At 73.1% G+C, this 53368-nt stretch carries 58 protein-coding genes and 1 pseudogene (2 of these 59 only partly in view); 24 read left to right on the top strand and 35 right to left on the bottom strand.

Annotated features, from left to right (window positions below; genetic code table 11):
- From bchY to hisI, 10 genes are all read right to left on the bottom strand, one after another.
- Window positions 1-242, bottom strand: partial view of a chlorophyllide a reductase subunit Y gene (gene bchY / locus H596_RS0104610; protein ID WP_027283901.1) — the beginning only. Its footprint begins 1267 nt before the window's first position; the window shows 242 of its 1509 coding nt (coding positions 1-242); it begins with the start codon at window positions 240-242; its stop codon lies off the left edge, out of view.
- An 8-nt stretch (window positions 243-250) separates the two neighbouring features.
- Window positions 251-1228, bottom strand: coding sequence for a chlorophyllide a reductase iron protein subunit X (locus H596_RS0104615; RefSeq protein WP_027283902.1), 978 nt, complete (start codon window positions 1226-1228; stop codon window positions 251-253).
- Window positions 1225-2154, bottom strand: a complete 930-nt coding sequence (gene bchC / locus H596_RS0104620) for a chlorophyll synthesis pathway protein BchC (RefSeq protein WP_027283903.1) — start codon at window positions 2152-2154, stop codon at window positions 1225-1227. Before bchC ends, H596_RS0104615 begins: the two co-directional genes overlap by 4 nt.
- 106 nt (window positions 2155-2260) lie before the next feature.
- Window positions 2261-3121, bottom strand: coding sequence for a polyprenyl synthetase family protein (locus H596_RS0104625; RefSeq protein ID WP_027283904.1), 861 nt, complete (start codon window positions 3119-3121; stop codon window positions 2261-2263).
- Window positions 3122-3242: 121 nt separating this feature from the next.
- Entirely contained in the window at window positions 3243-3593 is a 351-nt protein-coding gene (locus H596_RS0104630) for a hypothetical protein (RefSeq protein WP_156910033.1), read from the bottom strand.
- Between the two features lie 106 nt (window positions 3594-3699).
- A complete protein-coding gene (gene lpxB / locus H596_RS0104635; protein WP_027283906.1) occupies window positions 3700-4824 on the bottom strand; it encodes a lipid-A-disaccharide synthase in 1125 nt (374 codons plus the stop codon).
- The gene (locus H596_RS0104640) at window positions 4821-5705 is read right to left on the bottom strand and encodes a nitrilase-related carbon-nitrogen hydrolase (protein WP_027283907.1); all 885 of its coding nucleotides are present in this window, start codon (window positions 5703-5705) and stop codon (window positions 4821-4823) included. The genes lpxB and H596_RS0104640 overlap by 4 nt, the downstream gene beginning before the upstream one ends.
- Window positions 5702-6292, bottom strand: a complete 591-nt coding sequence (locus tag H596_RS0104645; RefSeq protein WP_027283908.1) for a GNAT family N-acetyltransferase — start codon at window positions 6290-6292, stop codon at window positions 5702-5704. Before H596_RS0104645 ends, H596_RS0104640 begins: the two co-directional genes overlap by 4 nt.
- Window positions 6289-7278 (bottom strand): CobW family GTP-binding protein, encoded by a 990-nt coding sequence (locus H596_RS0104650; RefSeq protein ID WP_027283909.1) that lies wholly within the window; start codon window positions 7276-7278, stop codon window positions 6289-6291. Before H596_RS0104650 ends, H596_RS0104645 begins: the two co-directional genes overlap by 4 nt.
- Window positions 7275-7703, bottom strand: a complete 429-nt coding sequence (gene hisI / locus H596_RS0104655) for a phosphoribosyl-AMP cyclohydrolase (RefSeq protein ID WP_027283910.1) — start codon at window positions 7701-7703, stop codon at window positions 7275-7277. Before hisI ends, H596_RS0104650 begins: the two co-directional genes overlap by 4 nt.
- Before the next feature lie 45 nt (window positions 7704-7748).
- On the opposite strand from hisI, the gene H596_RS0104660 reads away from it, so the two are divergent.
- Window positions 7749-8204: a Fur family transcriptional regulator gene (locus H596_RS0104660; protein WP_051212393.1), complete on the top strand. Its 456-nt coding sequence runs from the start codon at window positions 7749-7751 to the stop codon at window positions 8202-8204.
- 4 nt (window positions 8205-8208) lie between these two features.
- Here the strand turns inward: H596_RS0104660 and H596_RS0104665 are convergent, their stop codons facing one another.
- Genes H596_RS0104665 through H596_RS0104690 form a run of 6 tightly spaced genes read right to left on the bottom strand, consistent with a single transcriptional unit; the run spans window position 8209 to window position 13549 of the window.
- Window positions 8209-9855: an NTP transferase domain-containing protein gene (locus tag H596_RS0104665; RefSeq protein ID WP_027283912.1), complete on the bottom strand. Its 1647-nt coding sequence runs from the start codon at window positions 9853-9855 to the stop codon at window positions 8209-8211.
- The gene (locus H596_RS0104670; protein WP_027283913.1) at window positions 9852-10541 is read right to left on the bottom strand and encodes an XdhC family protein; all 690 of its coding nucleotides are present in this window, start codon (window positions 10539-10541) and stop codon (window positions 9852-9854) included. The genes H596_RS0104665 and H596_RS0104670 overlap by 4 nt, the downstream gene beginning before the upstream one ends.
- On the bottom strand, window positions 10538-10852 hold the full coding sequence (locus tag H596_RS0104675) for an XdhC family protein (RefSeq protein ID WP_027283914.1): 315 nt from the start codon (window positions 10850-10852) through the stop codon (window positions 10538-10540). The genes H596_RS0104670 and H596_RS0104675 overlap by 4 nt, the downstream gene beginning before the upstream one ends.
- Window positions 10849-12045, bottom strand: coding sequence for a vWA domain-containing protein (locus H596_RS0104680; RefSeq protein ID WP_245583953.1), 1197 nt, complete (start codon window positions 12043-12045; stop codon window positions 10849-10851). The genes H596_RS0104675 and H596_RS0104680 overlap by 4 nt, the downstream gene beginning before the upstream one ends.
- The gene (locus H596_RS0104685; protein ID WP_027283916.1) at window positions 12042-12950 is read right to left on the bottom strand and encodes an AAA family ATPase; all 909 of its coding nucleotides are present in this window, start codon (window positions 12948-12950) and stop codon (window positions 12042-12044) included. Before H596_RS0104685 ends, H596_RS0104680 begins: the two co-directional genes overlap by 4 nt.
- Window positions 12947-13549, bottom strand: coding sequence for a CoxG family protein (locus H596_RS0104690; protein WP_027283917.1), 603 nt, complete (start codon window positions 13547-13549; stop codon window positions 12947-12949). Before H596_RS0104690 ends, H596_RS0104685 begins: the two co-directional genes overlap by 4 nt.
- A 128-nt stretch (window positions 13550-13677) precedes the next feature.
- Here H596_RS0104690 and H596_RS0104695 point away from each other — a divergent pair, with 128 nt between their 5' ends.
- Genes H596_RS0104695 through H596_RS0104710 form a run of 4 tightly spaced genes read left to right on the top strand, consistent with a single transcriptional unit; the run spans window position 13678 to window position 17627 of the window.
- Complete coding sequence (locus H596_RS0104695) at window positions 13678-15075, top strand: sodium:proton antiporter (protein ID WP_245583954.1); 1398 nt, start codon at window positions 13678-13680, stop codon at window positions 15073-15075.
- Window positions 15076-15091: 16 nt separating this feature from the next.
- A complete protein-coding gene (gene prpB, locus H596_RS0104700) occupies window positions 15092-16015 on the top strand; it encodes a methylisocitrate lyase (RefSeq protein ID WP_027283919.1) in 924 nt (307 codons plus the stop codon).
- Window positions 16012-17145 carry an acetoin utilization protein AcuC gene (locus H596_RS20085; protein WP_037300038.1) on the top strand — a complete coding sequence of 378 codons (1134 nt, stop codon included), beginning with the start codon at window positions 16012-16014 and terminating at the stop codon, window positions 17143-17145. The genes prpB and H596_RS20085 overlap by 4 nt, the downstream gene beginning before the upstream one ends.
- Window positions 17146-17153: 8 nt before the next feature.
- Window positions 17154-17627 (top strand): DUF192 domain-containing protein, encoded by a 474-nt coding sequence (locus tag H596_RS0104710; protein ID WP_027283920.1) that lies wholly within the window; start codon window positions 17154-17156, stop codon window positions 17625-17627.
- Between the two features lie 165 nt (window positions 17628-17792).
- Here the strand turns inward: H596_RS0104710 and H596_RS0104715 are convergent, their stop codons facing one another.
- Together H596_RS0104715 and H596_RS0104720 are read right to left on the bottom strand one after the other, a co-directional pair.
- Window positions 17793-18191, bottom strand: a complete 399-nt coding sequence (locus tag H596_RS0104715; RefSeq protein ID WP_027283921.1) for a Zn-ribbon domain-containing OB-fold protein — start codon at window positions 18189-18191, stop codon at window positions 17793-17795.
- Between the two features lie 5 nt (window positions 18192-18196).
- The gene (locus H596_RS0104720; RefSeq protein WP_027283922.1) at window positions 18197-19363 is read right to left on the bottom strand and encodes a thiolase domain-containing protein; all 1167 of its coding nucleotides are present in this window, start codon (window positions 19361-19363) and stop codon (window positions 18197-18199) included.
- A 168-nt stretch (window positions 19364-19531) separates the two neighbouring features.
- Between H596_RS0104720 and H596_RS22745 the strand changes: the two are divergent.
- The 4 genes and pseudogenes from H596_RS22745 to H596_RS0104740 all read left to right on the top strand — a co-directional run.
- Window positions 19532-21271 (top strand): annotated as a pseudogene (locus H596_RS22745) (hydantoinase B/oxoprolinase family protein); the annotation flags it as partial.
- 105 nt (window positions 21272-21376) lie between these two features.
- Complete coding sequence (locus H596_RS24930) at window positions 21377-21865, top strand: hydantoinase/oxoprolinase family protein (RefSeq protein ID WP_342663335.1); 489 nt, start codon at window positions 21377-21379, stop codon at window positions 21863-21865.
- 2 nt (window positions 21866-21867) lie between these two features.
- Window positions 21868-22455 (top strand): cysteine hydrolase family protein, encoded by a 588-nt coding sequence (locus H596_RS0104735; RefSeq protein ID WP_027283924.1) that lies wholly within the window; start codon window positions 21868-21870, stop codon window positions 22453-22455.
- Complete coding sequence (locus H596_RS0104740) at window positions 22452-23852, top strand: FAD-dependent oxidoreductase (RefSeq protein ID WP_027283925.1); 1401 nt, start codon at window positions 22452-22454, stop codon at window positions 23850-23852. Before H596_RS0104735 ends, H596_RS0104740 begins: the two co-directional genes overlap by 4 nt.
- Here H596_RS0104740 and H596_RS0104745 read toward each other — a convergent pair.
- Window positions 23839-24810, bottom strand: a complete 972-nt coding sequence (locus tag H596_RS0104745; protein WP_027283926.1) for a tripartite tricarboxylate transporter substrate binding protein — start codon at window positions 24808-24810, stop codon at window positions 23839-23841. The genes H596_RS0104740 and H596_RS0104745 overlap by 14 nt on opposite strands.
- A gap of 198 nt (window positions 24811-25008) precedes the next feature.
- Here H596_RS0104745 and H596_RS0104750 point away from each other — a divergent pair, with 198 nt between their 5' ends.
- A complete protein-coding gene (locus tag H596_RS0104750) occupies window positions 25009-25878 on the top strand; it encodes a hypothetical protein (protein ID WP_156910035.1) in 870 nt (289 codons plus the stop codon).
- Window positions 25879-25887: 9 nt separating this feature from the next.
- Here H596_RS0104750 and H596_RS0104755 read toward each other — a convergent pair whose 3' ends face one another.
- A complete protein-coding gene (locus H596_RS0104755; RefSeq protein WP_027283928.1) occupies window positions 25888-27516 on the bottom strand; it encodes a thiamine pyrophosphate-requiring protein in 1629 nt (542 codons plus the stop codon).
- A 94-nt stretch (window positions 27517-27610) separates the two neighbouring features.
- Between H596_RS0104755 and H596_RS0104760 the strand changes: the two genes are divergently transcribed.
- Both H596_RS0104760 and H596_RS0104765 read left to right on the top strand, forming a co-directional pair.
- Window positions 27611-27805 carry a hypothetical protein gene (locus H596_RS0104760; protein ID WP_027283929.1) on the top strand — a complete coding sequence of 65 codons (195 nt, stop codon included), beginning with the start codon at window positions 27611-27613 and terminating at the stop codon, window positions 27803-27805.
- Window positions 27802-29175 carry an amidase gene (locus tag H596_RS0104765; RefSeq protein ID WP_027283930.1) on the top strand — a complete coding sequence of 458 codons (1374 nt, stop codon included), beginning with the start codon at window positions 27802-27804 and terminating at the stop codon, window positions 29173-29175. The genes H596_RS0104760 and H596_RS0104765 overlap by 4 nt, the downstream gene beginning before the upstream one ends.
- A gap of 1 nt (window position 29176) precedes the next feature.
- Here the strand turns inward: H596_RS0104765 and H596_RS0104770 are convergent, their stop codons facing one another.
- On the bottom strand, window positions 29177-30220 hold the full coding sequence (locus tag H596_RS0104770; protein WP_027283931.1) for a C-terminal binding protein: 1044 nt from the start codon (window positions 30218-30220) through the stop codon (window positions 29177-29179).
- A 117-nt stretch (window positions 30221-30337) separates the two neighbouring features.
- On the opposite strand from H596_RS0104770, the gene H596_RS0104775 reads away from it, so the two are divergent.
- Window positions 30338-31099, top strand: coding sequence for an SDR family oxidoreductase (locus H596_RS0104775; RefSeq protein ID WP_027283932.1), 762 nt, complete (start codon window positions 30338-30340; stop codon window positions 31097-31099).
- Here the strand turns inward: H596_RS0104775 and H596_RS0104780 are convergent.
- The 3 genes from H596_RS0104780 to H596_RS0104790 are packed head-to-tail and all read right to left on the bottom strand — an operon-like array spanning window position 31094 to window position 34264.
- The gene (locus tag H596_RS0104780) at window positions 31094-31867 is read right to left on the bottom strand and encodes an SDR family NAD(P)-dependent oxidoreductase (protein WP_027283933.1); all 774 of its coding nucleotides are present in this window, start codon (window positions 31865-31867) and stop codon (window positions 31094-31096) included. The genes H596_RS0104775 and H596_RS0104780 overlap by 6 nt on opposite strands.
- Window positions 31864-33531: a M3 family oligoendopeptidase gene (locus H596_RS0104785; RefSeq protein WP_211225249.1), complete on the bottom strand. Its 1668-nt coding sequence runs from the start codon at window positions 33529-33531 to the stop codon at window positions 31864-31866. Before H596_RS0104785 ends, H596_RS0104780 begins: the two co-directional genes overlap by 4 nt.
- A gap of 31 nt (window positions 33532-33562) precedes the next feature.
- Window positions 33563-34264 carry a dienelactone hydrolase family protein gene (locus H596_RS0104790; protein ID WP_027283935.1) on the bottom strand — a complete coding sequence of 234 codons (702 nt, stop codon included), beginning with the start codon at window positions 34262-34264 and terminating at the stop codon, window positions 33563-33565.
- A gap of 64 nt (window positions 34265-34328) precedes the next feature.
- Here H596_RS0104790 and H596_RS23740 point away from each other — a divergent pair, with 64 nt between their 5' ends.
- The gene (locus tag H596_RS23740; RefSeq protein ID WP_027283936.1) at window positions 34329-35009 is read left to right on the top strand and encodes a DUF3047 domain-containing protein; all 681 of its coding nucleotides are present in this window, start codon (window positions 34329-34331) and stop codon (window positions 35007-35009) included.
- 9 nt (window positions 35010-35018) lie between these two features.
- On the top strand, window positions 35019-35516 hold the full coding sequence (locus tag H596_RS23745; protein ID WP_051212395.1) for a flavin reductase: 498 nt from the start codon (window positions 35019-35021) through the stop codon (window positions 35514-35516).
- Window positions 35517-35520: 4 nt separating this feature from the next.
- Here H596_RS23745 and H596_RS0104805 read toward each other — a convergent pair whose 3' ends face one another.
- Window positions 35521-37083, bottom strand: coding sequence for a sulfatase-like hydrolase/transferase (locus tag H596_RS0104805; RefSeq protein ID WP_027283937.1), 1563 nt, complete (start codon window positions 37081-37083; stop codon window positions 35521-35523).
- Window positions 37084-37138: 55 nt separating this feature from the next.
- On the opposite strand from H596_RS0104805, the gene H596_RS20105 reads away from it, so the two are divergent.
- Together H596_RS20105 and H596_RS24835 are read left to right on the top strand one after the other, a co-directional pair.
- Window positions 37139-37687, top strand: coding sequence for a carboxymuconolactone decarboxylase family protein (locus tag H596_RS20105; RefSeq protein ID WP_037300041.1), 549 nt, complete (start codon window positions 37139-37141; stop codon window positions 37685-37687).
- Between the two features lie 280 nt (window positions 37688-37967).
- Window positions 37968-38099 (top strand): hypothetical protein, encoded by a 132-nt coding sequence (locus tag H596_RS24835; protein ID WP_281168365.1) that lies wholly within the window; start codon window positions 37968-37970, stop codon window positions 38097-38099.
- Here H596_RS24835 and mmsB read toward each other — a convergent pair whose 3' ends face one another.
- From mmsB to H596_RS0104840, 4 genes are all read right to left on the bottom strand, one after another.
- Window positions 38100-38963 (bottom strand): 3-hydroxyisobutyrate dehydrogenase, encoded by an 864-nt coding sequence (mmsB, locus tag H596_RS0104825; RefSeq protein ID WP_027283938.1) that lies wholly within the window; start codon window positions 38961-38963, stop codon window positions 38100-38102.
- 72 nt (window positions 38964-39035) lie between these two features.
- Window positions 39036-39719, bottom strand: a complete 684-nt coding sequence (locus tag H596_RS0104830; RefSeq protein ID WP_027283939.1) for a DUF599 domain-containing protein — start codon at window positions 39717-39719, stop codon at window positions 39036-39038.
- Between the two features lie 65 nt (window positions 39720-39784).
- A complete protein-coding gene (locus H596_RS0104835; protein WP_027283940.1) occupies window positions 39785-40384 on the bottom strand; it encodes a 2-hydroxychromene-2-carboxylate isomerase in 600 nt (199 codons plus the stop codon).
- A gap of 123 nt (window positions 40385-40507) precedes the next feature.
- Window positions 40508-41725 carry an NADP-dependent isocitrate dehydrogenase gene (locus H596_RS0104840; RefSeq protein ID WP_027283941.1) on the bottom strand — a complete coding sequence of 406 codons (1218 nt, stop codon included), beginning with the start codon at window positions 41723-41725 and terminating at the stop codon, window positions 40508-40510.
- A 107-nt stretch (window positions 41726-41832) separates the two neighbouring features.
- On the opposite strand from H596_RS0104840, the gene H596_RS0104845 reads away from it, so the two are divergent.
- Entirely contained in the window at window positions 41833-42570 is a 738-nt protein-coding gene (locus H596_RS0104845) for an SDR family NAD(P)-dependent oxidoreductase (protein WP_027283942.1), read from the top strand.
- A 32-nt stretch (window positions 42571-42602) separates the two neighbouring features.
- Here H596_RS0104845 and H596_RS0104850 read toward each other — a convergent pair whose 3' ends face one another.
- The 6 genes from H596_RS0104850 to H596_RS0104875 all read right to left on the bottom strand — a co-directional run bounded on the left by H596_RS0104850 (window position 42603) and on the right by H596_RS0104875 (window position 48197).
- The gene (locus H596_RS0104850; RefSeq protein WP_084602577.1) at window positions 42603-43694 is read right to left on the bottom strand and encodes an amino acid ABC transporter permease; all 1092 of its coding nucleotides are present in this window, start codon (window positions 43692-43694) and stop codon (window positions 42603-42605) included.
- Between the two features lies 1 nt (window position 43695).
- Complete coding sequence (locus H596_RS0104855; protein ID WP_027283944.1) at window positions 43696-44889, bottom strand: amino acid ABC transporter permease; 1194 nt, start codon at window positions 44887-44889, stop codon at window positions 43696-43698.
- A gap of 136 nt (window positions 44890-45025) precedes the next feature.
- Window positions 45026-46057: an amino acid ABC transporter substrate-binding protein gene (locus tag H596_RS0104860; RefSeq protein ID WP_027283945.1), complete on the bottom strand. Its 1032-nt coding sequence runs from the start codon at window positions 46055-46057 to the stop codon at window positions 45026-45028.
- A 128-nt stretch (window positions 46058-46185) separates the two neighbouring features.
- Window positions 46186-46944 (bottom strand): lytic transglycosylase domain-containing protein, encoded by a 759-nt coding sequence (locus H596_RS20110; RefSeq protein WP_051212397.1) that lies wholly within the window; start codon window positions 46942-46944, stop codon window positions 46186-46188.
- Between the two features lie 219 nt (window positions 46945-47163).
- Window positions 47164-47571: a cupin domain-containing protein gene (locus H596_RS20115; protein ID WP_037300044.1), complete on the bottom strand. Its 408-nt coding sequence runs from the start codon at window positions 47569-47571 to the stop codon at window positions 47164-47166.
- The gene (locus H596_RS0104875; protein WP_027283946.1) at window positions 47571-48197 is read right to left on the bottom strand and encodes a glutathione S-transferase family protein; all 627 of its coding nucleotides are present in this window, start codon (window positions 48195-48197) and stop codon (window positions 47571-47573) included. Before H596_RS0104875 ends, H596_RS20115 begins: the two co-directional genes overlap by 1 nt.
- Before the next feature lie 101 nt (window positions 48198-48298).
- Here H596_RS0104875 and H596_RS0104880 point away from each other — a divergent pair, with 101 nt between their 5' ends.
- The 6 genes from H596_RS0104880 to rpoN all read left to right on the top strand — a co-directional run.
- The gene (locus tag H596_RS0104880; RefSeq protein WP_027283947.1) at window positions 48299-48772 is read left to right on the top strand and encodes a disulfide bond formation protein B; all 474 of its coding nucleotides are present in this window, start codon (window positions 48299-48301) and stop codon (window positions 48770-48772) included.
- Window positions 48769-49302: a demethoxyubiquinone hydroxylase family protein gene (locus tag H596_RS0104885; RefSeq protein WP_027283948.1), complete on the top strand. Its 534-nt coding sequence runs from the start codon at window positions 48769-48771 to the stop codon at window positions 49300-49302. Before H596_RS0104880 ends, H596_RS0104885 begins: the two co-directional genes overlap by 4 nt.
- A gap of 298 nt (window positions 49303-49600) precedes the next feature.
- Window positions 49601-50293 (top strand): LPS export ABC transporter periplasmic protein LptC, encoded by a 693-nt coding sequence (gene lptC, locus H596_RS20120; protein WP_051212399.1) that lies wholly within the window; start codon window positions 49601-49603, stop codon window positions 50291-50293.
- Complete coding sequence (locus H596_RS20125) at window positions 50290-51216, top strand: LptA/OstA family protein (RefSeq protein ID WP_037300046.1); 927 nt, start codon at window positions 50290-50292, stop codon at window positions 51214-51216. The genes lptC and H596_RS20125 overlap by 4 nt, the downstream gene beginning before the upstream one ends.
- Entirely contained in the window at window positions 51213-51971 is a 759-nt protein-coding gene (gene lptB, locus H596_RS0104900; RefSeq protein ID WP_027283949.1) for an LPS export ABC transporter ATP-binding protein, read from the top strand. The genes H596_RS20125 and lptB overlap by 4 nt, the downstream gene beginning before the upstream one ends.
- Window positions 51972-52085: 114 nt before the next feature.
- On the top strand, window positions 52086-53368 hold the 5' portion of the coding sequence (rpoN, locus tag H596_RS0104905; RefSeq protein ID WP_037300048.1) for an RNA polymerase factor sigma-54. Its footprint extends 163 nt past the window's final position; the window shows 1283 of its 1446 coding nt (coding positions 1-1283); the start codon lies at window positions 52086-52088; the stop codon falls past the right edge of the window.

Here is a 53368-nt window from a genome sequence, read left to right on the forward strand (position 1 = left end):
CAGCAGGCGCTGCCCGAGAGGATGGTCGCCACGCGCCGCATGCGCAGGCCCACGCGCAGCGAACCGAAGGCGGGGCACATGCTCTGCGGCTGGTCGTGCGGGCCGCGCGGATAATCGGCCATCAGCCGGTCCATCGCCTCGGTCTTGCCGGCGGCGCGCGCGGCGGCCTGCATGGTCTCGCGGCCGGCATGGCAGCCGGCCTCGGCGGAGGGGGAGGGCGCGGAGGGCGGCAGGGTGTCCATGCGCCGCCTCACACCCCCTCGTAGACGATCTCGAGCGAGGGCTTCGCGCGCTTCTCGGGCCCGCACATGTCCTCGATCGCGGCGGGGGTGAGCACCACGTCGCGCCCCACCGCGTCGCCCTTGAAGAGGTTCAGCAGCGCCTCCTGCGACAGCGGCGTGGGCCTGAGCGGCGGCGCGTTCGCGACCTGCTCCGCAAGGCCCGCGAAGAGCGGGCCCCAGGGCCCATCCGGCGTGCCGACGATCTCGTAGGAGGCGGATTTGCGGCGGATGTCCTCGTGCGCGGGGATGGAGGCGAGCACGGGGATGCCCGCGGCGGCGGCGAAGGCCGCGGCCTCGCCGGTGCCGTCGTCCTTGTTCACCACCATGCCGGCCACGCCGACATTGCCGCCGAGCTTGCGGAAGTACTCGACGGCCGAGCAGACGTTGTTCGCGACGTAGAGGGACTGCAGGTCGTTCGAGCCGACGACGATGACCTTCTGGCACATGTCGCGCGCGATCGGCAGGCCGAAGCCGCCGCAGACCACGTCGCCCAGGAAGTCGAGCAGCACGTAGTCGAAGTCCCAGTCGTGGAAGCCGAGCTTCTCCAGCGTCTCGAAGCCGTGGATGATGCCGCGTCCGCCGCAGCCGCGGCCCACTTCCGGCCCGCCGAGTTCCATGGCGAAGACGCCGTCGCGCTTGAAGCAGACATCGCCGATCGCGACCGGCTCGCCGGCGGCCTTCTTGCGCGAGGAGGTCTCGATGATGGTGGGCGTGGAGCGGCCGCCGAAGAGCAGCGAGGTGGTGTCGCTCTTCGGGTCGCAGCCGATGAGCAGCACGCGCTTGCCCTGCTGCGCCATCATGTAGCTGAGGTTGGCCAGAGTGAAGGATTTGCCGATGCCGCCCTTGCCGTAGATCGCGACGATCTGCGTCCTCTTCGCGGGCGCGGCGGGCTCGGCGCCGCTCGCGCCCTCGCTGGAAGGCTGCATGTTCCCGGGCAGGGCGTTCATTCGGACTTCCTCCAGTCGAGAACCATCTTCAGGCAGGTGGCATCGCCGAAGGCGGTGCGATAGGCGGCGGGCGCGGCCATCGCCGGCTCGCGGTGGGTGATCAGCCCGTCGAGGGAGAGGCGCCCGGCGTCGAGCAGGGCGCGCAGCGCCGCCATGTCGGCCGGGGTCCATTCGGCGGCGATGCGCAGCCGCGCCTCGCGCATGAAGGCGGGTGCGAAGGCGAAGGAGAGTCGGTCGTAGAACCCCGCGAGGGTGATCTCGCCCTGCGGCGCGAGGCGGGCGATGAGCGCATCGAGCAGCGCGGCGTCGCCGCTGGCGTCGCAGATGCGCGCGTAGTCGCGGCGCTGGTCGGCCTCGGCGGTGGTGACCGTATAGCCCTCGGCGCCGCCGGCGCGGGCGGCGTTCGCCTCCCACACGGTGGGCGCGGGCGCGCCCATGGCCAGGGTGATGCGCGCGAGCAGCCGGCCCAGCACGCCATGCCCCACGATGAGCTCGGGCGGATGGTCGAGGATGGCGTGGCAGGCGGTGGCGGCCAGCGCCAGCAGCACCGCGCGTTCGCCCAGCGCCTCGTCCACCGGCACCACGCGGCGGCCGGGCGCGACCAGCCGCCGGGCCGCGCCGCCGAACAGGCCGCGCACATCCTTGAAGCCCCGCGAGCCGGGGATGAACACCCGGCTGCCCACGCTGCGGCCCGAGGCGGCGCCCGCAGCGACGACGCGGCCCACGCTCTCGTAGCCCGGCACCAGCGGATAGCCCATGCCCGGGAAGTGCGGCATCCGCCCGCTCCAGAGCAGCTTCTCGGTGCCGGTGGAGATGCCGGACCACTCCACATCCACCACCACATCCTCCTCGCCCGGGGGCAGGAGGGCCACGCGCTCCAGCCGGAGCTGTTCCGGCTCGGTGAGGATCACGGCGATCGTGTCCATCGGGTGGTGTTTCCTCGGGAATCAGAAATCAATCTAAGGAGACGCGCAAAACTGTCAAGCAAAATGGACATTCCGGACGGAGATCGGCCCTCCAGCGCCCGCGGCGTCAGGTGGCCGTGACGGGAAGACTCCTGGGCAGCAGCCGCCGGGCCTCGCGGCGGATCAGCGCGCCGAGCTGCTCCCGCCCGGGACAGGCGGGCACGGCGGCGGCGGCCGAATCCGCCAGGGCTTCCAGCCGCGCCACCGCGCCGCGCAGGCCCAGCTCGCGCACCGCGCTCGGCCGGCCATGCGCCGCGTCCTGCCCCACCGGCTTGCCGAACTCCTCGGCGGCGGCGAGCGCATCGGCGATGTCGTCCGCCACCTGGTAGGCCTCGCCCAGCCGCTCGCCCACGGCGCGCCAGGCCTCGACGGGCCCTCCGGCGGCGGCCGCCCCGGCCATGCTGGCCCCGGCGAAGAGCGCGGCCGTCTTGGCGCGGTGATAGGCCGAGACATCCACGCGCGGCTCGCATTCCCAGGCCTGGCCGGCGACGATGCCGAGCGGCGTGCCCACCGCCTCCGCGACGATGCCGAGCACGGTGGCCACCCGCTCCCGATGCGCGGCGGGGCAGCGCAGCACGTGCTGGAAGGCCAGGACGATCAGCGCATCGCCAGCCAGCAGCGCCAGCGGCTCGCCATAGGCCTTGTGGACGGTGAGCCGGCCGCGGCGCGTGGCCGCGTCGTCGAAGGCGGGCATGTCGTCATGCACCAGAGAGGCGCAGTGCAGCAGCTCGATCGCCGCGGCGGTGGCGTCCGCAAGAGCGGGGTCATCGCCCCCGCAGGCTTCGGCCGCGGCGAGGCACAGCCGCGGGCGGATGCGCGCGCCGCCGGGGAAGACCGCATGGCTCATCGCAAGGCTGAGCAGGGGCGGGGTGGGCCCTGGCTGGAGGGCCTCGGTCAGGCTCCGCTCGATGCGCGCAATGGCGTCCATGGAGGTCTCTCCCTTCAGAGCTCCATGATGCCATCTGACGGGGGAGACTGTCAGCTAAAATAGACATCCATTTTGGTCGGATGTTGCCGACGCCCGGTGCGGAGGCTGCGGCCGGAGGCCCTCAGCGCCGCCGCACATCGTCGAAGGCGCCCGTGGTGCCGCGCTGGCAGCTCCCGTCCTCCAGCATCCGGCGATAGCCGTTCGCGCCGCCCACGCAGGCCTGCGCGAGGCCGCGCTTGTTCGCGTCCGTGGCGCGGCGGACATCGTTGATGAAGCGGTTCACCTCGCCATGCGCCGCCGCCTTTTCCGCCGGAGTCTTGTTGGAGACGTCGATGCACTGGCGCCACAACCGCACCTGCTCGTCGCAGCTCGGCACCCCGGTCGCGTCGTTCGCCGCGGGGCGCGGCTGCGCGCCGGCCATGAGCGGGGCCAGGGCCAGCACCAGCACCAGGGACAATAGGGCAGCGCGCATGCGTCCTCCTCCGGGCATCGGCGCGAAGGAAGATAGCGTGGCGCGGGCGGCCTCCCACCAACCCGCGCGGGAGAATCCGCACGCGGCATGCACGCGGGGGGGCGCATCACTCCCGCCGCCGCTCGAGCTCCGCCAGCACCGCCTCGGCCGCCGCCTCGCTCGGCCGGCCGGCAGGGGGGGCCAGCCGCGCCAGGGCCTCGCGGAAGCCGGCGCGCTGCGCCTCCGCCGCCGCGCCGCCCTCCAGCAGCGGCCGCAGCGCCGCCGCCAGCGCGGCCGGCGTGCAGTCCTGCTGGAGCAGCTCGGGCACCACCTCCCGCCCGCAGAGCAGGTTCACGAGGCTCACATGGCGCACGCGGATCAGCCGCCGCGCCAGCGCCGCGGTGATGGGGTTCAGCCGGTAGGCCACCACATGCGGCAGCCCGGCCACCGCGGCCTCCAGCGAGGAGGTGCCGGACTTGATGAGCCCCGCGCGCGCGGCCGCCATCGCGTCCGCCTTCTCGGCCGGAGTGCGGGCGAAGCGCAGCGGGCGCCCGAAGGCCTCGGCCCGGGCGCGCACCGCCTCCTCCACCGTGCCGGCCAGCGCGAGGACGGGCGTGACATCGCCGGGCAGGGCGCGCACCGTCTCGGCGAAGACGGGCAGCAGGCGCCGGACCTCGCCCGCCCGGCTGCCCGGCATGACGACGAGCCCCCGCCCGGGCAGCGGGCAGCGCGCCGCATCGCCGCGCGCCGCCTCGCTCTCCAGGATCGGGTGGCCGACGAAGCTGACGGGAATGCCCGCCGCCTCGAAGAGCGGCGCCTCGAAGGGCAGCAGGGCGAGGATGCGGTCCACCCGCCGCGCGATCTTCCGCACCCGCCCCGGCCGCCAGGCCCAGATCTGCGGGGCGACGTAGTGCACGACCGGAATCCCCATCGCCTTCACCCGCGCGGCGAGGCGCAGGGTGAAGCCCGGGCTGTCGATGGTGACGACGAGGCGCGGCGCGCGGCGCGCGATGTCCTGTGCCGTCTCCTCCAGCCGGCGCGCGAGGCGGCGCAGGCTGGGCAGCACCTCGAGCAGCCCCATGAGCGCGAGCTCGCGGATGGGAAACAGGCTCTGCAGGCCCTGTTCGGCCATGCGCTCGCCGCCCAGCCCGGCGAACTCGAGCCCGGGCGCGCGCGCGCGCAGCGCCGCCATCAGCCGTGCGCCGAGGATGTCGCCCGAGGCCTCGCCCGCGACGAGGTAGATCAGGCTCACGCGAAGGCCGCGGGCTCTGGGCGCGGGATGGAGGCGCGCGGCCAGTCGCGGTGGTTGCGCACCGCGCCATCGGCGCGCACCGCCTCGATCCGCGCGGGATCCAGCCGCGCGAGCACGAGGCCGGGCGCGTCGTAGCCGCCCTCCGCGATCACGCCGTCCTCGCGGAAGCCGCGGTCCACGGGGCCGAAGATCCCGGCCGCGCCGTGGTTCTGGTCGAGCGCCGCGGAGGCCGCGAAGCCGCCCACGGTCGGCGCCACGGCCACGAAGCACTGGTTCTCCATGGCGCGGGCGCGCGCGGCGATGCGCACGCGCTGGAAGCCGTGCGCCGTGTCGGTGCAGGTGGGCACCAGCACCAGCCATGCGCCCGCCTCCACCTGCGCGCGCACGAGCTTCGGGAACTCGGCATCGTAGCAGATGGCGATGCCGATCAGCCCCCAGGGCGTGGGGAAGACGCTGGGCGGCGCGCCCGGCGAGACGCCCCAGCGCTCGCTCTCGAAGCGCGTCATCTGCCGCTTCTCCTGCATGGCGAGGCGGCCGTCGGGCGCGATGAGCGGCGCGCGGTTCACCACCCTGCCGCCATCGGCCATGGGCAGCGTGCCGGGCTGAAGCCAGAGGCGGTGCCGGCGCGCGGCGGCGCGCATCGCCTCCAGCACCTCGCCGCTCGCGGCCACCATGGCGTGCAGCTCGCTCGCCTCATCGGCCGAGCGGTTGCCGGCGAGCGCGGCGCCGAGCTCCACGCAGGCGTATTCGGGGGCGAGCAGCAGATCGGCCCCGCCCGCCCTGGCCTCGGCGCAGAAGCCGTCGAGCTTCGCGGCGAAGGCGGAGACGGAGCCGAGCGGCTCCACGGGCCAGGCGAGGCAGGCGAGGGTGAGCGGGCTCACGCGAGGCTCTTCGTCCAGAAGGAGAGGAGATGGGGCGTCTCGAAGGAATCCCCGTGCTCGCGCCAGCGGAACAGGCAGGTGAGGGTGGGCTGGTGGAGATAGCCGCGCCGCCGCCAGAACGCGTCGAGCGGCGCGTAGCCGGCGGGCTTGCGCGGGTCGTTCGCGTTGCGGATCACGGCGCAGAAGCAGGCCTTCGCGAAGCCCAGCGCGCGGGCGTGGGCCTCGCGCGCCTCGAAGAAACGCACGCCGACGCCCTGCCCGCGCCAGGGGGCGCGCAGCACGGATTCGCCGAAATAGCACCATTCCCCCGGATCGAGCCCGGCCTCGAGGAAGGCGGCCCGCACCTCGGGATGGGTGCTCGCCATGGGCTGGGCGGAGGCCGCGCCCACCACCTCCCCGCCGTCCTTCGCGAGCACAATGGCCGCGCGCGGATCGTCGGCGTAGTGCGCCATGTACTTCGCCTCCTCCGCCGGATCGGCGTCGTAGAGGTAGGGCCATTCGGCGAAGACCTCCGCGCGCAGCCGCGAGAGGGCGGGGACATGGGGCAGCAGCGCCGCGCCCGTGACGGTCTCGATGGCGATGCTCACGCGGCGGCCTCCAGGAAGGCGCGCAGGCCCTGTTCCACCACGGCGGGCTCCAGATCCTGCAGGATGAAGACGAGGCGCGAGCCGCGCGGCGCATCCGCCGGCCAGGCGGGCAGGCGGCGCGGCGGGTGGAAGCTGTGCTGCACGCCATGCACCACGACGGGCAGCGCCTCGCCCCGGACGTCCAGGACGCCCTTCACCCGCAGCAGCCGCGCGCCCTGGGTCATCGCCATCATCTCGAGATAGCCCGCGACACCCTCCCAGGGCAGGGGCGCGTCGAAACGCAGGCAGAGCGCGCGGATGCGCGCGTCGTGCCGGTTCGGGTCGTGGCGATGGTGGTGATCGTGATGGTGGTGCGCGGCGCCCGCGCCGTCGATCCAGGCGGCGATGCTCTCCGCCTTGCCCTCGGCCGAGAAGGGGCCGAGGCCCAGCAGCGCCTCCGCCCGCACCTCGCGCGCATCGGCGATCCGCGCGACCGGGTTCAGCGCCGCGAGCCGCGCGGCGAGCGGCGCGGGGTCCGCGAGGTCGGTCTTGCTGATCAGCAGCAGATCGGCCACGGCCGCCTGGCGGCGCGCCTCCTCATGCGCGTCGAGGCTCGCCATGCCGGCTGTCGCGTCCACCACCGTCACCACCCCGTCCAGCGCGTAGTCGCGCAGCAGCAGCGGGTCGCGCATCAGGGTGTGCAGGATGGGCGCGGGGTCGGCGAGGCCCGTCGTCTCCACCACCACGCGGCGGAAGGGCCGGCCGCGGGCGGCGAGGTCGCGCAGCGCGCGGGAGAGGTCGCCGCGGATGGTGCAGCAGAGGCAGCCCGAGGCGAGCAGCACCGCATCGCCCTCCAGCGCCTCGACGAAGAGGTGGTCGAGCCCGATCTCGCCGAACTCGTTGACCAGCACGGCGCAGCCTTCCAGCGCGGGGTCGCGCAGCAGGCGGTTGAGCAGCGTGGTCTTGCCCGCGCCGAGGAAGCCCGTGAGCAGGGTGAGCGGCGTCATGCGCCGTAGAGCTCCTCGGGGCTGACGAGGGGGGCCGCGATCTCCGCGAGCCCCTCGCCGCGCGGGGCGAGGAAGAAGCAGGAGCGCCGGCCGGTGTGGCAGGCCACCCCCGCCTGGTCCACCAGCAGCAGCAGCGCATCGCCGTCGCAGTCGAGGCGCAGGTCGAGCACGCGCTGCACCTGGCCCGAGCTCTCGCCCTTGCGCCAGAGCCCGCCGCGGCTGCGGCTGAAATAGCAGGCGCGGCCGGTGGCAAGCGTCTCCTCCAGGGAGTCGCGGTTCATCCAGGCCAGCATCAGCACCTCCCCCGTGTCGTGCTGCTGGGCGATGGCGGGCACGAGGCCGCGCAGGTCGAAGCGCACCGCGTCCAGCACGCGCGCGCGCGCCGCGGGATCGGCGAGCGGCAGGGGGGAGGGGGTGTCGGTCATGGCGTCGGAGTATAAGGGAGAGCCGAAAGCAGGGTGAGAGCCGGGATGGACATGGAGGCGATGCTCGATCGGGCGGCGGCGCTGTGCGCGGCGCGCGGGGCGCAGCTCACGCCGCTGCGCCGGCAGGTGCTGCGCCTGGTGCTGGCCGCCGAGCAGCCGGTGGGCGCCTATGCGCTGCTCGACCAGCTCAAGGCCGAGCGCGGCGGCGCGGCCCCGCCCACCGTCTATCGCGCGCTCGATTTCCTGCTGGAGCAGGGGCTGATCCACAAGCTCGAGCGGCTGAACGCCTTTCTCCCCTGCGTCGAGGCCGGGCACGCCCACGCCCCGGGCGAGCACGACCACCCGCACCAGTTCCTGATCTGCCGCCGCTGCGGCGGCACGACCGAGATCGCCGACCACGCCGCCGCCCATGCGCTGGAGGCCGCCGCCGCGCGCGCGGGCTTCCGGGTGCAGCGCATGACGGTGGAGCTGGAGGGGCTCTGCGCGCGCTGCGCGGGGTGATCGCTCAGCCCGGCCTGCCGAAGCCGGGCGCGGCCTTGAGCGCCTCGGTGGTGTCGAAGTCGCGCAGCACGCCGTCCTCGCCCACCTCCACCTCCACCAGCCGGTCGGCATGGCGGCCGACGAGCTGGCGCGCGCCGACATCGCCCGTGATCGCCATGATCTCGGGGAAGAACTCCCGCCCCCAGAGCACCGGGTTGCCCTGCTTGCCGCGATAGGTGGGCTGGACGATGGCGCGCCCCTCCTCCGGATCGAAGGCGGCGACGAGGCGCTGCATCACCCCGGCCGTGACCAGCGGCATGTCGCCGAGGCAGACCAGCACGCCCTCGGCCTCGGGCGGAAGGGCGGCGATCCCCGCGCGCAGGCTGGCCGAGAGGCCCTGGGCGTAGTCCTCGGCGTGGACGAAGCTGACGGGGCGGCCGGCCAGCGCCTCCTCCACCCGCTCGCGCTCATGGCCGGTGACGACGAGGATGGGTCGCAGCCCGGAGGCCGCCACCTGGTCCACCACGCGCGCGATCATGGGCACGCCGTGATCGTCGGCCACCAGCAGCTTGTTCAGGGGCGCCATGCGGCGCGAGCGCCCGGCGGCCAGCACCAGCGCCGCCACGCCGCGCGGGCGGCGCGGCGCGCGCGCGGGGGGCGGGGCGGCGGGGGCCTTCTCGCGCGGCAGCGGGCGCGTCTCGATCTCCTTGAGCAAGCCGCCCACGCCCATCGCCATCACGTCGCGCGCGCGCACGGGGATGCCGGCGAAGAGCCGCTGCAGCACCCAGTCGAAGCCGTTGAGCTTGGGGCTGCGCGCGCAGCCGGGGAGCACCATGGCCGGGATGTCCTCGATGGCGCCGAGGCAGAGCAGGTTGCCCGGATCCACCGGCATGCCGAAATGCTCGATGCGCCCGCCGGCCTTCACGATCGCGGCGGGGCCGACATCGCGCCGGTCCACCACCGCCGAGGCGCCGGCGATGAGCAGCATCTGCGCGCCATGCCGGCGCAGGCGGTTCAGCGCATCCGCCACGGGGCCGGTCTCGTGGCGCACGCGCTCGACGGGCAGCAGGCTGCCGTGCAGCGCCTCCACCCGCTCGCGCGTCACCTCCACCGCGCCCTCCATGGCGCTTTCCTTCACGCCGGGCAGCTCGGTCATCACCAGGCCGACCTTGAGCGGGCGGAAGGGATGCAGCGCCAGCGCCGATCCCTTGCGCAGCAGCGCCTCCGCCACGCCCAGCGCCGCGCCCGGCGCGGCGAAGGGGATCACCTTGATGGTGGCCAGCATCTCGCGCGGCTGCACCACGGTGAAATTGGGCAGGGTGGCGAGGGTGAGGCTCTCGTCCAGCGCGTTGACGCGGTGCACCAGCTCCTCGTCCAGCACCAGCAGCCCGGCGGATTCGGAGAGGAGGTTCACGCGCCCCGTCGCGGCGCGCGTGCGCGCGATGAGCGGGCGCAGCATGGCATCCGCGAGGCGCGAGGCCGCCTCGTCCTCCGGCACATCGCCCGGGGCGAGGCGCGCGGCCATCACCTGGCCCTGGCCCGCGGCCTTGAGCGCCGCGATGGCCTCCGCATCCAGCACCGTGCCCTTCTTCAGCACGCGCCCCTTGAGGCGGATGCTGTGGGCGAGGATGGCGCCCTCGGCCTCCTCCAGCGGGGTGGGACCGAAGATCATGGCGCGCGCCGCTTCGGCCCGCGCCGCCGCTGCACGATCTCGGCCATGATGCTGAGCGCGATCTCGGGCGCCGTCACCGCGCCGATGTCGAGGCCGACGGGCGCGGCGATGCGCGCGATCGCGCCGTCCTCATGGCCCATCTCCTTCAGCCGCGCCACGCGCTTGGCGTGGGTGCGCGTGGAGCCGAGCGCCCCGATGTAGAAGGCGCGCGAGCGCAGCGCCACGTCGAGGGCGGGGTCGTCGAGCTTCGGGTCATGCGTCAGCGTCACCACCGCGGTGCGCGCATCGGGGGCGAGGGCCGTCAGCGCCTCGTCCGGCCAGTCGTGGTTCAGCGCCACGCCCGCGAAGCGCTCCTCGGTGGCGAAGGCGCGGCGCGGATCGACGATGGTGACGGCGTAGCCGAGCGTGGCGGCGAGCGGCGCCAGCGCCTGCGCCACATGCACCGCGCCCACCACGATCAGGCGCAGCGGCGGGCTGAAGGGCTGCAGGAACCAGGCCTCGCCGTCGAGTGCGATGGTCTGCGGCTTGTCGAGATCGAGCGCGGCCTGTGCGGCCTCGGCCAGCGCGCCGGGCAGGGCTTCCTCGGGCCAGAGATGCTGCGCGCCATCGCCCAGCCGGGTGGCCAGCACCACGGCCCGCTTCGCCGCGCGCGCCGCCAGCAGCGCATCCAGCGTGGCGCGCCTCATGCGAGCTTCTCCACGAAGACCTTCAGCTTGCCGCCGCAGGCGAGGCCGACCTCCCAGGCGCGCTCGTCGCTGATGCCGAAGTCGAGAAGCTGGGGCGCGCCGGTCCGCATCGTCTCGCGCGCGGCCTCGGCCACGGCCCCTTCGATGCAGCCGCCCGAGACGCTGCCCGCCATGCGCCCGGAGGCGGTGACGGCCAGCATGGACCCCGCAGGGCGCGGCGAGGAGCCCCAGGTCTCCACCACGGTGGCGAGCGCCACCTGTTCGCCTGCATCGGCCCAGGCGGCGGCGGTGGCGAGGATGTCGTCGCTCATCTTGCCTGCTCCTTCCCCAGCGCCGCGATCAGGTCCTTGAGGCTTGCGAGGTTGTGCACCGGCCGGAACTCGTGGACATGCGGCAGCATGGCGCGGATGCCGAGGGATTTGGGCTGGAAGCCGGCGTAGCGCAACAGCGGATTGAGCCAGATGAGCCGCCGGCAGGAGCGCTGCAGCCGCGCCGTGGCCTCGGCGAGGCCCGCGCCGCCCTCGCGGTCCAGCCCGTCGGTGATGAGCAGCACCACCGCCCCCTGGCCCAGCACCCGGCGCGACCAGTCGCGGTTGAAACGCTCCAGCGCCTCGCCGATGCGCGTGCCGCCGGACCAGTCGGGCACCAGGCGGCCCACCATCTCGAAGGCGATCTCGGGGTCCCGGTGGCGGAGTTGCCGCGTGATGTTGGTCAGCCGCGTGCCGAAGAGGAAGCAGTGCACGCGGTCGCGGTCATTGGTGACCGCGTGCAGGAAGTGCAGCAGCACCTGGGCGTAGCGCGCCATGCTGCCCGAGATGTCGCAGATCGCGACCAGCGGCGGCGGGCGCAGCACGCGCCGGCGCCGGGCGATGTCCGCCATCTCGCCGCCCGTGCGGGTGGCGGCGCGCAGCGTGCCGCGCAGGTCCACGCGGGGGCCGAGCGGATCGGGGCGGAAGCGCCGCGTGGGCCTTTCGTCGAGCGGCAGCGCGAGGTGGCGGATCTCGCGCTTCGCCAGCGCGATCTCGGCCGCGCTCATCGCCTCGAAATCCATCTGCTGCAGGCGCTCGCGCTCGGAGACGGTCATCGCCGCATCGAGCTGGCGTTCCGGCTCCTCGGGCTGCTCGGGGGGCGGCTTCGGGCGGTCGCCCGCCATGGCCTCGGCGAGGCGGCGGCCGCCGGGCTTCGCCTTCTCCTCAGGCTTCTGCGCCTCCAGCATGGCCAGCGCCGCGGCGGCCTGGGCGCGGTCGGGGTCGCGCCAGAAGAGGTCGAAGGCGGCGTCGAAAATCTCGCGCTGCTCCTGGCGGCGCAGCAGCGTGGCGGCGAGGGCGGCGCGCACCACCTCGCGGTTCTCGATGCCGGCGATGGTCAGCGCCTCGGCCGCGGCCAGCGCATCGCCGGGGCCGAGCTGCAGCCCCGCGCGCCGCAGCAGCCGCACGAAGCCGAGCAGGTTGGCCGCCAGGGCCTGGCCCGGGGCAGGGCGCAGCGCCGGCTGCGGCGGGATCACGCCGCCTCGCCGTCCTTCGCCGCGGCGATGAGGCGCGCCGCCTCCTCGCCGCGCAGCTTGGCGATATCGTCCTGGTATTTCAGCAGCACGCCGAGCGTGGCGTCCACCGCGCCGCGCTCGAGTTCCCGCGCGTCGAGGGCGGCCAGCGCCTTCGCCCAGTCGATCGTCTCCGCCACGCCGGGCAGCTTGAAATAGTCCCCCTCGCGCAGCTTCTGCACGAAGGCCACCACCTGCCGCGAGAGCGTCTCGGCCACCTCCGGCGCGCGCAGCTTCAGGATCGCGCGCTCGCGCGCTGCATCGGGGTAGTCCACCCAGTGGTAGAGGCAGCGCCGGCGGATCGCGTCATGCACCTCGCGCGTGCGGTTGGAGGTGATGACGACAACGGGCGGCGTGGCGGCGCGGATGGTGCCGAGCTCGGGCACGGTGATCTGGAAATCGGCCAGCACCTCGAGCAGGAAGGCCTCGAAGGGCTCGTCCGCGCGGTCCAGCTCGTCGATCAGCAGCACCGCGGGCTCGCCCTCCAGCGCCTGCAGCAGCGGGCGCGCCTCGAGGAAGCGGCGGTCGTAGATGGAGCGCTCGAGATCGGCCGTCTCGCCCCGCGCCTCGGCGAGGCGGATGGCCATGAGCTGGCGCGCGTGGTTCCACTCATAGGCCGCGGCCGAGAGGTCGAGCCCGTCATAGCACTGCAGCCGCACCAGGCGGCGCGGCAGCTTCGCGGCCAGCACCTTCGCGATCTCGGTCTTGCCGGTGCCGGGCTCGCCCTCCAGGAAGAGCGGCCGGCCCATGCGCAGGGCGAGATGCACGGTGGTGGCCAGCGCCGTGTCGGCCACATATCCGCCCGAGGCGAGAAGGGCCGCGGTGGCCGCGACGTCCGCCGGCGCGTCCTGCGGCGGCGCCGCGCTCACGAGGCGAAGATGAGGAGAAGGATCGCCAGCATCGCGCCGCTGCCCAGCCAGAAGACGATCGGCATGCCCAGGAACTCCGAGGGAATGAGCGAGAAGAGGGAGATGGCGCCGGCCGGGGGCGGCGCGACCGGCGCGGTGCCCTCCGCCGCGGCGGGCGCGGGGGTGAGGCCGGCGGCGAAGCGGTCGAAGAACTGGTCGGACATCTGCTTGGCGGTGCTGTCGATGAGCCGCGCGCCAAGCTGCGCCATCTTCCCGCCCACCTGCGCCTTGACCTGATAGCGCAGCAGCGTCTCCGAGGGGCCCGTCTCCTCCAGGGTCACGTCCGCGCCGCCCTTGGCGAAGCCCATGGCGCCGCCATTGCCCTCGCCGGTGATGGTGTAGCTCGCCGGCGGGTTGAGGTTCTCCAGATGCACCTTGGCGGAGAATTTCGCCGCCATCGGGCCGATCTTGATGGCCAGCCGCGCCGTCAGCTCCGTCTCGGAGAGCTTCTCGATGGACTCGCAGCCGGGAATGGCGGCCTTCAGCGCCTCGGGGTCGTTCAGCGCCTGCCAGACCTGGGCGCGGGGCGCGGGGATGCGGCGCTCGCCGGACATTTCCATGAGAGATCTCTCCCGAACTCGCGGGCGGTATTACGCGCCCGGCCGCCGTGCTGCAAACCCCCCGGCCGCGGTTGACGGGGGGGCGCTTTTCAGGAAAAGCCCGGCTGCGGGGATGGAGGAGGGGGTTCGTGCTGCGCCTCTTGGCTGCGCTGCTGGTGCTGGTGATGGCGGCGGGGCCTGCCGAGGCCGCGGCGATAGACGGGCGGCAGATCGGCCTGGTCTGGACGCTGCCCTTCGCGGGGGTGCTGCTCTCCATCGCGCTGATGCCGCTGCTCGCGCCCGCTTTCTGGCATCACCACTACGGCAAGGTGGCCGCCTTCTGGGGCGCGGCCTTCCTGCTGCCCTTCGCGCTCGTGTTCGGGCTGGACAAGGCGCTGGGCGAGGTCGCCTTCGTGCTGGTGCAGGAGTACATCCCCTTCATCGTGCTGCTGCTCGCGCTCTACACCACGGGCGGTGGGGTGCTGCTGCGCGGCACGCTGACGGGCACGCCGCTGACGAACACGGTGCTGCTCGCCGTCGGCACGGTGCTGGCGAGCCTGATGGGCACCACCGGCGCCTCCATGCTGCTCATCCGCCCGGTGCTGCGCGCGAACGCGAACCGCACGCGCAAGGTGCACACCTTCGTGTTCTTCATCTTCCTCGTCTCCAACATCGGCGGCAGCCTGACGCCGATCGGCGATCCGCCGCTCTATCTCGGCTTCCTCAAGGGGGTCTCCTTCTTCTGGCCGACGGTGCATCTCTTCCTGCCCTTCCTGCTCTGCGTCGCGGCGCTGCTCGGGATCTACTACCTGCTCGACGCCTGGCTCTATGCGCGCGAGCAGGCGAAGCCCGAGCCCGAGCTCGCGCGGCAGCGCCTGTCCATCGAGGGCTGGCCGAACGTGGCGCTGATCGGCGTCGTGGTGTTCGGCGTGCTGCTGCAGGGCGTCTGGCAGCCCGGCGAGATGGAGGTGCTGGGCGAGAGCGTGGGCATCGAGCGCCTGGTCGCCATCGGCATCTTCCTCGGCGTCACCGCGGCCTCGCTGATCCTCACGCCCGCCTCGCTGCGCGAGGCCAACGGCTTCGCCTGGGGCGCGATGGCGGAGGTGGCCAAGCTCTTCGCCGCCATCTTCCTCTGCATGGGCCCCGTGCTCGCCATCCTCAAGGCGGGGCCGGAGGGGGCGGCGGCGGGGCTGGTCGCGCTCACCTCCGACGCTTCCGGCGCGCCCATCCCCTGGGTGTATTTCTGGCTGACCGGCGCGCTCTCGAGCTTCCTCGACAATGCGCCGACCTATCTCGTCTTCTTCAACCTCGCCGGCGGCGATCCGGCCGTGCTGATGACGCAGGGGGCGACGACGCTCGCCGCCGTCTCGGCCGGGGCGGTGTTCATGGGCGCGAACAGCTACATCGGCAACGCGCCCAACTTCATGGTCAAGGCCATCGTGGAGGAGAACGGCGTGCGCATGCCCTCCTTCTTCGGCTATTGCGCCTGGGCCGCGATCTTCCTGCTGCCGCTCTTCGCGATCTGCACCCTGATCTTCTTCGTCTGAGGAAAGGCCACAGCCCATGCCCTATGTGATCGGCGCCGATCTGCCCTCGCAGCCGGCGGGCGAGCGTTTCCGCGCGCTGCTGGAGCGCCCCGGGATCCTGCGCATGCCGGGCGCGCATCTCGGCCTCGCGGCGCTGCTCGCGCAGAAGCAGGGCTTCGAGGCGCTCTACCTCTCGGGCGCGGCCATGTCGGCCACCATGGGCCTGCCCGATCTCGGCATGATCACGGTCGAGGATGTCTGCTTCTACATCCGCCAGGTGGCGCGCGCGACGGCCCTTCCTGTGCTGGTGGACGGCGACACGGGCTATGGCGAGGCGCTGAACGTGATGCACATGGTCCGCGCCTTCGAGGATGCGGGCGCGGGCGCGGTGCACCTCGAGGACCAGCTCCTGCCCAAGAAGTGCGGGCATCTGAACGACAAGAAGCTCGCCTCCGCGGAGGACATGGCCGCCAAGGTGGCCGCGGCGCGCAAGGCGCGGCGGCACCTCTACATCATCGCCCGCACCGATGCGGTGGCCTCGGAGGGCATGGACGCGGCGGTGGACCGCGCGAAGCGCTACCTCGAGGCCGGCGCCGACGCGATCTTCCCCGAGGCGCTGACCACGCGCGAGATGTTCGCCGAGTTTGCGCGCCGCATGCCGGGCGTGAAGCTGCTCGCCAACATGACCGAGTTCGGCCGCACGCCCTTCCTCACGGCGCAGGAGTTCGAGGCGCTGGGCTATGCCATGGTGATCTGGCCCGTCTCGCACCTGCGCGTGGCGGCCAAGGCCTGGGAGCAGCTCTACGCGCAGATCGCCGCCGAGGGCGGCGCGCACAACGCGCTCGACCGGATGCAGACGCGCGCGGAGCTCTACGCCACCATCGGCTACCATGCCTATGAGGAGCTGGACGCCTCGCTGGTGAAGACGGTGATCCCCGAAGGGATGCCGCAGCGCGGGTGAGCGGGACGCCGCCGATCCTGGTGGGGAGCGAGATCTACCGCCGCTCCACCTACGGCCCCAAGCACCCGCTCGCCATCCCGCGCGTCTCCACCACGCTCGATCTGATCCGCGCACTCGGCTGGCTCGACCCCGCGCGTTACCGCGACAGCCCGATGGCGAGCGTGGCGCAGCTCGCGCGCTTCCACGATCCCGACTACATCGCCGCCCTGCAGCGCGCGGAAGCGACCCAGCAGGTGAGCGCCGAGGACCGCGCGCGCTTCCGCATCGGCGCCGACGGCAACCCCGTCTATCGCGAGGTGTTCCGCCGCCCCGCCACCAGCGCAGGCGGCGTGCTGCTGGCCGCGGAGCTCACGCGCGAGGGCGGCGTCGTCCATGTCCCCGGCGGCGGCACCCATCACGGCAGGCCCGACCGCGCGTCCGGCTTCTGCTACGTGAACGACGCGGTGCTCGGCCTGCTCGCCTGGCTCGACCAGGGCCTCACCCGGCTGCTCTACCTCGATCTCGACGCGCATCACGGCGACGGCGTGCAGGACGCCTTCCACGACGATCCGCGCGTGCTGACCGTCTCTGTCCACGAGGCCGGGCGCTGGCCCTTCACCGGCGCGGCGGAGGACCATGCGGGCGGGCTCGCGCTCAACCTGCCCGTGCCCGCGGGCTTCCACGACGCGGAGATGCGCGCGCTGCGCGAGGGGGCGATCCTGCCGCTGATCCGGCGCTTCCGGCCCGAGGCCATCATGCTCCAATGCGGGGCGGATGCGCTGGAGGAGGATCCGCTCTCGCGCCTCGCGCTCTCCAACAACGCGCACCGCGACATGGTGGCCGCGCTGAAGGGGCTCGCGCCGCGGCTGATCGTGCTGGGGGGCGGCGGCTACAATCCCTGGTCGGTGGCGCGCTGCTGGGCGCTGGTCTGGGCGGAGCTGAACGGGCTCGCGCCGCCAGTCGAGCTGCCCGCCGCCGCCCAGGCGGTGCTGCGGGGGCTCCGCTTCCACCGCGCCGCGGGGCGCAACCCGCCGGAACACTGGTTCACCACGCTGCTCGACGCGCCGCGCGAGGGCGCGGTGCGCCCCTTCGTCGCGGAGCTCGTGGCGCGCGCGGAGGGGCTGCCGCTGCCGCCCGCCCCCGTGGCATAAACCGCGACATGAAGCGCCGCCCTCTCTTCCTCGCCGCCCTCCTCGCCCCCGCGCTGGCCCGCGCCCAGCCGGGCGTGGACCGCCCGCAGCCGCGCCTGCCGGAGGAGCCGCTCGTCATCGTCACCCGCGACGGCGCGCGCCATCACTTCCGCGTGGAGATGGCCGTCCGCCCCGAGGACCAGATGATCGGGATGATGTTCCGCACGAGCATGCAGCCCGATGAGGGGATGCTCTTCGACTGGGGCGCCCCGCGCGAGAGCGCGATGTGGATGCGCAACACGCTCATCCCGCTCGACATGGTGTTCATCGCCGCCGATGGGCGCATCCACCGCATCCATGAGCGCGCGGTGCCGCAGAGCCTCGCCACCATCGAGAGCCGCGGCCCCGTGCGCGCCACGCTGGAACTGCCGGGCGGGACGGCGGAGCGGCTGAACCTGCGCGTGGGCGATCGGGTGATCCATCGGATCTTCCCCGCGCCGTGATACGGGCGGCATGACATGCCGCCCGTATGGCGCGCAGGATTGGTGCGGCGGCTGCGCGCCGAACCAATAGGCATGCCAGCGGCCGCTCCGCATTCTCACGAGGCAAACCAGCGGCCGCTGGCATGAGACGGGGCGGGGAGCATCCTCCCCGCCCTTGGGGCTGCGTCAGGCCGGCACGAACATCGGCACCGGGGCGCCCTCGCCCTCGCTCGCCTTGAAGGTCACTTTCACCTTCATGCCGCACTTCAGCGCGTCGAGGTCGCATTCGACGATGTTGGTCAGCATGATCGGCCCTTCGTCGAGCTTCACATAGGCCACGCAGAAGGGCTCCTTCCCGCGCGCGACGGACCAGGAATAGATCTCGCCCGTGCCCTTCGCCTCCACGAACTCGACATTGTTCGAGAGGGTGAAGGGCGAGACATGGCGCGGGTAGTGGAACAGCTTCCCCGTGTCCTTGCAGCGGCCGAGCAGGAGCTTCCCCGCGCGGCAGCCGTCGAAATACACCTTGTTGTCGGGGCTTTCCGCCGGGGCGGCGGGCGTGCGGTCGAAGGCCATGGTCGCCATGTGGATCACTCCCGCTCCAGGATCACGGTGCCGCAGCCATGCCGCGTGCCGAGATTGCCGCCCTTGCCGTTGGCGAGCACGAGATCGGCGTTGGGCACCTGCACCTTGGGGTGCGCCTCGCCGCGCGCCTGGCGCACGGCCTCGATCACCTTGGTCATGCCCCCGCGGTTGGAGGGGTGGTTGTTGCACAGCCCCCCGCCATCCGTGTTGAAGGGCAGCCTGCCCACGCCCGAGATCAGGTTGCCGTCGGCGACGAAGCGGCCGCCCTGGCCCTTCTCGCAGAAGCCCAGATCCTCGAGCTGCACCAGCACGGAGATGGTGAAGCTGTCGTAGATGCTGGCGTACTTGATGTCGGCAGGCTTCACGCCCGCCTTCTCGAAGGCCATCGCGCCCGAGAAGCGCGCCGCCGAGTAGGTGAGGTCGATCGCCCCCGCGCTCTGGTGCTTGTAGGCTTCGCCCCAGCCCTTCACGCCGACCAGCGGCCGCTTGAGCGACTTCGCGATCTCCGGCCGCGCGACGATGAGCGCGCCGCCCCCGTCCGAGATCACGCAGCAGTCGAGGCGGTGCAGCGGGTCCGCCACCATGGGCGAGTTCAGCACATCCTCCACCGTCACCACCTTGGGCAGCATGGCGTGCGGGTTGTGCTGCGCGTGGTGCGAGGCGGCGACCTTGATCCAGGCGAGCTGCTCGGAGGTGGTGCCGAACTCGTACATGTGCCGTGTGGCCACCATCGCGTGCATGGTGGCGATGGTGCGGCCATAGGGAATCTCGAAGGGCTCGTCCGGCACGCCCGCGCCGAAGCTGCGCACCGCCGTGCCGGTCTGCATCCCCTCCGCGCGCGGGCGGCCCGCCAGCGTGATGAGGGCGATGTTGCACTTGCCCTGGAGGATGGCCTCCACCGCATGGCCCACATGGATGACGTAGGAGGAGCCGCCGCTCTCCGTCGTGTCGTAGTGGCGCAGCTTCGTCAGGCCCATGTAGTCGATCATCGAGAGCCCGCCCATGCCGGGCGCATCGCCCGCGCAGAAGTAGCCGTCGATGTCGGAGGCGCTGAGCCCCGCATCCTGCAGCGCGCCGAAGGCGACCTCGGCGTGGAGCTGGGCGGTGGACTTGTCCTCGGCCTTGCGGGTCGGGTGCTCGAAGGCGCCCACGATGTAGGCGGGATTCTTCATGGGCTCACATGCCCCTTTGCTGCTCGCGTCATCGCGTCCTCCCGGGAGATGGTGCGACGGAGCGTCGCCGCGCCGCCGCGCCGCGTCAACCGAGGGGGCGCGGGGGAGGGGTTGCGGTTTTGTCATCCGCGCGGCACATCCCCGGCCGCCGCCAGGGAGTGAGGCATGATGGGGGTGGTGACGCCCGATCCGGTGACGCTTGCGGTGCTGCAGGGCCGGCTCGAGCAGATCGCCGACGAGATGGACGCGACGCTGTATCGGAGCGCCTTCAACCCCATCATCGCCGAGGCGCGCGACGCCTGCCACGGGCTCTACGACGCCGAGACGGGCGAGACGCTGGTGCAGGGCACGCGCGGCCTGCCCATCTTCGTCGGCGCCATGGCCTTCGCGGTGCGCGCGGTGATCGCGAAGGTGGCGGAGGAGGGCGGCCTCGCCCCCGGCGACACCTTCGCCTTCAACGACTGCTACGCCGGCGGCACGCATCTGAACGACATGCGCCTGGTGCGCCCCGTCTTCCGCGACGGGCGGCTCTTCTGCTAGCTGGCCAGCGCCGGCCACTGGCTGGACGTGGGGGGCAATGTGGCCGGCAGCTACAACGCCCGCGCCACCGAGAGCCTGCAGGAGGGGTTCCGCCTGCCGGTGGTGAAGCTGGTGCGCGCAGGCCGGATGGATGGCGACCTGCTGGCCGTGATGCAGGCCAACACGCGCACGCCGCTGTCGAACTGGGGCGATCTCAACGGCCAGCTCAACGCCCTCGACCTCGGGGAGCGGCGGCTCGGCGCGCTGCTCGACCAGTACGGCGAGGGCGTGGTGCGGGGCGCCTTCGCCGCCCTCTCCGACCGCGCGGCGCGGATGATGGAGGAGCGGATCGCCGCCCTGCCCGACGGCGACTACGCCTTCGAGGATTTCCTCGACAATGACGGCATCGAGGACGCGCCGCTGCGCATCGCCCTCGACATGCGCATCCGCGGCGGGCGCATGCTGCTCGACTTCTCGCGCAGCGCCCCCGCCTGCCAGGGGCCGCTGAACATCAGCCGCGCCACCGCCATCGCCTGCTGCTATGTCGCGCCCAGGCACGCCTTCCCCGAGGTGCCGGCCAATGCCGGGGTGCTGCGCCCGGTGGCCTTCGCTATCCCCGAGGGCAGCATCCTGGATGCGCCGCCGCCGCACCCCATGGGCGGCTATACGGAGACGATCCTGCGCGCGATCGGCGTGGTGTTCGGCGCGCTGGCCAAGGCCGATCCCGCCCGCGCCACCGCCGCCATCGCGCGCGCCGCGGGCTTCGCGAACGTGATCACGGGCGATCTCGGCGGCACCTCCCTCGACGTCTCCCTCGTCACGGGCGGCGAGATGCAGCTCGCCCCGCAGGCCAGCATCGACTACGGCCTGGTCGTGCGCCTGCCGATGATCGAGATCGCCACCATCGGCGCGGGCGGCGGCTCCATCGCGCGGGTGGATGCGGGGGGGTTGCTCCAGGTGGGGCCGGAGAGCGCGGGCAGCCGGCCGGGGCCCGTCTGCTACGGCCAGGGCAACACGCGGCCCACGCTGACGGACGCCAATCTCGTGCTCGGGCGCATCAATCCGGATCGCCCGATCGGCGGGGCGCTCGCGCGGCTCGATGTGGAGGCGGCGCGCGCCGCCCTGCGCGAACATGTGGGCGCGCCGCTCGGCCTCTCGCCCGAGGCGGCGGCGGAGGCGGTGCTGCGCGTGGCGAACGCGAAGATGGCGGGCGCCATCCGCCTCGTCTCCATCGAGCGCGGGCACGATCCGGGCGAGTATGCGCTGCTGCCCTTCGGCGGTGGCGGGGCGCTGCATGTCGGCGCGTTGATCCGCGAGGTGGGGCTGCGCGCCGCGCTGGTGCCGCGCTTCCCGGGCGTGACCTCGGCGCTGGGCTGCGTCATCGCCGATGTGCGGCACGACCAGGTGCGCACGGTGAACCTCGCCCTGGAGGGGCTCGATCCCGCCCCGCTCGCCGCGCTTCTGGCCGAGGAGGGCGCGGCGGCGCGCGCGGTGGTGGCGGGGGCGGGGCTGCCGCTGGAGCGGATCGAGACGCGCTTCGCCCTCGACATGCACTATGCGGGGCAGACCCACAGCATCGCCGTGCCGCTGCCCGAGGACGCGCCGCAGCGCCTCTCCGAGGCGCTGGTCGCCGAGGCCTTCGAGGCGGCCTATCGGCGCGAGTTCTCCCGCCTTCTGCCCGGCCTGCCGCGCCGCATCGTCTCGCTGCGCACGGCGGCCATCGGGCGGCGGCCGGCCTTCGACCTCGGCCTGCTCGCGCCCGGGCCGGAGGCGAGCCTCGCCGCCGCCGGGCGCGGGGCACGGCCGGTCTGGTTCGAGGGCGCCTGGCGCGAGACGCCGGTCCTCGCCCGTCTCGAGCTGTCCGTGGGCGCGGCGATCGAGGGGCCCGCCATCCTCGAAGAGCCCGATGCGACCATCGTGGTGGATCCGGGCCTCGCCGCGCGGGTGGACCCGCTCGGCAACCTCGTCATCGAAAGGCTCTGAGGATGCAGGACACGGCGCTGCTGCTCTGCGACCTGCAGAACGACTTCCTGCACCCCGAGGGCGCCTATGGCCGCGCGGGCTGCACCGCCCCCGCCATCGCGGCGCTGCCCGGCCGTCTCGCGCCGCTCGCGGAGCGGATGCGCGCGGCGGGAGGCTGGATCGTCTCCACCCATTTCACCCTGGTGCTGGGCAAGGGGGGCGAGCCCTTCGTCTCGCCGCATCTGCGCAAGCTGCGCCCCTTCCTCGCGCGCGGGGATTTCGCGCCGGGAAGCTGGGGGCACCGGCTCGTCGAGGCGCTCGCGCCCGCCGATCTCAGCGTGGAGAAGATCGCCTATTCCGCCTTCTACGAGACGCGGCTCGACTGGGTGCTGCGGCGGGCGGGCATCCGCCGCCTGCTGGTGGCGGGCATCGTCACCAATGGCGGCGTCGCCTCCACCGTGCGCGACGCGCATGTGCGCGAATACGAGCTGACGGTGCTGGAGGACGGCTGCGCCGCCTTCAGCGAGGCGCTGCACCGCGAGGCCATCGCGGGCCTGAGGCCGGTGGCGCGGATCGCCGCCGTGGACGAGGCGCTGGCCGAGCTCGCATGAGCCGGGTGATCCGCGAGGCCGCGCCGCGCTTCGAGGCGGAGGTGCCGCTTGCCATCGTCGGCGCGGGGGCGGCGGGGCTGACCGCCGCGCTGGCCGCCGCCGAGGAGGGGGTGGAGGCGCTGGTGCTGGAGGGCGATGCGCTGCCGCGCGGCTCCACCGCCCTCTCCGCCGGGCTCATCCCGGCCGCCGGCACGCGCTGGCAGGCCGCGGCCGGCATCCGCGACGATGCGGCGCTGTTCGAGGCCGATATCCAGGCCAAGGCGAAGGGCCGGGCGCTGCCGCAGCTCGCCGCGCTGCTGGCGCGCGAGGCTGCGCCCGCCCTCGAATGGCTGGCCGGGACGCAGGGCCTGCCCTTCTCGCTGGTGGACGACTTCGACTATCCGGGCCACAGCCGCCGGCGCATGCACGGGCTGCCCGGCCGCAGCGGCGCGGAGCTGCTGGATGGGCTGCGCGCGGCGACCGAGCGCGCGGGCCTGCCCCTGCTCACCGGCGCGCGCGTCACCGCCCTCATCGGCGATGCGGCGGGCGCGCCGCACGGGATGGAGGTCACGCGGCCCGATGGCGCGCGCGAGCGCATCGGCGCGCGCGCCATCCTTTTCGCCTGCTCGGGCTATGGCGGGGATCGGGCCCTGGTGCGCGCGCATCTCCCGCGCCTCGCGCAGGCGCTCTATTTCGGCCATCCCGGCAACACGGGCGATGCGGTGAAATGGGGCGCGGGGCTGGGCGCGCGACTCGTGCAGATGGGCGCGCACCAGGGGCACGGCAATGTGGCGCATCCCGCGGGAATCCTCATCACCTGGGCGGTGATCGGGGAGGGCGGCTTCCAGGTGAACGCGGCGGGCCGGCGCTTCTGGAACGAGGCGCAGGGCTATTCCGAGGCCGCCGAGGCCGTGCTGGCGCAGCCCGGCGGCATCGCCTTCTCCGTCTTCGACGCGCGCATCGCCGCCATCGCGCGCCAGTTCCCCGATTTCCGCGCGGCCGAGGCGCAGGGCGCGGCGCTCGCCGCCGCGCGGGTGGAGGAGCTCGCGGCGCGCGCGAAGCTGCCGCCCGCCGCCCTCGCCGCGAGTTTCGCCGACGTCGAGGCGATGAAGCGCGCCCGCGCCACCGACGCGCTGGGGCGCGACTGGTCGCGCGGCGCGCCGCTTGCGGCCCCCTTCCACGCGGTGCGCGTCACGGGGGCGCTGTTCCACACCCAGGGCGGGCTGCTGGTGGACGAGGCGGGGCGGGTGCTCTCCGAGGCGGGCCCCCCCATCCCGGGCCTCTACGCCGCGGGCGGGGCGGCCTGCGGGGTGAGCGGGCCCGAGGCCTCGGGCTACCTTTCGGGCAATGGGCTGCTCTCAGCCATGGTGCTCGGCCGCATCGCGGGGCGGGAGGCGGCGCGCTTCACCCGAGGTTGAGCCGCCTCGCGAGTTCGCGGAACAGCTCGATCTGCGCCAGCACATGGGCGCGCGCCGCCGCGCCGTCGGTGACGCGCGGCACGCTGCCCAGGCGCCGCGTCGCGGCGATCCATTCCGGATCGGCGCCGGTGCGCGCGATCACCTCCTCCCAGAAGCGCGCGAGGGGGGCGGGCATCTGCGCGGGCCCGGCGAGCGCGTTCCAGCCCGCGAGCGCGGAGAGCGCGGGCAGCCCGGCCTCGGCCGCGGTGGGCACATCGGGCAGCAGCGGATGGCGCGCCTCGCCGCTGACGACGAGCGCGCGCACCGCGCCCTGCCGGATCGCGCCCATCATGTCGCCGAGATTGTTGCCGACGAACTGCGCCTGGCCGCCGAGCAGTGCGGTCAGCGCCTCGCCGCCGCCGCGGAAGGGGATGGCCTGCGCGGCGTCCAGCGGCAGCCCCGCCGCGGCGAGCATGTGCCGCACGCCGAGGTCGAGGATGGTGGCGGGCCCGGAGGTCGCGAAATCGTAGCGCCCCGGCGCGTCGCGCAGCGCGGCCAGCAGCGCGCGCAGATCCCGCCAGGGCGCATCGGCGCGCACGCAGACCACGAAGGGATTCTCGTCGAGCAGGCCGAGCCAGGTGAAATCCTCGGGCGTGTAGGGCGTGCGCGGATCGGTGGCGGGCAGGATGGCGGAGGAGCCGACGCGCGCCAGCAGCAGCGTGTGCCCGTCGGGCCTTGCGCGCGCGACGCTGAGCGTGCCCACCGCGCCCGAGGCGCCGGTGCGGTTCTCGACCACGATGGGCTGCGGCTGCGCGCCCATGTGGCGCGGCGCATGGGCGGCGAAGAGGCGCGCCGCGATGTCCGCCGCGCCGCCGGCCGAGAAGGGCGCGACCAGCACCACCGGGCGCTCGAGCGGCTGCGCGCGCGCGCCGGCCGGCGCCAGGAGCGGGGCGGCGAGCAGATGGCGTCTCGACAGCATGGCGATCCTCCGCCGGCAGCATGCCGGGGCGGCGGGGGGGCTGGGAACGCCCAGGGTTGCCCCGGCGGTTCACGCCATGCTACCGCACATTGCATGATGACCGAGACTGGCTTGCCCGCCAGCCCGCGGATGAACCGCGGGCAGCGGCATACCCCAGCGGTCCGTGTGCGGGCGTGGTTCGGCTTTCGCCTTCCGTCCGTGCGCGGCAGGCTTCGTCGCATCGCCCTCGGCGCGCTGACGGCTTGGCTTCTGGGTGGGAATGCGCCGGCCTGGGCGCAGGCCGCACGGCCCGCCGAGGCGCGGCCCGCGCCCGCGCGCCCGGCCGCCGCCGCGCCCGCGCGTCCGGCCGAGCCGCGCCCCGCCGCCCGTCCGCCCGCCCCCCGGCGCGAGGCGCAGGCGCGCCCCTCCGGCCGCCCCTCCGGCCGCCCCGCCGCCCCCCGGCCGGTGGGCGCGGTGATTTCCGACGGGCCGCGCATGCGCGACGCGCCGCAGGAGCTCATTCCCGTCCTGGCGCCCGGGCACATGGCGGAGGGGCTCTCGCCCCGCGCCGCCTGCCTCGCCGCCACCCAGCGCGCGGAGGAGGTGCACGGCGTGCCCCGCGGGCTGCTGACGGCCATCGCCCTGGCCGAGAGCGGGCTGCACGCCTATGCCCTCTCCATCGGCGGGCGGCCGCATTTCCCCGAGACGGCGGCCGAGGCGCGCGCGCTGCTGGAGGCCGCGCCCGCCCGGCGCAGCATCATGGCCGGCTGCGTGCAGGTGAACGCCCGCGTGCACGCGCGCGGCAGCCACTGGCCGCTCGATCCCTATGTCTCGGCCGACTGGGCGGGCGGCATCATGGCGCGCTGGCACCGCGAGACGGGTTCCTGGGCCGAGGCGCTGCGCCGCTGGCATGGCGGCTCCGCCGCCTCCACCCATCGCCTCGTCTGCCGCGTGCGGGCCAAGCTGGAAGTCACCAGCCCGGGCAGCGAGGCGTTCCGCGACTGGCGCTGCCCCGACGGCCAAGCCGAGCGCGTGCGCCGCAACGGCGCCCTCCACCTTGCCACGGCCGAGCGCCAGTCCCGGCCCTGAGCGGCCGGATCACAGCCGAGAGACGCGCGTCTCCTTCGCGGTGATGAACTCGAGCAGCGCGGGCGTGCCGTTCCGCGTCTGCTCGATGCCGCGGCGGATGGCGGGGATGATCTCCTCGGGCCGCGTCACGCGCTCGCCATAGCCGCCGAAGGCGCGGGCCATGGCCGCGTAGTCGCCGCTGATGTCGGTGGTGCGGTATTTCTCCGTGCTCAGCGCCATGATCTTCAGCTCGATGGCCATGGAGAAGTTGTTGAGCAGGATGGAGAGGATGGGGATGCGCTCGCGCACCGCCGTCTCGAAATCCATCCCGGTGAAGCCGATGGCCGCATCGCCCCACACGTTGATGCAGAGCTTGTCGGGCGCGGCGAGCTTCGCGCCCATGGCGAGGCCGAGCCCGTAGCCGAGCTGCGTCGTCTTGCCCCAGCCGAGGTAGGAGAGCGGCGTGCGGCTGATCCAGAAGGGCGAGAGCTGGTCGCGCGGGCTGCCCGCGTCATGCGTGATGATGGTGTTGTCCACATCCACGGTGCGCCAGAGGTCGCGCAGCACGCGATAGGGGTTGAGCGGAACCTCCTCCGAATCGCGCAGCGCCGCCCATTCCGCGAGCCAGGGCGCGCGCACGGCCTGGATCTCGTCGGCCACGGGGGCGATCTCGCGCGGCCCCTTCACCCGCCCGCGCAGCTCGGCGAGCAGCGCCTCCAGCACGAGGCCCGCATCGCCGGTCAGGCCGATGTCGCAGCGCACGTCCTTCTCGAGATGATCCGGATCGAGCGTCGCGTGGATGATCCTGGGCCCCTTGGGGATGCGCACGGCGAAGGAGGATTCGGTGAAGGAGCAGCCGAGGCCCAGGATCACGTCCGCATTGTCGAGGAAGTGCCGCACGGGCTTCGGCATGGCGAGGCCGCCCGAGCCGAGCGCGAGCGGATGATCCTCCGGGAAGGCGGATTTCCCACCGAGGCTCGTGGTCACGGGCGCGGCCAGCAGCTCCGCCAGCGCCTTCAACTGCGGCCAGGCGTGCGCCCAGTGCACGCCGGTGCCGGCGTAGATCACGGGGCGGTGCGCGCGGGCCAGCATCTCGGCGGCGCGCGCGACGTCGAGCGGATCGGGCGCGCCGCGCGTGGCGACGACGGGGCGGTAGTCGAGCTCGCCCGGGAAATCCTCGGCGAAGAGGTCGCTCGGGATTTCCACCAGCACGGGCCCGCCGCGGCCGTTGCGCAGCCGCGCGAAGGCGCGGCGCATGATGTTGGGCACCTCGGCGGCGCTCGTCACCGCCTCGGCGGATTTCGTGACGCCGCGCATCTGGATGGTCGCGTTGTAGTTCGGCGGCACATGCGCGAGGCGCCGCGGATAGCCCATGGGCATCACCAGCACCGGCACGCTCTCGCCGAAGGCCTGCGCCACGCCGCCATAGGCGTTCTCCGCCCCCGGCCCGTGCTGCATGCAGAAGGCGCCGATCTTCCGGCCCGAGGTGACGCGGCTGATCGCGTCCGCCATGTGCAGGCCGATGCGCTCCTGCCGCACGATGACGGGGCGGATGTCGCGCGCCGCGGCGTGCTCGATGAGGTGGTTCACCGGGTAGGCGCAGAGGATCTCCACCCCCTCGCGCTTCATGATCTCCGCGATCGCGTCGCCGACCTTCATGCGCGTTCCTCCCGAGGCGTTCCTGTGCGCGAAAGGCTAGACCCCGCCGCGCGCGGGCCGCAAGCTGCGCCCCTGCGCATCGAAAGGAACGACCATGGCCGAGCCGCTTCCGCCCCAGGAGTTCGCGCTGCTGCTCGCGCGCGCCGGGATCAGCCTGCCGCCCGAGGAGGTGGAGAGCCTGCGCCAGGCGCATGCGAAGCTCGCCGAGATGCTTGCGCTGCTGCGCGCGCCGCCGCCGCCGCTGGCCGCCGAGCCCGCCTTCGCCTTCAGGGCGGGAGAGGGCGCATGATCCCCACCATCGCCGAGGCCGCGCGCCTCATCGCCGAACGCCGCCTCTCGCCCGTGGAGCTCGCGAAGGAATGCCTCGCGCGCATCGCGGCGCAGAACCCCGCGCTGCATGCCTTCATCCTGGTGACGGAGGAGCGCGCGCTGGCCGATGCGCGGGCCGCGGAGGCGCGCCAGATGGCCGGCGCGCTCAAGGGCCCGCTCGATGGCATCCCCATCGCGCACAAGGACATCTACGACACCGCCGGCATCCGCACCACGGGCCACTCCGCGCAGTTGCAGGAGCGCGTGCCGGAGCAGGACGCGGTGACGGTGGCGAAGTGGCGCGAGGCGGGGGTGGTGCTGCTCGGCAAGCTCGCCACGCATGAGTTCGCCTTCGGCGGGCCCTCCTTCGACCTGCCCTGGCCGCCCGCCCGCAACCCCTGGGACACGGAGCGCTTCACCGCCGGCAGCAGCAGCGGCACCGGCGCGGCGGTGGCGGCGGGGCTGATCCTCGGCGGCACGGGCTCGGACACGGGCGGCTCCATCCGCGGCCCCGCGGCGCTGTGCGGCATCGCCGGCATCAAGCCGAGCTACGGGCTCTGCTCGCGGCGCGGCATCCTGCCGCTGGCGCAGACCCTCGACCACGCGGGCCCGCTGGCCTGGACGAGCGAGGACTGCGCGCTGCTGCTCGCGGCGATGGCGGGGCATGACCCGCTTGATCCCGGCAGCGCCGACCGCCCGCCCCCGCGCTTCGACCTCGCGGCCGAGTGGCGCGGCCGGCGCATCGGCGTGATCCGCCACATGCACGAGCGCGACCACCCCGTCTCGCCCGCCACGCTCAAGGGCATCGAGGAGACGGCCGAGATCCTGCGCTCCCTCGGCGCGGAGCTGGTGGAGGTGACGCTGCCGAGCCTCGCGGAGTTCAACGCGGCCGGCTGGGTGACCCTCTCGGCCGAGGCCTGGGCGGTGCACGAGGAATGGATGCGCACGCGCCCCATGCGGTACGGCGAGTTCCTGCGCGCGCGGCTCGCGCTCGGCGGGCTGCTCTCGGCGGGCGACTACATCCAGGCGCAGCGGCGCCGGCGCGATCTCATCGCGCGCAGCTTCGCCGCGACCGAGGGGGTGGATCTGCTGCTCACGGCGGCCGCGCCGGCCGAGGCCCCGCGCATCCGCGAGGTGTCGAAATGGGCGAGCCTCGAGAAGCCCAACTTCACCATCCCCTTCAACCTGCTGGGCTGGCCCGCGCTCTCGGTCTGCACGGGCTTCGGCGAGGGCGGGCTGCCCGTCGCCGCGCAGATCGTGGGCAAGCCCTGGCAGGACGGGCTGGTGCTGGCCGCGGGCCATGCGGTGGAGCGCGCGAACGGGCATCGCGCGCGCCGGCCGCCCGCATGAACTAGCTGTTCGGGCCGCGCCCCATGCCGATGGGCTGCCAGCGGCGCAGCAGGGTGTTCTGCAGCACCGCGGGGTTGACGCAGCTCATCGGCCATTTCCCCTGCGCGACGAGCGCGAGCTCCTGCCCCACGCGGCGCTTGCGCGCCTCGTCGAAGCGCGCGCTGGCCGAGGCCGTGTGCGCGGAGAGGATCACGTTGTCCATGGACAGCAGCGGGTTGTTGTGGCTGGGCGGCTCCTGCTCCAGCACGTCGAGCCCGGCATAGGCGATCCAGCCCTCCTGCAGCGCGCGGATCAGCGCCGCCTCGTCCACCGTCGGGCCGCGGCCGGTGTTGATGAAGATGGCGGTGGGCTTCATCATCCGGAAGTGGCGCTCCGTCAGCATGTGCGTGCATTCGGGGCGCGCCGGCGCGTGCATGGAGACGAAGTCCGACCGGCGCATCACCTCCTCGAGCGTGGCCGGCATCACGCCCTGTTCGATCATCTGCGTCTCGTCGAGGAAGGGATCATAGGCGATGACCTGCAGCCCGAAGGGCCTGGCGCGCCGGGCCACCGCGCGCGCGGTGCGCCCGAAGCTGATGAGGCCCAGCGTCTGGCCCATCAGGCGCGGGATCTTCAGCAGCGCCGGCCGCCCCTCCTTCCAGCGATGCTCGCGCACCATGCGGTCCTGCTCGATGCAGCGGCGGAAGGTGGCCAGCAGCAGCATCATCGCGTGGTCCGCCACCTCCTCGATGAAGGTGTCGGGGACGTTGGTGACGGGGATGCCGCGCGCGGTGGCGGCGGCCACATCCACGCTGTCCACGCCGACGGAGCCGAGGCTGATCACCTTGCACTTCTCGAGGGCTGCGATGATCTCGGCGGTGAAGATCATGCCCTTGGCGTAGATCGCATCCGCCTCCCTGGCCGCGGCGATGAAGGCGGCGGGCTCGGCCGGCGCCTCGACGATCTCGGCGTCGAGCCCCGCGAGCGCCTCCATCTCCAGCGTGTAGTCCGACCCCGCGACGGTGAAGCTCGCCGCGGCGGGGGTGACGATGCGGAATCTCGCCATCTGCGCTTCCTCCTTCTCTGCTCTTGGCGCGGAGCCAAGCATGGGGCGGGGGGCGCGACAAGGCGCGCCGGCAAGTCTAGCCTCGCCCCGCGCGCACGCGCGGAAAGGGAGGAGAGCATGGCGGCATTGCAGGGCCAGGTGGCCTGGATCACCGGCGCGGGCAGCGGCATCGGCGAGGCGGGGGCGCATGCGCTGGCCGCCGAGGGCGCGGTGGTGGTGCTGACAGGGCGCACCCGTGCGAAGCTTGAGGCCGTGGCCCAGGCCATCGCCGCGAAGGGCGGCGTGGCGCATGTCCAGCCCGCCGACATGGCGAAGGCGGACGCCGTGCAGGCGGTGGCGCGCTGGATCGGCGAGACGCTCGGGCGGCTCGACATCCTGGTGAACAATGCGGGGCTCAACATCACCGACCGCGCCTGGGCGAAGCTCACGCCCGAGGGGATCTCCACGCTCGTGGAGGGCAATCTCCTCTCCGCCTTCCATGGCGCGATGGCGGCGCTGCCGCTGATGCGCGCCCGGGGCGGGGGGCTCATGATCCACACCGCGAGCTTCGCGGGGCGCTTCGTCTCTCCGCTTTCGGGCCCCGGCTACACGGCCTGCAAGCACGGCGTGGTGGCGATGAGCCACAGCCTCAACATGGAGGAGTGCGGCAACGGCATCCGCTCCACCGTGATCTGCCCCGGCGAGGTGCGCACGCCCATCCTCGACAAGCGGCCCAACAAGCTCTCGGAGGAGGAGCTCGCGCAGATGGTGCAGCCCGAGGATTGCGGGCGGCTCATCGCCTTCGTCGCGACGATGCCGCCGCATGTCTGCATCAACGAGGTGCTGATCGCGCCCACGCGCAACCGCAGCTACCTCGCGCAGATGCAGCGCCGGCTATAGGTTGCGCCGCTGCCCGCGCAGCGTGGGCAGCCCGATGCCCGCGGCGTCGAAGCCGCCGTCCACGGCCAGCACCTGGCCTGTGACGTAGCTCGCCTCGGCGCTGGCGAGCCAGAAGATGGCCGAGGCCAGCTCGCGCTCCAGCCCGTAGCGGTTGAGCGGCATGGCGTCGTGGTAGTCGGCGCGGATGTCGGGCGTGTGCACGGCCTGGGCCATGGCCGTGTCCACCGGGCCCGGGGCCACCGCGTTGACGCGGATGCCGAGGGAGGCGAACTCCACCGCCTGCTGCTTCGTCAGATGCGCGAGCCCGGCCTTGGAGGTGCCATAGGCCACGCGCAGCGTGGAGGCGCGCAGCCCCGAGATCGAGGTGATGTTCACGATGGCGCCGCCGCCGCTCTCGGCCATCAGCGGCGCGGCGGCCTGGCCGGTCAGGAAGGGGCCGGTGAGGTTCACCTCCATCACGCGCCGCCACTGCTCGAGCGTGGTCTGCAGGATGGGGCCGAAGACCGCCACGCCCGCGTTGTTCACCAGCGCATCGAGCCGGCCGAACCGCGCGCGGATGGCGGCCGCGGCGGCCTCCACCACCGCGGGGTCGGAGACGTCGCCGGGCAGGGCGAGGGTGCGCTCGGGCAGGTCGATGGCGGCGATGCTGCGCGCGAGCAGCGCCTCCTCGATGTCGAGCAGCGCGACCGCCCAGCCCTCGGCGAGGAAGCGCTGCGCGGTGGCGAGGCCGATGCCCCGCGCCGCACCCGTGATCCAGGCGACCTTCATGCCAGCTCCTTCCGCGCCGCGCGCACCGCCTCGGCCAGCACCCCCGGCGCGAAGGGCGAGGCGAGCCCGGCGCTCTCCACCAGCCCGCCGAAGGGCAGCGACCCGCCGCGCGCGCAGAGCGCCGCATAGGCGGCCATCGTCTCCTCCGGCGCGCGGCGCATCCGCACCCAGAGCTGCAGCGCGCAGCACAGCGCCAGCGTGTAGTCGATGTAGTAGAAGGGCGAGGCATAGATGTGCTGCTTCGCCTGCCAGCGCCCGCCGCGGGCGGGATGGGCGAGGTCGCCATACTCGGTCCAGGGCATGTAGAGGCGCTCGAGCGCCCGCCAGATGGCGTGGCGCTCCTCGGGCGTGGCCTCGGGGCGCGCGAAGACCTCGTGCTGGAAATGGTCCACGCAGGCGCCATAGGGCAGGAAGCTCAGCGAGGCGATGAGGTGCATGCGCCGGAAGCGCCCGGCCGCCGCCTCGCCCACCAGCCGCCCGATCTGCGGGTGGGTGAGGAACTCGAGCCCCATGGAGTGGATTTCGGCCGACTCCATGGTGGGCCAGAGCTGATCCAGCCCCGGCAGGTTCCGGCTCTCCCAGCACTGGAAGGCGTGGCCCATCTCGTGGGTGAACACGCCGATGTCCTGGTGCGTGCCGTTGAAGTTCGCGAAGATGAAGGGCGCGCCATGGGTGGGGAAGGCGGTGCAGAAGCCGCCGCCCGCCTTGCCGGGACGGTTCTCGAGATCAAGGAAGCCGCCCTCGCGCATCATGGCGAAGAAGCCGCCCAGCCCGTGGCCCATGGCGTCGAACATGCCCTGCGCGGCGTCGAGCAGCGCGGCGCCGGACGCCGCGGGGCCGGGGTTGCCCTCGGGGTCGATGAAGGCCTCGTCCCAGAACATCAGCCGCTCCCAGCCATGGGCGCGGCGGCGGCGCTCGAGCAGCTCGGCGACGAGGGGCGTCACCTCGCGGCGGATTTCCTCGCGGTAGCGCGCCACCTCGGCGGGCCCGTAGTCGAGCCGGCGCATCCGCCGGTAGGCGAGCGGGACGAAGCCCGCATCGCCGAGCTTCAGGGCCATGCCATGGCGCAGCCGCACCAGCGCGTCGTAGAGCGCATCGAGCTCCGCCCCATGCGCGGCGAAGAAGCCCCAGCGCGCCGCCTCGGCGGCGTGGCGGCGCGCGCGATCGGGCGATTCCGCCGCGGGCGCGAGGCCCGCGAGGTTGAGCACCTCGCCCTCGAAGGGAATTGCGGCGCCGGCCAGCAGCGCGGTGTAGCGGGCGACGAGGCGCGATTCCTCCTCCAGATCCGCCGCGATGGCGGGCGCGAAGCTGGTGATGTCGCAGGCCCAGAGCCGCGGCGCGTGGCCGCCCGTCGCGGCGGCGAGCACGGCGCCGTCCACCTCGTCGAGCAGGCGCTGCTTGAAGCGCGTCTCGTGGTCCTGGACCACGGGGGCCATGGCGTCGGCGTGCTCGCGCGCGGCGCGGGCCTCGGGGTCGCGCGTGTCCTGGGCGAAGCGCAGATGCGCGAGCGCGGACCAGGTCTCGGTCTCGCGGCGCAGCCGGTCCCAGGCGGCGAGGGTGGCGGGTGCGTCCGCCGCGAGCCGCGCATGCAGCGCGCCATAGGCGTCGGCGAGCGCGGCGGGCTCGGGGCGGGGGGCGGAGATCTCGGCGAAGCGCAGCGTCATGCGGCCATGATGGCCGGGCGCGCGCCGCCCGTCAGCCCAGGTGCCGCACCAGGAACTCCGCCGTGCGGCCGTTGGCGATGGTCGCCGCCCGGGCGTCCCAGGCATGGCCGCCCATGCGCGCGAAGGCGTGGTCCACGCCCGGATAGACGTGGCAGGTCACCTTCGGGTGGTCCTTCAGCGCGGCGAGGATGGCGGCCTGCGCCTCGGGCGGGACGAACTTGTCGCGCTCGGCGATGTGCATGAGCAGCGGGGCGCGGATCCTGGGCGCATCCTCCAGCATCCCCTCGATGCCCACGCCGTAGTAGCTCACATGGCAGTCCGCGTCGGTCGCCACGGCCGTGCGGTAGGCCATGCGCCCGCCCAGGCAGAAGCCCATGGTGCCCACCTTGCCGTTGCAGGCGGGATGGGCGCGCGCGGCGGCGATGGTGGCGGCGAGGTCCTCCACGCCCTTCTCCTGGTCGAAGCCGCGGAACAGGGCGAAGGCCCGGTCCCATTGCGCCTGGCCGGCGTCGGGGTCGAGCTGCACGCCCGGCTCCTGCCGCCAGAACAGGTCGGGGCAGAGGGCGAGGAAGCCCATCTCCGCCACCCAGTGCGAGAGCGCGCGCATGGTGGCGTTCACGCCGAAGATCTCCTGGATCAGCACCACGGCGCCGGCCGGCTGTGACCTGGGGGCCACGACCAGCGCCTCGAACTGCCCGCTGCCGTCGGTGGCGGGGATGGTGATGGTCTCCATGGCTCTCTCTCCCTTGGCGGCGTTCGCGCTTGCGGCCATGTAACGCAGGATGCTGCGACGCGCCATGCTCCGCACCCTTCCGGCCCTGCCGGCGCTGGCCGCCCCGCCGCCGGCGCGCGCCGCGGCGATGACGGAGCCCGGCCTCGCCGCGCAGGGCTGGACCCATGCGGAGTATGACGGCATCCGCCCCGCCCGCTTCCGCCTGCAGGGCGAGGCCATCGCGGTGGAGGGCGAGGGCGCGGGCAGCTTCATCTGGCGGCGCGTCGAGGGGCGTGCGGCCTGCCTCTCCTGGCGCTGGCGGGTGGATCTCGGCCCCCCGCCCACCGACCTGACGCGCCGCGGCGGCGATGACCGGGCCGTGTCCATCGCCGTGGGCTTCGCGGGCTGGCCGGCGCGCGCGACCATGTGGCAGCGCACCCAGCACGCGGTGGCGCAGGCGCGCGCGGGCGGCCATGCGCTGCCGCGCTCGGTGCTGATCTACGCCTGGGGCGGGACGGGGCGCGAGCCGCCGCATTTCTACAGCCCCTGGATGGGCGGGCTCGGCAAGGTGCGCGTGCTGCGCCCCGCCACCACCCCCAAGGGCCGCTGGTTCGAGGAGCGCGTGGACCTCGACGCCGACTGGCGCGCCGCCTTCGGCGGAGAGCCGCCGCCGCTCCAGGAAATCGCCATCGGCACCGACGCCGACGACACCCAGGCGCGGATTTCGGCCCTCGTCGAGCGCATCCGTTTCACGCCCTGCAGCTAGGAGCCCCTCATGCCCGTCGAGCGCAAGGATTTCCGCGACGCCATGGCGCAACTGCCCGCCGCGGTGAACGTGATCACCACCGATGGCGCGGGCGGCAAGGGCGGCTTCACCGCCAGCGCCGTGTGCAGCGTGACCGACAGCCCCGCCACGCTGCTCGTCTGCATGAACCGCACCGTCTCCTCGGCCGAGGCCTTCCGCGCCAACGGCGTGCTCTGCGTCAACACGCTGAGCGCGGCGCAGGAGGAGGTCTCCAACGTCTTCGCCGGCATGACGGGGGTGGACGGGCCCGCGCGCTTCGAGACGGGAAGCTGGGGCCGTCTGGTCACCGGCGCGCCGGTGCTGGAGGGCGCGCTGGTGGCCTGCGACGCGCGGATCACCGACATCCTCGAGAAGGGCACGCACCTCGTGCTCTTCGCGGAGGTGGAGGCGGTGCGTCTCGGCGCGGGCGAGGCGGCGGCGCTGCTCTATTTCCGGCGGGGCTACTGCCCGCTGTCGAGGGCGGCGTGAGGCGCTACCACTCCCCGTAGAACACGCCCGCCGCCTTGTGGCGGTCGGTGCGGAACTCGGCTTCCGCCCAGCTCAGCGTGGTGCGGCATTTGAGGTTGGTCGCCCAGTCGAGCAGGCGTTCGCGCATCTCGGCGCGCACCCCCTCCAGCGCAGGCTCGCGGCCGAGGTCGTGGAACTCGTCGGGGTCGGCCTCGAGGTCGTAGAGCATGGGCGGGAAGCCGCTCGTCCAGTGGACGTATTTCCAGCGCGCGGTGCGGACCATGAAGCCGCGATGCTGCCCCGTGGGCAGGCCGACGCGGCGGCGCGCAGCGCGGAAGGTCCAGTCGAGCTCGCTCACCACATGCTCGCGCCAGGCCTCGGGCGCGCCGCGCGTCAGCGCGAGCAGCGAGCGGCCTTCGAGCAGATGCTCGGCGGGCGGAAGGCCGAGCGCCTCCAGGATGGTGGGCGCCACGTCGATGGCCTCGACGAAACGCGAATCCCGCGTCCCGCGCGTCGCCTCCGCCGCGGGTGAAGGATCGTAGAGGAGGAAGGGCACGCGCTGGATGCAGTCGTGGAACAGCTCCTTCTCGCCCAGCCAGTGGTCGCCCAGATAATCGCCGTGGTCGCTGGTGAAGATCACCAGCGTGTCCCGCCAGCGGCCGAGCCGCTCCATCAGCGCCCAGAGCCGGCCGAGATGCGCGTCGATCTGCGCGATCAGCCCCATGTAGGTGGGGCGCACCGCGGCGATGCAGGCGTCGTTCTGGAAGGATTGCGCCACCTCCTCGTTCTGGAACTCGCGCAGGATGGGATGGGCGGCGTTGCCGCGCTCGGCCGGGTGGCGGCGCACGGGCAGCGCGTCCTCGGGCGCGTAGATCGCGTGGTAGGGCGCGGGCGCGACATAGGGCCAGTGCGGCTTCACGTAGGAGAGGTGCAGCACCCAGGGCCTCTCGCCCTGCGCCTCGATGAAGCGCAGCGCCTGGTCGGTGGTGTAGGCCGTCTCGCTGTGCTCCTCGCGCACGCGGGCGGGCAGGCGCGCGTGGCGCATCTTCCAGCCCGACTTCACGCTGCCGTCGCGGTCGGTGACGGCGATGACGTGATCCGTCCAGGGGTCGGGGCTGTCATAGCCCTGGGCGCGCAGCCAATGGGCGTAGGCGCTGTCGGGCTCGGCGTGGTGGCCGTCGTGGCGATCGACGAGGGTGAACCATCCCTCGCGCAGCAGCGCCGCGAGGTCGTGCTGCCCGTCGAGGGCGAGGCGGCGCATGCCGTGCGCGTCGGGCAGCATGTGCGTCTTGCCGGCGAGGGCGAGGGCGAGCCCCGCCTCGCGCAGATGCCAGCCCAGCGTCACCTCGCCCACCGAGAGGGGCACGCGGTTATGCGTCGCCCCGTGCGAGGCGACGTAGCGGCCGGTGTAGAAGCTCATGCGCGAGGGGCCGCAGATGCCCGACTGCACATAGGCCTCGGTGAAGTTCACGCCGCGGGCGGCCAGCGCGTCGATGTTGGGCGTGGCGAGGCGCGGATGGCCGTTGCAGCCCAGATGATCCCAGCGGAGCTGGTCGCACATGATGAACAGCACATTGCGCACGGCCATGGACGATCCCCTTCCCGCGCCGCATCGTAGCGCCAAGAGGGAAGGAGGACAGTCCATGCCGCGCTTCAGCGCACTCACCGAGGCCAGCATGACGCCGCGCCAGCGCGAGGTGGCCGCGAACATCGCCGCGGGCGCGCGCGGCGGCCTCAAGGGGCCATTCCCCGCCTGGCTGCACAGCCCCGAGATGGCGGAGCTGTTCCAGCGGCTCGGCCGCTTCATCCGCTGGGAGACGAGCCTGCCGCCGCGGCTGTCGGAACTCGCCATCCTCGTCACCGCCGCGCGCTGGCGGGCGCGCTTCGAGTGGTTCGCGCATCACCGCCTGGCGATGGAGGGCGGCCTTTCGCCGGAGATCGCCGAGGACATCCGCATCGGCCGCATCCCCCGCGCCATGGCCGAGGACGAGGCGGCGGTGTTCCACTTCGTCCATGAGCTGCAGACCACGGGCGGGGTGAGCGAGGGGCGCTTCGAGGCCGCGCGCGCCCTGTTCGGCGAGAAGGGCTGCGCGGAGCTGCTCGGCATCGCCGGCTACTACACCGCCGTCTCCTTCACGCTGAACGTGGCGGAGGTGCCGCTGCCCGAGGGCGTGGCGGATCCCTTCGCCTGATGCGGCCGGCGGTCACGCCGGACGTATCGCGCACGCCGGGTTGGTGGGCGGCGGCGTGCCAAAACAAGGGCATGCCAGCGGCCGCGCCGCTTTCTCGCGAGTCGAAGCAAGCGGCCGCCGGTATGATGCGACCTTTCCTGACGCGCCGGCATGGCAGGAGAGGGGCATGGCCGACCTCCTCCTCCTTCCCCTGCATCAGCCCGGGCTGTGGCTCGTGCTGCTCTGCGCGCTCGCCGTGCTGGCCGTCGATGGCTGGCTGCACCGGCGGTGAGTGCGCCCGGTGGCGCTGATCTTCCTGCTGCTGTTCCACCCCTGGGTGCTGCTGTTCTGGCTCGCCCTCGGCCTCATTTTGCTGGTGGGCTGGCTTGCAGATCGCTGGGAGAACCGGAAGAACCGGAAGAACCGGAAATGATCAGCCCCGCCGCAGCATCTCGATGATGCCCGAGAAGTCCCGCCCCGCCCCGCCCTCGGCCACGAAGCGCTCGTAGAGGCCGAGCGCCGCCGCCCCCAGAGGGGTGTGCGCGCCCGCCGCCGCCGCCGCCTGCTGCGAGAGGCCGAGGTCCTTCACCATCAGCGCCGCCGCGAAGCCGGGCGCATAGCCGCGATTCGCGGGGCTGCCCGGCACCGGCCCCGGCACGGGGCAATAGGTGGTGAGCGACCAGCACTGGCCGGAGGAGCGGCTCGCCACCTCGAACAGCGCCTCGTGGCTGAGGCCGAGCTTCTCGGCCAGCGCGAAGGCCTCGCAGGTGCCGATCATGCTGATCGCCAGCAGCATGTTGTTGCACAGCTTCGCCGCCTGGCCCGTGCCCGGCCCGCCGCAATGGACGATGGTGCGGCCCATCGCCTCCAGGATGGGCCGGGCGGCCGCCACATCCTTCGCCGCGCCGCCGACCATGAAGGTCAGCGTCGCGTTCTCCGCCCCCATGGTGCCGCCGGAGACGGGCGCATCCAGCATGCGCCGGCCCTCGGCCAGGGCGCGGGCGGTCTGCACATCCACCGTCGAGCAGTCGAGGCGCACGGCATCCGGCGCGCAGGCCGCATCGAGCTCGGCCCAGGCGGCGCGCACATGCTCGCCCGCCGGCAGCATGGTGAGCACGAAGCCCGCCCCGCTCGCCGCCTCCGGCGCCGAGGCGGCGAGCGGGATGCCGGCCGCGGCCGCCGCCGCGCGCGCCGCGGGGCTGATGTCGAAGCCCAGCACCTCATGGCCCTGGCGCGCCAGGTTGCGCGCCATGGGCAGCCCCATGTTGCCGAGGCCGATGAAGCCGATCCGCGCCATGCGTCCCTCCCTTGCGTGGTTGGGGAAAGGCTAGGCCAGCGCAGGCGGCGGGGCCATCCCGGGCCGCGCGGCTCAGTGATTCCCGCGCAGCGCCTCGCGCACCACGGAGCGGAACTCGCGCCGGTGCAGCTCGCGCAGCACCAGCAGGGAGGCGAGCATGAGCGCGACGGGGTGGATGATCCAGGCGAGCGCGGCGAGGCCGAAGTAATAGGCGCGCAGCCCCGTGTTGAAGTGCCGCGCCGCGCGGTTGGCCACCGCGGCGGCGATCTCGGCCTGCGGCGCGTGCTCGGGCCCTATGCCGAGGCCGCCCACGACGATGGAGCAGTAGTTGAACTGCCGCAGCGCCCAGGTCAGCTCGAAGAAGGCGTGCACGAAGATCAGCACGAGCAGGCCGATGCGCATCTCCCAGGCCATGTCGCTGGCCGGCGGCTCGGCGAAGGGCAGGGCGGCGAGCACGCGCCGGCCCATGTCGGGCGCGCCGAGCAGCGCCACCAGCCCCGCGAGGATGAAGATGGCCGTGTTGGCGAGGAAGCTCGTGCTCGCCATCAGGTTGCCGATGATCGCGGTGTCGCCGATGCGGTTCTCGCGCAGCAGCAGCGCGAGCATCCAGCGCCGCCGGTGCTCGTCCATCGCCGCGATGACGGAGCGCGCACGCACGCTGGGGATGCGGTCCACCACCGCCGCATAGCACGCCCAGCAGGCGAGGAAGACGAGCAGCGCCGCGAGGTCGAGCGGCGTGAGCAGCCCCCCGATCATCCGCCCGCCGGCCCGCGCATCAGCCCCTGGCGAGCCGCCGCATCAACCATTTGCGAGCCGCCGCATCAGCCCCTGGCGAGCCGTCGCTCGACGAAGTCGAGCCGGTCCTGCCCCCAGAAGATCTCGCCCTCGATGACGTAGGAGGGCGCGCCGAACACGCCCTTTGCCAGCGCCGCCTCGCTGTCCGCCTGGCGCATCGCGGCCCAGCGCGGATCCTCGGCCGCGCGCAGCAGCGCCGGCCCGTCGAGCCCGCATTCGGCGGCCAGCGCGGCGAAGGTCGCGGGGTCGGCGGGGTTCGCGTCATCGGCCCAGATGGCGGCCATGATGCGGTGCGCGAGGCGGATGGCCGGCGCATCGCCCTCTCTCTCGCGCAGCGCGATGACGGCCTGGGCGAGCGGCGCCTCCTGCACCGGGAAATGCCGCGGCGCGAGGGTGAGCGGCAGGCCGAGGTGATCGCGCCAGCGCGCCAGCTCCACCAGGCGGTAGGCCTGACGCTGCGGGGCGCGCCGGGGCAGCGGCAGCCCGCCCGAGGCGGGGAAGATCACCGAGAAATCCACCGGCCAGAGCCGGAGCGTCGCGCCGTATCGCGCGCAGAGCGTCTCGATGCGGCGCGCGCCCAGATAGGCCCAGGGGCTGTTGAGCGAGGCGTAGCAGTCCACATGCATGGCGGGCCTCCGTCGGCGGACGCAGCCTGCCCCGCCGCGACGCGCGGAGGAAGGCCCGCCCGCGCGAAACAGCCGGGCGCGGCGCCGCCCCGCCCGGCTACCGGCGCCGAAGGGCCGGGGTGGTCAGCCCATCTTCTTCTTCAGGTTCTCGTCGAGCTTGGCGAGGAAGGCCTGGGTGGTCATCCAGGGCTGGTCCTTGCTGATGAGGATCGCGAGATCCTTCGTCATGAAGCCGGCCTCCACCGTCTCGATGCAGACCGCCTCCAGGGTCTTGGCGAACTCCACCACATCGGGCGTGCCGTCGAACTGGCCGCGATACTGCAGGCCGCGCGTCCAGGCGAAGATGGAGGCGATGGGGTTGGTGCTCGTCTCGCGGCCCTTCTGATGCTCGCGGTAGTGGCGCGTCACCGTGCCGTGCGCGGCCTCGGACTCCACCGTCCTGCCGTCGGGCGAGAGCAGCACGGAGGTCATCAGCCCGAGCGAGCCGAATCCCTGGGCCACGATGTCGGACTGCACGTCGCCGTCGTAGTTCTTGCAGGCCCAGACATAGCCGCCCTCCCACTTCAGGGCGCAGGCCACCATGTCGTCGATCAGGCGGTCCTCGTAGGTCAGGCCCGCGGCCTGGAAGCGGTCGGCGAACTCCGCCTCGAAGATGCGGCGGAAGATGTCCTTGAACTCGCCGTCATAGGCCTTGAGGATCGTGTTCTTGTGGCTGAGATAGACGGGGTAGTTGCGCGCGAGCCCGTAGTTGAAGCAGGCGCGGGCGAAGCCCTCGATGGACTTGCGCGTGTTGTGCATGCCCATCAGCACGCCGCCGCCCTCGGGGAAGTTCGTCACCTCCATGGTGATCGGCTCGCCGCCATCGGCGGGCGTCCAGGTCAGGGTCGCCTTGCCGGGGCCGGGGATCTTGGTCTCGGCGGCGCGATAGATGTCGCCATAGGCGTGGCGGCCCACCACGATGGGCTTGTTCCAGTGCGGCACCAGGCGCGGCACGTTCCGGCAGATGATCGGCTCGCGGAAGATGGTGCCGTCGAGGATGTTGCGGATGGTCCCGTTCGGGGACTTCCACATCTTCTTGAGGCCGAACTCCTTCACCCGCGCCTCGTCGGGCGTGATGGTGGCGCACTTCACGCCCACGCCGTACTGCTTGGTGGCGTTGGCCGCGTCCACCGTCACCTGGTCGTCGGTCGCGTCGCGGTGCTCGATCCCGAGGTCGAAATACTTCAGCTCGATGTCGAGGTAGGGGAGGATCAGGCGGTCCTTGATGAACCCCCAGATGATGCGCGTCATCTCGTCGCCGTCCATCTCGACGACGGGCGTCTTCACCTTGATCTTCGCCATGTGGTCCTTGCCTTCTGCCCCGCCCGGCGGGGCCTCAACCCGGGTGTTGCGATGCGGGGCGCAACATCGCACCCTGTCCATGCGCCGGCAAGACGAGGGGGGAGGCGATGGAGCGGGGCTTCGCGGGGCGGATGGCGGTGGTGACCGGGGGCGCGCGCGGCCTCGGCCTCGCCATCGCCCGGCGGCTCGCCGCAGGGGGCGCGCGGCTGGCCATCTGGGACCAGGACGGCGCGGCCGCCGCGGCCGCCGCGGCGGAGCTCCGCGGCCATGCCGAGGTGCTGGACGTGACGGATGCGGCGGCGGTGGAGGCGGCGCTCGCGCGCTCCGAGGCCGCGCTCGGCCCCTGCGACATCCTGGTGGCCAATGCCGGCATCACGGGGCCGAACCACCGGCTGGAGGACTATCCCATCGAGGCGTGGCGGCGCGTGGTGGAGGTGGATCTCGTGGGGGTCTTCCTCTGCTGCCGGGCCGTGCTGCCCGGGATGCGCGCGCGCGATCGCGGGCGGATCGTGACCATCGCGAGCATCGCGGGCAAGGAGGGCAACCCCAACGCCAGCGCCTATTCGGCCGCGAAGGCGGGCGTGATCGCGCTGACCAAGTCGCTCGGCAAGGAACTGGCCGAGACCGCGATCCGCGTGAACTGCCTCGCCCCCGCGGCAGTGGAGACGGATCTCTTCGCGCAGATGAGCCCCGAGCAGATCGCCTGGATGAAGTCGAAGATTCCCCTGGGCCGCTTCGGCCTGCCCGAGGAGATCGCGGAGATGGCGGCCTTCTGCGCCTCGGACGCCGTCTCCTTCACCACGGGGGCGGTGTTCGACGTCTCGGGCGGGCGGGCGGTGTATTGATTTGATGCGCGCGGCGCGAGCGCGCGCCGCGATCAGCGCGCGCCGGGCCTGAACTCCCTCTCCAGCCGCTGGCTGTAGCGCGACATGGCGTAGCACAGCACGAAATACACGGCCGCCGCATAGACATAGGCCTCGGTCGGGAAGCCGAGCCAGTTCGGATCGCCCAGCGAGGCGCGCAGCGTGGTGAAGAAGTCGAACACGCCGATCACCACCACCAGCGTCGTGTCCTTGAACAGGCCGATGAAGGTGTTCACCTGCGCGGGGATCGTGATGGTGAGCGCCTGGGGCAGGATGATCAGGCGCATCTTCTGCCAGTAGGTGAGGCCGAGGCTGTCGGCCGCCTCGTACTGGCCGCGCGGCATGGCCTGCAGCCCGCCGCGCACCACCTCGGCCATGTAGGCGGCGGTGAAGAGCGTGTAGGCGAAGAGCACGCGGATCAGCCGGTCCACAGTGACGCCCTGGGGCAGGAAGAGCGGCAGCATGATCGCCGCCATGAACAGCAGCGAGATCAGCGGCACGCCGCGCACGCACTCGATGATGGCGGTGCAGAACCAGCGAACGAGCGTGAGCTTCGACCGCCGCCCGAGCGCGAGCAGGATGGAGAGCGGATAGCCCAGCGCCAGCCCGTAGACGGCGATGATGCCCGTGATGGTCAGCCCGCCCCATTGGCGCGTCTGCACGTAGGGCAGGCCGAAGACGCCGCCCTGCATCAGCACCCACATGGCCGGCGCGGCGATGGCCCAGCCCAGCAGCAGCCAGCGGTTCCAGAAGCGGCGGATGGTGGAGGCGACCACCATGACGACCAGGATGGCCAGCATGCTGGCCGGGCGCCAGCGCTCCTCGAACGGATAGAGGCCGAAGACGGAGAACCAGAACTTCTCGCGGATGAAGGCCCAGCAGGCGCCCGCGTTCTGCCGGCAGCTCTGCGCCGTGCCCTCCCAGGTCGCCTCCAGCACCGCCCAGCGGAACAGCGGCGGCACGAGCCAGACGAGCAGCGCGATGCAGGCGAGGCTGATGGCGATGTTGAGCGGCCCGTTGAAGCAGGCCTTCACGAAATCCCGCGCGCGCGCGGCAAGGCCGGGCAGGGCGGGGGCGGGCTTGGCGGGGGCGAGGGTGGCGGACATCTCACCGCTCCTTCAGCGCCACGGCGCGGTTGTAGAGGTTCATCAGCAGCGAGGTGACGAGCGAGATGATCAGATAGACCGCCATGAAGATGGAGATGACCTCCACCGCCTGGCCCGTCTGGTTGATCGAGGTGTTGGAGACGGAGACGAGATCGGGGTAGCCGATGACCACGGCGAGCGAGCTGTTCTTCGTCAGGTTCAGGTACTGCGAGGTGAGCGGCGGGATGATGACGCGCAGCGCCTGCGGCAGGATGACGAGGCGCATGATGCGCCCCCCCGGCAGGCCCAGCGCGCGCGCCGCCTCCCACTGCCCCTTGTGCACGGACTGGATGCCGGCGCGCACGATCTCGGCGATGAAGGCCGCGGTGTAGATCACGAGCCCGAGCAGCAGGGCGAAGAACTCGGGCGAGAGGGTGACGCCGCCCTGGAAGTTGAAGCCCGCGAGCTCCGGCCAGTCCCAGGCGGGCGCGCCCACCAGCGCGGCGGAGAGCAGCGGCAGGGCGACGAGCAGGGCGAGGCCGGGCAGCAGGGTGGAGCGGCGCTCGCCCGTCGCGGCCTGGCGCGCCGCCTCGCGCCGCAGGAGCCCGATCCAGAGGATGGCGGCGGCGAGCAGCGCGAGCAGCGCCGAGGCCAGCGCCTCGTCCGCCAGGAAGACCGGCAGCTTCAGCCCGCGCTGCGAGAGGAAGACGCCCGGCAGCGGGTTCAGCGCCTGCCGCACCGAGGGAAGCTGCAGGATGATGGCGTGCCAGAAGACGAGCTGCAGCACGAGCGGCGTGTTGCGGATCACCTCGATGTAGCCGCCCGTCAGCGCCCGCAGCAGCGGGTTCGAGGAGAGGCGCGCGAGGCCGAGCGCGATGCCGAGGATGGTGGCGAGCGCGATGCCCGCCACCGCCACGCGCAGCGTGTTCAGCAGCCCCACGGTCAGGGCGCGCTGATAGGTGTCGGCCGGGGTGTAGGGGATGATGGCCTCGCCGATCGGGATGCCGGCGGAGCGGCCGAGGAAGCCGAAGCCGAACTGCAGCCCGCGCGCGGCCATGTTGGCCAGCATGTTGTTGTAGAACCACCAGCCCAGCAGCACCACGGCGGCGGCGAGCAGCGCCTGCCACATCAGGCCGCGCAGCGTGGTGGGCGAGGGCAGGGGGATGAGGGGCTTGGCGGCCGGCATCCCGGCGCTGGTGGTGCTGGTGGAACTCATCGGGGGCGGCTCCCTCGGGCCGGCCTTCGCGTCGCCGCGCAGGAAAGAGGTCGGGGCTGGCGGTCCGCGCGCGCGGCGGCGGCGCGGGAGAGGCGGGCCGGGCCCCGCGCAGGAGGCCCGGCCCGGTGCGGCGTTCTCAGCGCGCCGGGGGCGCGTAGAGCAGGCCGCCGTTGTTCCAGGTGCGGTTCATGCCGCGCTCGAGGCCGAGCGGCGTGCGCTCGCCCAGCCAGCGCTCGTAGATCTCGCCGTAGTTGCCGAAGGTGCGGATGATCTGCCGCGCATAGTCGGCCCGCGCCGCGCCCAGGCTCTCGCCCATGTTGCCCTCGACGCCGAGCAGGCGGCGCACGATGGGGTTGGTCGAGCTGGCGGCGATCTGCTCCACATTGGCCTGGGTGATGCCCATCTCCTCCGCGTCGATGAGCGCGAAGACCGTCCAGGCGACGATGTTGGTCAGCTCCTCGTCGCCCTGGCGGATCACGGGGCCGAGCGGCTCCTTGGAGATGCGCTCGGGCAGGATCACATGGTCCTGCGGGCGGGAGAGCAGGGTGCGCTGGGCGGCGAGCGCGGCGAAGTCGTTGGTGAAGACGTCGCAGCGGCCGCTGTCATAGGCGCGGCGCAGCTCGTCGAGGTCGGCCACCACCACCGGCGTGAAGCGCATGTTGTGCTGGCGGAAGTAGTCGGCGAGGTTCAGCTCGGTGGTGGTGCCGGGCTGCACGCAGACGGTGGCGCCGTTGAGCTGGCGCGCGCTGGTGATGTTCAGCCGGCGCGGCACCATCATGGACTGGCCGTCGTAGAAGACGATGGCCGGGAAGTTGAAGCGGTTGACGTTGGAATCGCGCGTCAGCGTCCAGGTCGAGTTGTTGGAGAGGATGTCCACCTCGCCCGAAGCGAGCGCCGGGAAGCGGCTCTGCGTCGTGACGGGGACGAACTCCACGCGGTTCGGATCACCGAAGATGGTGATGGCCACCGCGCGGCAGATCTCGACGTTGAAGCCCTGCCAGACGCCCTGCGCATTCGGGAAGCCGAAGCCGGGGTTGGAGGGGGCCTGCACGCCGCAGCGCATCACGCCGCGCTGGCGGATCTGGTCGAGATCGCGGCCCGCCAGGGCCTCCACGGGCCCGAAGGCGAGGAACGCCGCCGCGGCGGCGGCGAACGCGGTCAATTTCATGTTTCTTGTGTCCCTTCGTCTCTCCCCGGCGAGGTATGCCCTCCCGGCCGGGCTGCCATGTGCCCGCATCGGGATAGTCTTTCAAGAGGATTGCCGCGGCGTCATGCGCGGCCCGCGCCGCGCGCTGCTCACCGCCGGGGCGAAGCGCCCGCGCCTGCGGCAAGAAACGCCCGCGAGGCGAGCGGGACGGGCTGGGCGCGGTAGGCGTCGAGGCCGCGCCCGCTCCCGGCCGGGGCGGCGATGACCTGCGCGCGCTCGGCGCGGTTGGAGAGGGAGAGCGCGACGGGCGCCGCGGGAAGCCCGGCGAGGCGCGCGCCCAGCGCCCGGTCCTCGGCGAGGCGCGCCTGCGCCTCGGGCCAGGCCTGGCGCACCCGGCCGCGATAGGCCTCGGCGAGTTCCGGCGTGTGGGAATGGTAGTGGCCCGCCGCCGCCATCCAGTCGGATCGGGCGGCATGGAGTTCGGTGAGGAAGCGCGCGGCGTAGCGGGCGTTGGCCCAGGGGTCGAAGGCTTCCTCCAGGCTCGCGAAGGCGCGGGGGTGATGGTGCAGGTTCACCTGCATGCAGCCCACGTCTATCAGCCGCACCCCGCGGCCCTGCATGTCCCGCACCGCGGCGACCGCGCTTGCCCGGTCCGGGAAGAATTGGCCGCGCCCCTCGGCATGAATGGTCCAGGGCCAGGGGCCGAAACTGCCCGTCTCCGGGTTGCGGCGGCCCGATTCCACGCGCCCGATGGCCTGCAGCAGCCCGGGGGGAATGTTCGCCTCCTGCTCCGCCCGGGCGATGGCGGCGCGGCAGAGCGCGGTGGGATCGGCGCTGGCGCGGGCCGGCAGCGGGCCGCACAGGGCGAGGACCAGCAGGAGAAGGGCAAGCGGGGAGGGGCGCGCCATGCGCCCCCCTGCGCAACCGCCGTGCCAGGAAGCCCCTTGTTGCGGGCATGGATCAAATGGCGCGGATGCAATGCTGCAATGCAAAAGGTCACTTGCATGCGAGCGATCTCCGGCCTACATGTGGGGGGCGGCAGGGATTTCGGTCTCTGCCTGCTTTCTTGGACGTTTCCTCCCTAAACTCGGCGGTGCGGCAACGCACCGCCATTTTTTTCGCCCCGTTCAGGGCGCGGGCGCGGCCCGCGTGACGAACTCCGCCGGCGAGGTGATCTCCACCAGCTCGAGGTCGTCGGAATGCGCGAGCTCCCGGTGGCGGATGCGCGGCGGCTGATAGACGGCGCTGCCGGCGGTCAGAGTCACCTCGCCGATGTCCTCGTATTCGAAGCGCACCCAGCCCTTCACCACCCAGACCATCTGGAAGTCGAGCTCGTGCAGGTGCCATTGCGGCTCGGCGTGCCGGCCCGGCACGGCGCGAATCACATGCGCGCCGAAGCGCCCGCCCGTGGCCTCGGCGATGCCGAGGCCGCCATAGGCGAAGAAGGCGCGCAGCCCCGGATCGAAGGCCCGGTCGGCGGCGTGGCTGACGGTGGTGCGGCCCGTTGCGGCGGGCGGGGCGGGCGTGTCGGGCATCAGCTCATCTCCACGGCGACATGGCGGTTGTAGCCCGGGCGCCGGCACAGCCGCCCATACCAGGCGGCGAGTCGCGGCTGGGGCTTGCGCGCGATGGGCAGGGACAGCCAGCGGTGCAGATAGGGCCCGAGGGCGATGTCGGCGAGGCTGAGCGCCGGCCCGCCCAGGAAGTCCCGCCCCTCCAGCGCGCCCTCCACCATGTCCCACAGCGCCTCCGCCTCGTCGCGCGCGGCGTGGGTGGCGGGCCAGTTGCGCTTCTCCTCCGGCGTGCGGACATAGGTGAAAAAGAGCGTGGTCATCGGCGCGTTGAGATGGCCGAGCTGCCAGTCCATCCAGCGCTCGATCCGCGCGCGCGCACGGGGCTCGGCCGGGTGCAGCGCATGGCCCGGCGCATGGGTGGCGACGAGGTAGCGGCAGATCGTGTTGCTCTCCCACAGGGTGAAGCCGTCCGGCTCCTCGATGGTGGGCACCCGGGCGTTCGGGTTCATGGCGAGGTAGGCCGGCTCCTTCGTCCGGCCGAAAGCCCCGCCCGCGTCGATGCGCTCGAAGGCGAGCCCCAGCTCCTCGCACAGCCAGAGCACCTTCATCACGTTGGACGAGTTGGCCCGCCCCCAGATCCTCAGCATCGCATTCCTCCCTCCGGACGGGCGAGAGGCTAGGCCAGGGCGGGGCAGGGGGGAACCGCCGCCCCTTGCCGGGGGGCGGCGTGCTGCGGTGCAATGGGGCGATGCGCAGCGCCCTCGCCATCGCCGCCCTGGCCGCCGCCGCGCCGCTCCTCGCGCGCGGCACGGAGAGCTGGCTCGGCCTCGTGCCCTGCGAGCTCTGCCTCTGGCAGCGCTGGCCCTACTGGGCGGCGGCGGGGCTCGCCCTGCTCGCCGCCTTCGTTCTGCGCCGGCCCTGGATGCTGGCGCTCGCCGGGGGGGCGGTGCTCGCCTCGGGCGCCATCGCGGCCTTCCACCTGGGCGTGGAGGCGGGCTGGTGGCCCTCGCCGCTGCCCGGCTGCGCCGCCGTCTCGGCCGGCACGGGCGCGAGCGTGGAGGATCTGCTGGCCGCGCTGCGCCCCGCCCCCGCCAAGCCCTGTGACGAGCCCGCCTTCCTCATCCCCGGCCTGCCCCTTTCCATGGCCGGGCTTAACCTGATCTATGCGCTGGCCCTGGGCGTCTTCGCCCTCGGCCTCGCCCGACGGAGCCGCACCGCATGAGCACCACCCCCGCCACCACCCCCCGGCGCTATCTGGAGCGCGTGATCCGCGTGGACCATGCCGGCGAATACGGCGCGAAGCGGATCTACCAGGGCCAGCTCGCCGTGCTTCGCGGCACGAAGCACGAGCCCACCATCCGCCACATGCAGGAGCAGGAGCAGGAGCACCTCGACACCTTCTCCCGCCTGATCGCGGAGCGGCGCGTGCGTCCCACCGCCCTGCTGCCCTTCTGGCATGTGGCCGGATTCGCGCTGGGCGCCGCCACCGCCGCCATGGGCCCGCGCGCCGCCATGGCCTGCACCGTGGCCGTGGAGGAGGCGATCGACGAGCACTACCGCGCCCAGGAGGAGAATCTGGGCGAGGACGAGGCCGAACTGCGCGCCGACATCGCCCGCTTCCGCGCCGAGGAGCTGGAGCACCGCGACATCGGCCTCGCCAACGAGGCGGAGCTGACGCCCGGCTACCGCCTGCTCTCCGCGGCCATCAAGCTGGGCTGCAAGGTGGCGATCAAGGTGGCCGAGCGGGTCTGACACCGTCGGCATGACATGCCGACCGTAACGCGCGCAGGGTTGGCGGGCACCCATCGAAGCTTTGCTTCGATGGGACCCGGCGTGGCGGCTGCGCGCCCGCACAAAGGCACACCAGCGGCCGCGCCGGCTCCTCAGGAGTCGAAATCAGCGGCCGCTGGTATGAGCCCCGCCTTGGCACGATCCTTGCCTTGACCGGGGGCGGCCCCTGCCCCCATAGGAGAGGCGTGTCGTTCGCCTCCCCCCCAGCCGCGCGCGGCCCCCTGGCTTTCCGCCGCGCGCCCCGCCGCCGGGGCGCCGCATGAGCGAGCGCGTCGTCCGGGCCGATTTCGCCACCCCGCCCGAGGAGCGCCGCCGCCGCCTCGCCCCCTCGCGCGCGCGGCGCGCCCCCAGCGCGCGGGAACTCGCGCGCCGGAGGCTCATGGTCCGGGCCGCGAAGCTCGCCATGCCGCTGCTGGCCGCGAGCCTCTTCGCGCTGCTTCTGTTCTGGCCCGACATCGAGGGGCGCGAGGGCCGGCTCTCCTTCCGTCGCGGTCCCGCCCTCGCGCCCGAGGCGCTGCAGGTCACCGAGCCGCGCTACCAGGGTGCGGACGAGCAGAACCGCCCCTACACCGTCACCGCCCGCCTCGCCCGCCTGCTGCGCGAGGAGGGCGAGCGCGAGCTGGTGCTGCTCGAGGATCCCCGCGCCGACATGCTGCTGAACGACGGCGCGGCCTGGGTCTATGCCGAAGCCCGCCGCGGCCGCTACGACCGCGCGGCGCAGAGCCTCGAGCTTCAGGGCGAGGTCACCATTTTCCACGACAACGGCACCATGTTCCGCACCGAGGAAGCCGAGGTGGACATCGCGGACGGCAGCGCCCGCGGCGACAAGCCCACCCTGGCCCAGGGCAGTTTCGGCGTGATCCGCGCCGAGGGCTTCGAGATGCGCGAGCGCGGCGCGGTGCTGGTCTTCACCGGCCAGTCCCACGCCGTGCTGGAAGGGCGCCAGCGATGAGGCGCATCGCCCTGCTGCTCGCGCTGCTGCCGCTCGCCGCGGCGGCCCAGACCATCGACCTCAGCCAGGGCGGGCCGGTGGACATCACCGCGCGCGACGGCATGGAGTGGCGCCAGGCCGAGCAGGTGGTGGTGGCCCGCGGCCAGGCCCGCGCCAGCCGCGACGGCACCACGGTGGAGGCCGAGCGGCTGATCGCGCGCTACCGCCCGGTGGCCGGCAGCACGGCCCCGCCCGTCGGCGCCGACCCCACCGGCGGCCAGAGCGAGATCTGGCGCTTCGAGGCCGAGGGCGGCGTGCGCGTCTTCACCGCCACCGACACCGCGACCGGCGAGCGCGCCGTCTATGACATGGACCAGGCGGTGCTCGTCCTCTCCGGCCGCACCCCCACCCTCACCACCCCGCAGCAGACCATCACCGCGCGCGACAGCCTGGAATACTGGACGCAGCGGCGCATGGCGGTGGCGCGCGGCGCGGCCGTCATCACCACCCAGGACAACCGGCGGATCACGGCCGATGTCATCGTGGCCTATCTGCTGGAGGAACCCCCCGCGCCCGCCCAGACCGTGGCCGCGCGCCCCGGCACGGAGGGGGCGGCCCCCCGCCCGCCCGGCCAGGGCCGGCTCGACCGGGTGGAACTGTTCGGGAATGTCGAAATCCGCACCGAGACCGAGGTGGTGCGCGGCGAGCGCGGCGTCTATTCCGCCGCCACCGGCCTCGCGCGCATCCTGGGCGATGTGCGCATCACCCGCGGCCCCAACCAGATCAACGGGCGCGAGGCGCTGGTGAACCTCAACACGGGCGTCTCGCGCCTCGTGGGCCAGCCGGGCCAGCGCGTGCAGGGCATCGTCTCGCCCCAGACCCAGCAAGGGGGCGCGGCGCCCGGCCCCGCCCAGCGCCCCGCCCCGGCAGGAGAGCGCCGATGAGCAAGCCGAGCCTCACCGCCATCGAGGGCGGCGCGCCGGGCCTCGTCGCCACCGGCCTCGGCAAGCGCTACCGCAAGCGGCCGGTGGTGCGCGGCGTCTCGCTCAACCTGCGTCGCGGCGAGGCGGTGGGGCTGCTCGGGCCCAACGGCGCGGGCAAGACCACCACCTTCTACATGATCACCGGCCTCGTGCAGCCCGACGAGGGCACGGTGACGCTCGACGGCGCGGACGTGACGCATCTGCCCATGTACCGCCGCGCGCGGCTCGGCCTCGGCTACCTGCCGCAGGAGGCCTCGATCTTCCGCGGCCTCTCGGTGGAGGACAACATCCGCGCCGCGCTGGAGGTGGTCGAGCCCCGGCGCGACCGGCGCGAGGAGATGCTGGACAGCCTGCTCGCGGAGTTCGGCATCGCCCATCTGCGCCGCGCCCCCGCCCTCTCGCTCTCGGGCGGCGAGCGCCGGCGCTGCGAGATCGCGCGGGCTCTCGCCACCCACCCCGCCTACATCCTGCTCGACGAGCCGCTGGCGGGCATCGACCCCATCGCGGTGGCCGAAATCCGCGACCTGGTGAAGCACCTGAAGGACCGCGGCATCGGCGTGCTCATCACCGACCACAATGTGCGCGAGACGCTGGAGATCATCGACCGCGCCTACATCATGCACGACGGGCAGGTGCTCATGGAGGGGCTGCCGAAGGATGTGGTGGCGCATGAGGGCGTGCGCCGGGTCTATCTCGGCGAGAAGTTCAGTCTTTAATTTTCCCGCCGTGCCGGCAGCCGCCACACCAACCCTGCCGGCACGGCGGAAGGCTGTTTCCCCCGCCGTGCCGGCAGCCGCCACAGCAACCCTGCCGGCCGTGCGGGGCTGACCATGCTCTCCCCCCGCCTCGACCTGCGGCAGTCGCAGTCGCTGGTGATGACGCCGCAACTGCGGCAGGCCATCAAGCTGCTGCAATCCTCCAACCTCGAGGTGATGGCCTTCGTGGAGGAGGAACTCGCCCGCAACCCGCTGCTGGAGGCGGAGGAGGCGCGCGCCGTTCCGGTGGCCGAAGCCCCCCCGCCCGCCGATTCGGCCGAGGCCGCCCGCGCCGAGACCCTCGCCGAGGCGCCCCTCGACGCCGATTATTCCAATGTGCTGGACGAGGGCGAGGCCTTCCGCCCCAGCCTCGGCAGCGGCGGCCGGACGGATTTCGCGGACGATCTCTCCGGCATCGAGGAGATGCCCGCCGCCGGCCCCGGGCTGCGCGAGCGCCTCGCGGAGCAGATCCGCCTCTCCTTCGCCGCCCCGCGCGAGCGGGTGATCGCGGCCGCCCTGCTCGCCCTGGTCGAGCCCTCGGGCCGGCTGGCGCTCGACAGCGCGCGCCTCGCCGCCCGCCTCGGCGCGGCGCCGGAGGAGGTCGAGCGCATCCGCCGCGCCATGCAGCGCTTCGAGCCGGTGGGGATGTTCTGCCGCGACCTGCGCGAGTGCCTGGCCGTGCAGCTCGAGGAGCAGGGCCGGCTCGATCCCTTCATGCAGCGCCTGCTCGACCATCTCGATCTGCTCGCGCGGCGCGACATGAAGGGGCTGATGGCCGCCTGCGGCGTGGACGCCGAGGAGCTGGCCGAGATGGTGGCGGAGCTGCGCCGCCTCGATCCCAAGCCCGGCGCGGGGGCGGATGAGGCGCCCCTCTCGCCCGTCCAGCCCGATGTGCTGATGCGCGCGAGCCCCGATGGCGGCTGGGTGCTGGAACTCAACCCCGAGACCCTGCCGCGCGTGCTGGTCAACCGCGGCTTCGCCGCGCGCGCGCTGGTCCAGGCGAAGGACAAGGAGCAGCGCGGCTACCTCTCCGAGCAGCTCGCCTCCGCGAACTGGCTGGTGAAGAGCCTCGAGCAGCGCGCGAACACCATCCTCAAGGTGGCCGGCGAGATCGTGCGCCGCCAGGACGCCTTCTTCCGCCACGGCGTGGAGCACCTGCGCCCGCTGATCCTGCGCGACGTGGCCGAGGCGGTGGAGATGCACGAGAGCACCGTCAGCCGGGTCACCGCCAACAAGTACATCGCCACCCCGCGCGGCACGCTGGAGCTGAAATACTTCTTCACCACCGCCATCGCCGGCACCGCGGGCGGCGAGAGCGTGAGCGCCGAAGCCGTGCGCCACCGCATCCGCGCCATGAT

This window comes from Rubritepida flocculans DSM 14296 (assembly GCF_000425365.1).
GTDB lineage: Bacteria > Pseudomonadota > Alphaproteobacteria > Acetobacterales > Acetobacteraceae > Roseococcus > Roseococcus flocculans.

What these genes read in the sequence shown, in the direction of transcription:
- H596_RS0104615 (WP_027283902.1), bottom strand. Translation starts at nt 1,228, where the DNA reads ATGAACGCCCTGCCCGGGAACATGCAGCCTTCCAGCGAGGGCGCGAGC.
- bchC (WP_027283903.1), bottom strand. Translation starts at nt 2,154, where the DNA reads ATGGACACGATCGCCGTGATCCTCACCGAGCCGGAACAGCTCCGGCTG.
- H596_RS0104625 (WP_027283904.1), bottom strand. Translation starts at nt 3,121, where the DNA reads ATGGACGCCATTGCGCGCATCGAGCGGAGCCTGACCGAGGCCCTCCAG.
- H596_RS0104630 (WP_156910033.1), bottom strand. Translation starts at nt 3,593, where the DNA reads ATGCGCGCTGCCCTATTGTCCCTGGTGCTGGTGCTGGCCCTGGCCCCG.
- H596_RS0104650 (WP_027283909.1), bottom strand. Translation starts at nt 7,278, where the DNA reads ATGACGCCGCTCACCCTGCTCACGGGCTTCCTCGGCGCGGGCAAGACC.
- hisI (WP_027283910.1), bottom strand. Translation starts at nt 7,703, where the DNA reads ATGACCGACACCCCCTCCCCCCTGCCGCTCGCCGATCCCGCGGCGCGC.
- H596_RS0104660 (WP_051212393.1), top strand. Translation starts at nt 7,749, where the DNA reads ATGGACATGGAGGCGATGCTCGATCGGGCGGCGGCGCTGTGCGCGGCG.
- H596_RS0104665 (WP_027283912.1), bottom strand. Translation starts at nt 9,855, where the DNA reads ATGATCTTCGGTCCCACCCCGCTGGAGGAGGCCGAGGGCGCCATCCTC.
- H596_RS0104670 (WP_027283913.1), bottom strand. Translation starts at nt 10,541, where the DNA reads ATGAGGCGCGCCACGCTGGATGCGCTGCTGGCGGCGCGCGCGGCGAAG.
- H596_RS0104675 (WP_027283914.1), bottom strand. Translation starts at nt 10,852, where the DNA reads ATGAGCGACGACATCCTCGCCACCGCCGCCGCCTGGGCCGATGCAGGC.
- H596_RS0104690 (WP_027283917.1), bottom strand. Translation starts at nt 13,549, where the DNA reads ATGGAAATGTCCGGCGAGCGCCGCATCCCCGCGCCCCGCGCCCAGGTC.
- prpB (WP_027283919.1), top strand. Translation starts at nt 15,092, where the DNA reads ATGCCCTATGTGATCGGCGCCGATCTGCCCTCGCAGCCGGCGGGCGAG.
- H596_RS0104710 (WP_027283920.1), top strand. Translation starts at nt 17,154, where the DNA reads ATGAAGCGCCGCCCTCTCTTCCTCGCCGCCCTCCTCGCCCCCGCGCTG.
- H596_RS0104715 (WP_027283921.1), bottom strand. Translation starts at nt 18,191, where the DNA reads ATGGCGACCATGGCCTTCGACCGCACGCCCGCCGCCCCGGCGGAAAGC.
- H596_RS0104720 (WP_027283922.1), bottom strand. Translation starts at nt 19,363, where the DNA reads ATGAAGAATCCCGCCTACATCGTGGGCGCCTTCGAGCACCCGACCCGC.
- H596_RS0104735 (WP_027283924.1), top strand. Translation starts at nt 21,868, where the DNA reads ATGCAGGACACGGCGCTGCTGCTCTGCGACCTGCAGAACGACTTCCTG.
- H596_RS0104740 (WP_027283925.1), top strand. Translation starts at nt 22,452, where the DNA reads ATGAGCCGGGTGATCCGCGAGGCCGCGCCGCGCTTCGAGGCGGAGGTG.
- H596_RS0104745 (WP_027283926.1), bottom strand. Translation starts at nt 24,810, where the DNA reads ATGCTGTCGAGACGCCATCTGCTCGCCGCCCCGCTCCTGGCGCCGGCC.
- H596_RS0104755 (WP_027283928.1), bottom strand. Translation starts at nt 27,516, where the DNA reads ATGAAGGTCGGCGACGCGATCGCGGAGATCATGAAGCGCGAGGGGGTG.
- H596_RS0104760 (WP_027283929.1), top strand. Translation starts at nt 27,611, where the DNA reads ATGGCCGAGCCGCTTCCGCCCCAGGAGTTCGCGCTGCTGCTCGCGCGC.
- H596_RS0104765 (WP_027283930.1), top strand. Translation starts at nt 27,802, where the DNA reads ATGATCCCCACCATCGCCGAGGCCGCGCGCCTCATCGCCGAACGCCGC.
- H596_RS0104770 (WP_027283931.1), bottom strand. Translation starts at nt 30,220, where the DNA reads ATGGCGAGATTCCGCATCGTCACCCCCGCCGCGGCGAGCTTCACCGTC.
- H596_RS0104775 (WP_027283932.1), top strand. Translation starts at nt 30,338, where the DNA reads ATGGCGGCATTGCAGGGCCAGGTGGCCTGGATCACCGGCGCGGGCAGC.
- H596_RS0104780 (WP_027283933.1), bottom strand. Translation starts at nt 31,867, where the DNA reads ATGAAGGTCGCCTGGATCACGGGTGCGGCGCGGGGCATCGGCCTCGCC.
- H596_RS0104785 (WP_211225249.1), bottom strand. Translation starts at nt 33,531, where the DNA reads ATGACGCTGCGCTTCGCCGAGATCTCCGCCCCCCGCCCCGAGCCCGCC.
- H596_RS0104790 (WP_027283935.1), bottom strand. Translation starts at nt 34,264, where the DNA reads ATGGAGACCATCACCATCCCCGCCACCGACGGCAGCGGGCAGTTCGAG.
- H596_RS23740 (WP_027283936.1), top strand. Translation starts at nt 34,329, where the DNA reads ATGCTCCGCACCCTTCCGGCCCTGCCGGCGCTGGCCGCCCCGCCGCCG.
- H596_RS23745 (WP_051212395.1), top strand. Translation starts at nt 35,019, where the DNA reads ATGCCCGTCGAGCGCAAGGATTTCCGCGACGCCATGGCGCAACTGCCC.
- H596_RS0104805 (WP_027283937.1), bottom strand. Translation starts at nt 37,083, where the DNA reads ATGGCCGTGCGCAATGTGCTGTTCATCATGTGCGACCAGCTCCGCTGG.
- H596_RS20105 (WP_037300041.1), top strand. Translation starts at nt 37,139, where the DNA reads ATGCCGCGCTTCAGCGCACTCACCGAGGCCAGCATGACGCCGCGCCAG.
- mmsB (WP_027283938.1), bottom strand. Translation starts at nt 38,963, where the DNA reads ATGGCGCGGATCGGCTTCATCGGCCTCGGCAACATGGGGCTGCCCATG.
- H596_RS0104830 (WP_027283939.1), bottom strand. Translation starts at nt 39,719, where the DNA reads ATGATCGGGGGGCTGCTCACGCCGCTCGACCTCGCGGCGCTGCTCGTC.
- H596_RS0104835 (WP_027283940.1), bottom strand. Translation starts at nt 40,384, where the DNA reads ATGCATGTGGACTGCTACGCCTCGCTCAACAGCCCCTGGGCCTATCTG.
- H596_RS0104840 (WP_027283941.1), bottom strand. Translation starts at nt 41,725, where the DNA reads ATGGCGAAGATCAAGGTGAAGACGCCCGTCGTCGAGATGGACGGCGAC.
- H596_RS0104845 (WP_027283942.1), top strand. Translation starts at nt 41,833, where the DNA reads ATGGAGCGGGGCTTCGCGGGGCGGATGGCGGTGGTGACCGGGGGCGCG.
- H596_RS0104850 (WP_084602577.1), bottom strand. Translation starts at nt 43,694, where the DNA reads ATGTCCGCCACCCTCGCCCCCGCCAAGCCCGCCCCCGCCCTGCCCGGC.
- H596_RS0104855 (WP_027283944.1), bottom strand. Translation starts at nt 44,889, where the DNA reads ATGAGTTCCACCAGCACCACCAGCGCCGGGATGCCGGCCGCCAAGCCC.
- H596_RS0104860 (WP_027283945.1), bottom strand. Translation starts at nt 46,057, where the DNA reads ATGAAATTGACCGCGTTCGCCGCCGCCGCGGCGGCGTTCCTCGCCTTC.
- H596_RS20110 (WP_051212397.1), bottom strand. Translation starts at nt 46,944, where the DNA reads ATGGCGCGCCCCTCCCCGCTTGCCCTTCTCCTGCTGGTCCTCGCCCTG.
- H596_RS20115 (WP_037300044.1), bottom strand. Translation starts at nt 47,571, where the DNA reads ATGCCCGACACGCCCGCCCCGCCCGCCGCAACGGGCCGCACCACCGTC.
- H596_RS0104875 (WP_027283946.1), bottom strand. Translation starts at nt 48,197, where the DNA reads ATGCTGAGGATCTGGGGGCGGGCCAACTCGTCCAACGTGATGAAGGTG.
- H596_RS0104880 (WP_027283947.1), top strand. Translation starts at nt 48,299, where the DNA reads ATGCGCAGCGCCCTCGCCATCGCCGCCCTGGCCGCCGCCGCGCCGCTC.
- H596_RS0104885 (WP_027283948.1), top strand. Translation starts at nt 48,769, where the DNA reads ATGAGCACCACCCCCGCCACCACCCCCCGGCGCTATCTGGAGCGCGTG.
- lptC (WP_051212399.1), top strand. Translation starts at nt 49,601, where the DNA reads ATGAGCGAGCGCGTCGTCCGGGCCGATTTCGCCACCCCGCCCGAGGAG.
- H596_RS20125 (WP_037300046.1), top strand. Translation starts at nt 50,290, where the DNA reads ATGAGGCGCATCGCCCTGCTGCTCGCGCTGCTGCCGCTCGCCGCGGCG.
- lptB (WP_027283949.1), top strand. Translation starts at nt 51,213, where the DNA reads ATGAGCAAGCCGAGCCTCACCGCCATCGAGGGCGGCGCGCCGGGCCTC.